The sequence below is a fragment of the Bacillus sp. UNC322MFChir4.1 genome (assembly GCF_000746135.1).
Classification (GTDB): Bacteria; Bacillota; Bacilli; order Bacillales; family Bacillaceae_G; genus Bacillus_A.
The window spans coordinates 115,343-158,434 of sequence record NZ_JQKQ01000015.1 but is presented as its reverse complement, the minus strand read 5'-3'; the positions used below and the strand labels follow the sequence as shown (position 1 = coordinate 158,434).

Genomic DNA, 43,092 nt, shown 5'->3' with positions numbered 1-43,092 from the left:
CTAATAAGAACACCTGTAGATACTTCAAGACAGCTACATAATTGTGTGAGTGATGTACTTGCGACCTGTTGACTAAGCCATACACATAAAGCAACTAACTCCTTTGCTTGATATTTACTCTTTCGCTGAACGAATCCTTTTTCTTTAGCTAGGTGTTCTAGAACATGAGGAGACATATGTCGTTGTAATTCTTCAGCAATCGGTTGAAGTTCGTCAAGAATCGAAAAATCCATAAAAAAACGCCATCCTTTCCTATAATTCTACAGAAAGGATAACGTCTTTTTTGCTTTATGGATAGTGTAAAACCTTAGCTTGATAGCGATGTGGCGGTACCCCAAATAGCTGTAATTCATCAGATACAGAAATAGACATACAAAAACGCCACCCTTTCCTATGATGATACAGCAAGGATAGCGTATTTTTTTCATTTTAGGGAATTCTTGTTTTGTTAGTTTGATAGTCATGTGGAAGAATTTCTTAAATAGCTTCGAAGAACTCTATTCTAAAAAATACATCTATATTTTACTGGTGATGATAAGTTAATTAAAGTTGATGGATAGCCAAACTCCATTGAAGCATCTATAAATTCTTCTAAATGTTGTACCGATTCAGTGACTATTTTCACCAAATAACTATATTGTCCGGCTAATCTGTGGCACTCAAAGACCATGGGATTTTCTTTGCAAAAATTTCTGAATTGTTGACATTTTTTTGATTCAAACAAAACAAAAGCCGTTACATTCTTATTTAATTTCTCTGGGTTTATAACTGCCCTATAGGCTGTAATAATATTTTTATCCTCTAATTTTTTTACTCTTTCTTTTACAGCAGGTGTTGATAAGTTCACCATTTTTCCTAGTTCAGTCATAGATATGCGTCCATCTTCTTGAAGAATATGTAAAATATTTCGGTCAATATGGTCCGTTTTAAACATCCCCTTTTTATTTAAAGCAAAACGCTTATAATAAATAAATTTTTTAAGTCTTTTGGATGAAATAGCTAATAATTTGTATTTAAACAAAATTATATTATATTTATAATTTTATGTATATAATGAAAAAAATGTTATTGGAGGAATAAAAATGGGACTTGAGATGAGGAAATGCTGTGAGAAATGTAATAATAAGGTTGAAGAGCAATCTTTAGCTTTTATTTGCACACATGAATGTACATTTTGTGAGGAGTGTACAAAATTAATGAATTATGTATGTCCTAATTGTCAAGGAGAGCTTGTCAAAAGACCTAGACCCCTATCTAGTAGTGTCTGCTCTCTTAACATATAACAATACTACTTATTAGGTTCGTAACGAAATAGGTTCAAAAGATAAAAGGGGGCGATATTATGATTATTAAAATGAAGAAAGATATGGGGAACATATATAAATTATAGCATAAAGGGGTCCTGCCGCATGCCCATCAAGTTAACCAAGTAAATTACTAGATATGAAACGATCCTTGTTTCATATCTAGTAATTGATAGAAAAGTAGGCATACTAAAGAAACCTATTAAAACGTGATTTTTTCGCTAGGCAGCTTGTCTATGCTACACCGTCGTTTTATACACAATCCCTAGAATATCAAAGACGGTCACCTTCTTATACCTATGACATTTACGACCGTTCTTTTTGAGCAGCTGATAAAGGCGATGCAGAATTTTCAAAAGTTCTTCTGTGCCAACGGCTATCGCTTGAAACAGTAACGGAAAGTAATCTTTAATCATATAAATCGCTTTATATTCACTCAGCTCCTGCTTTTTCTTTTCAAGCAGAAGCTGTCGCATTTGAAACATCGTAGAAGAACAGAGGAGAATGCCGATGAGTTGTCCATATAAATGGCATTCTAGACGTTCTCTTTTCACATTTTTACATTCATCAATTTCAAAAAATGACTTCCACGTTTTAAACAAAATCTCAATTTTCCAACGAAGTGAATACAATGAATGCACGTAGTTTGTCGGTACTTTTTCTAGCGACGTGTTCGTGATATATACATTCATGCCCATTAATCGTTTACTTTTATCCTTCATGACAATACCTTTCTTCTTTTCACGTATCTCTTGGTTTTTCAGGCGTGTTTGCGTTTGATCATCGGTTAAACGATGGATAATGACACGTGCTGGCAGCTTCTGATTTTGACCAATGTATGCCTCGGGGATTTCCATCGTTTCACCAGGGATTAGACTAGACATCATTTGTGTCATATCAAGCTGGATGTATTCTGTTTGTTTTTTTAGCGTGCCATTATTGAAGTATTCTGGCTCAGGGTTCTTGATATAAATACGTGTATTCAGCTTCAACCGCGAGATATAGTAAGCCTCTTTATCATGAATGGTTTGTAAGTCCTTTAAATCGAAGTAACCAAGATCACGTAAACACAAATCGTCCGCCTCTACGGTTTCAAGGCAGATGGTACCGTATGTTTTATCATTATTCTTTCCTGGTCCAAGCTGCACGTTAAGAAATTGACCACTAAGTAAATCATATTCCAATTGGATTTTCACGCCTGCCGTATTACTACTCCCACCTGAACCTTGATAGTCAGTGGCGAAATGATCAGGCAGTTGAAACACTGTCGCATCTAAAATACGGATACGATTGAAAGTAGAGATTATATGTGCAGAAAGTGAGTGATTTGAACAGAGTTTTTGTGTGAGAAGAGAAGTAAAGACTTCTCGAAGAAATGCGACAGCTGCCGGATTAAATCGTTGATTCAGTCCTTCTGAGCTCATCAGTACCCCAGTGGAAACTTCTAACTGACTGCACAATTGTGTAAGTGATGTGCTAGCAATTTCTTGACTGATCCATACGCAAAGGGCAATGAGTTCGTTTGCTTGATACTTGCTAGATCGCTGTACAAAGCCAACTTGTTTGGCGATATCTTGTAGGAATACTGGAGATAAAAAGTATTGTAGCTCTTGTGCGAAAAGATTCAGTTCATTTGAAATGATAGGATTCATCAAAAACGCCATCCTTTCTGTATATTTCTAAATAAATAATAGCGTTTTTCATATTATTTATATACAAATTTATCTCAATTTGATAGCGATGGGATGATATCCCTATTAGTATTTAATGCATCTAGAAACCCTTCAGATTTTCTGAAGGGTTTCTTCGTTCACATAGTCTTTACTAACAGATATAAATATAATTCACTTAAGAAAATATAATGTTCACAAATAATAAAGTCCTTTAAGAAACAATCAAATTATTTAGTTAGAGCCACACGCCACATAATAAAGTGTCGTTTTTTCTATTCATGTATAATAGAAATATAAAAAATTCATTTTATTAATAGGGTAAAGCTTTTCATAAATATATAGTTTTTTGAATATTATAAAGCCCTTCATACAGGCTATTTACCTATATGGGAAACTTTTCAAAAAAATACGATTTTTTATTAAGAAATACATATATTGGATTAGTACACAGAGTGCCTGTCTTCGTGTACTTTTTTATTGTAAATAAGGAGAATGTGTTCCTGAAGCATCTAAAAAGAATTGCTATATTCGTATTTTGACCAATTATCGTGTGAAAACGACCGATTATCGAAAATCCATTTACAGTAACTTAAATAGCTTTTATATTTAGAGCGAGCGAAAGGGAAGTGGTGAAGTGAAGTTTGAAGTTTCGATTGACCCATCTTATAAAGAACCTAAAATTATCATTCTTACAGATAAAATGACAGATGAGATATCTGATATTATGAAACGGCTCTCAGAGGCTCGTATGGATTCATTGGCTGTATTTTCAGAAAGAGGTGTTGAAATAGTCGAATGTAAAGATATCGTCAGAATCTATGCGGAGAAACAGAAGGTATTTCTCCAAACTGTTGCTGGCATCTATACGGTTCGTTCAAGGTTATATGAACTAGAAGCGAAACTAAATAGTCAATTTTTCGTTCGTATTTCAAACTCAGAGATTGTTAACATTAAAATGATTACGAATATGGATATTAGTATAACAGGAACTATTGGTGTTTTATTAGTAGGGGATATCAAAACATATGCTTCTCGACGCTATGTTTCAAAAATTAAGAAACTATTTGGGATATGAGGTGAAAACATCTTGAAAAACATATTTAGTCGAGTTGTAGGTGGTTTTATCATCGGCGTGATTATAGGGCAAGTAGTACAAATTCTTATTTCACTCAAATTAGGAAATGGAGAATACATACCAGTTGTGGGACACTTTCGTTCTCTCTTCGATAGCGAGATGATCGCTGTCATTGTGCAAATACTGTTAACAGGAATCATTGGTGTCACGTTCGCTACAAGTGCTCTTGTTTTTGAAATAGTGAAGTGGAGTCTATTGAAACAGTATACCGTTCATTTTTGCATAACAGCATTGGTATGGGTACCAATAGTGACACTGCTTTGGATGCCAAAAACGTTCATAAGCACAATAATTTTTTGTATTAGTTTTTTAAGTACATATGTTGTCACATGGGTTATTCAATACATGACTTCAAAGAATGATATCAAACAAATTAATGCTGCGATTCAATCGAAACAATTAGAAGGGAAAGGTGATGAATAAATGGCCATTGCTATAAAGAATCTAACAAAAAATTATAAAGAGCACACAGCTGTCGATAATCTTTCACTGACGATTGAGAAGGGAGAATTTTTTGCACTTCTAGGACAAAATGCTGCCGGGAAAACAACGACGATTAAAATGCTTAGCTGCTTGCTTACACCTACAAGTGGAGACGCTCTGATGTTAGGGGATAGCATTGTCGAGAACCCAACGGCAGTAAAACAAAAAATAAATATTTCGCCACAGGAAACTGCGGTAGCTCCGAATCTTTCTGTAAAAGAAAATTTAGAATTCATCGCAAGTATATATGGAAGTAATAAGAAAGACGCTACGCAAAAAGCAGTGGAAATGATGAGGAAGTTTGGACTTTTAGAACGAGCTGAAAATAAAGCTAAAACATTATCAGGTGGGTTGCAGCGGCGATTAAGCATAGCAATGGCACTTATTTCGTCACCTGAAATTATTTTTTTAGATGAGCCAACATTAGGATTGGATATTCGTGCTAGACATGATTTAGGGAAAACACTTCTTGAATTAAAGGGGAAAATCACAATTATTTTAACGACACATTATCTAGAAGAAGTAGAAGCACTTGCTGATCGTGTTGGGATTATGCACGGTGGTAAGTTGCGTGCACTTGGAACTATTGATGAGTTAAAAGAGAATACGGGAGAATCTTCCTTAGAGGATATCTTCCTTAAGCTAACTGAAGAGGGGGCTTGACCATGAGAACTTTAACATTTGCTACGCGTAATCGTAAAGAGATTTTACGAGACCCTTTGACACTTGTATTTGGGATTGTACTTCCGATTATTATTATGTGTCTTTTTTCAATCATGCAGAAAAATATGCCATTTGAACTTTATAGCATAGAAAACTTAACACCAGGAGTGATTGTTTTCAGTTTTTCATTCGCTACGTTATTTTCAGGGATGCTGATTGGAAAGGATAAAAGTAGTTCGTTTTTAATGAGAATTTTCGCCTCCCCTATGGCTGCGACAGATTATATTGCTGGGTATGCTCTCCCTTTATTACCTGTTGTATTTCTTCAAATTGTTATTTGTTTTATTTCTGCATTTTTCTTAGGTTTATCTATTAGTCTGAATGTAATATTTGCTAGTTTTCTCCTTGTTGTCATTGCAACGCTTTACATTGGGTTTGGTTTACTACTCGGAACGTTCTTCACTGATAAACAGGTAGGTGGAATATTCGCAATATTTGTGAATCTAACAACATGGTTAAGCGGAACTTGGTTTAAGTTAGATATAATTGGTGGTACTTTTAAAACAATCGGTTATGCATTACCATTTGCTCATGCAGTTGATGCTACACGATTTGCTTTATCTGGTGAGTACAGAAGTATTGTTGTACCTTTATTATGGGTAGTTGGCTATACGGTAATTATCTTCTTAATTGCTGTTTGGGGCTTTAAGAGAAAAATGAAAGGCTAACTAAATTTCATTCCTATTTAATACTATAAACAACTTAACGTTGTAAATCCGTATTATAGGGGCGCTACTTCAGTCAAAGGTTTTGTAGTTAACATCCCCCACTTATCAGTAGTCAAAAATGAATAGAATTCTCGTTTTGGGGGTGATCTAAAACATTAGCTTGATGGGCATGGGGTTCCGCCAACCAAATGTTAGTACGTTGGCTATACCGCATACCCATCAACTTAAGAATGTTCTAACCCGGCTGAATGAATTTCAGTTTGTTTACACTCTTAAGTTGATGGGTATGTATGGTGATCCCTCTTAAGTACTTTCAAAAAATGTCCCTATAAAAATTATAAAGGTAAGAATCATTAATAGCCCTACACTAATTAATATAGCCAAAATACTCCTTAAAGTAGATTTTCGGTTTTTTATGCCTCCTAGCCCCATTACACTAATTAAAAAAGCAAATAAAGTTAAATAAAATGTCATATAAATTGGATTTATTCCAGTCAAATTCAAGAAAACTTTATGTAAAGGTGTAAAAGAGAATATATAGAACATTAGTACACAAAATAACGAAAAAACAAAAGACCAAAAATTCAAAATTGTCGCCATAGGCTTTATTCTCCTTTCAAAATGAATTACACATAACTCCCACGTTTTGTTCGTAAAAAATAGACCCCCTTTCTATCTTTTTGTAATAAATAAAATGACCTCATTTTTATAAGTAGCGCATTTTTTCTTGGTAAATTTACTAATTGATTGGACATAGATTTTTTCTCTCCCCCCATTTCGGGGATTTGGGCAAAAACACCCTATTTCTTCTTTATTCTATTTTTTCGTAATGGACGTAAGTTTTCAAAATCTACTTTTTGATTTAAATTCCAAATATAATCACCAGTAAGTGCAATATGCTCCCAGCCTAATGGAGAGATGTGTTGAATATATTCCTTTGGAATATGAATGCCATTATTCCGCAATGTTTCAATTGCACGAGAGATATAAATAGAACACTTTATCTTTCTATTAAATATTAAAATATGAATATTTAATTCTAATCATTAAAAATTCTACTTTTTCTTGCTTTAATTGTTTCTAAAATATAGAAAAGAACCCCTAAACCAAATATCTTTTCAGTGTTAGAAATATTATTCCCAAATTTAATAATAGGTGCATTTAATCCAAATCTTTCATTCCATTCTAAAGGCATATATCCTCTTTTACAGCTTATTAATGTACGATCATCTATTGCACGAAAAGACGTTTCAAAAAAATCAAATTCAACTTCTACCTCAGAAAGTTTAATCTCTTTTTCATTCATTAAAGAACCACGTACCATTCCAAATCCTTGTATAATACTTTCTTTAAACATACCTACACAATTATAATTCGAGTCATAAATAACCCAATCATAATTTTCAACTTCACTATGGAAATACGCAAGAATTTCCCCATTACTTGCTTCCAATCCAATAACTTGCTTGTTTTTTAAAAAAGGTAATTTTGAAGAAATTATATCAGCTGAAATTATATTTGTTCCTGCTATATACGCTCCATCGGGATTATATAAACCGAAATGTTTATTACTTTCGGGTAATTCCAATAAAACATAAGTATCAATATCCCAAAACTTAAAATCATTTTTAACTATATTCTCTTTTAATAAATTCCCTTTTCTTAATTGCCAATATCCAATTCCAAAAACAACAAACGAAACTATAACAATAAATATTATTTCTCCCCAATTAACATCACCCCAACTATTATACAGACAATATAACCCAAAAAGAAAAACACCTATTCCAATCAAACACTTAAAACGCCCCTTTTTTTTATAATACTCAAATAATTCCACGCAAACACCTCTATTAATTAATCTTAATACCCAATTATCCTTTAAATATACCAAGGACAAAATATATAATCTAACATTTCTTTAAAATTATAGTTGGAAAGTAAACATACATAGAATAAAGAAGTGCTTGTACATTGATTTGTACTGCATTCCCTTATTCTATGTATCCTATATTCCTATTCTTGAAACCGTAGAGGCGGACGATTTGTGCTCACGTGATCTTGGTTACTTCGATTTAGGAGACTTACAAACCATTCATGATAAAGAGGCTTACTATATCTCGCGGTTGAAGTTGAATCCACGCATTTATATCAAGAACCCTGAACCAGAATACTTCAACAATGTTACGTTAAAAAAGCAACCAGAATACATTCAGCTTGATGTGACACAAATAATATCTGGTCTAATCCCTGGTGAAACGATGGAAATCCCCGAGGCATACATTGGCCAAAATCAGAAGCTTCCAGCACGTGTTATTATCCATCGTTTAACCGATGATTAATAACACGTTTGAAAAACCAAGCGATACGTGAAAAGAAGAAAGGTATTGTCATGAAGGACAAAAGTAAACTTTTAATGGGCATGAATGTATATATCACGAACGCGCCGTTAGAAGAAGTGCCCATGAACTACGTACATTCATTGTATTCACTTCGTTGGCAGATTGAGATTGTGTTTAAAACGTGGAAGTCATTCTTTGAAATTGATGAATGTAAAAATATTAAAAGAGAACGCCTAGAGTGCCATTTATATGGACAACTTATCGGCATTCTCCTCTGTTCTTCTACGATGTTTCAAATACGACAGTTTTTGCTTGAAAAGACAAAGCAAGAGCTGAGTGAATACAAAGCGATTTATATGATTAAAGATTACTTTCCGTTACTGTTTCAAGCGATAGCCGTTGGCACAGAAGAACTTTTAAAAATTCTGTATCGCCTTTATCAACTGCTCAAAAAGAACGGTCGTAAATGTCATCGGTATAAGAAGATGACCGTCTTTGATATTCTAGGAATTGTGTATAAAACGACGGTGAAGCATAGACAAGCTGCCTAGCGAAAAAATCGCGTTTCAATAGGCTTCTTTGGCATGTCTACTTTTCTATCACTTGCTAGTTTTGAAATAAGGATCTTTCGTATCTAGTATTTTACTTTGTTAGCTTGATGGGCATGGGGTACAGCCGTATGCCCATCAACTTAAGAAATTCCTTGTTCCCAAAAATGAAAAAACTTAAAAAGTTGTTTGCTATAATTGGTGCGTTTACAATGATAGTTTCCGACTAGATCAAATTGACTATCAGGTATTTTTTTCCTAACTTGATGAACATATATAGTGACCCTATATTATAATTATCTATATGACGAAACTGATATCTAAAAAGGAGTGTCTTTACTATGTACAAACTCAAAACAACAGAAACGAACAATAGTGTAATTGAGTTTATCGAAAGTGTTGAAAGCCTTAAAAAACGAGAAAGTGCCTATCAATTATTAGATATATTTACTGAAACAACAGGATATACAGCAAAGATGTGGGGACCGAGCATTATCGGATTTGGTACATATCATTACAAATATGAATCTGGCCATGAAGGGGATGCCCCGTTAGTTAGCTTTTCTCCTAGAAAAGCCAAAATTAGTTTATATTTTGCCACTGGTGATCCTAAGCGAGAAGAATTGTTGAAAAACTTCGGAAAATACACGTCGGGAAAATCATGTGTATACATTAATAAAGTAGAAGACATTGATATTACTGTTCTAAAAGCGCTAATCAAACAATCTGTAAGTTTTTTAGAAGAGACGTATCCAGATCAGTAATGAAATGTATTTACAAGGGGGATTATTTTCATGTTTTGGAGAGCACTTTTTATTTGTGCTAGTTTAATATTGAATATTTGTGTGCTTCCTGGTTCTCTATTTATTGGTGGAATGGCAACAGATGCTCCTGGAAGCGGCCTTACCGAATTTTTCATTGGATTCTTTATGATTCAAGGAATCCCTCTTATTATACTTATTATTAGCGTGGTTTGTATGGTGAGATATGAGAGAAATAATCAGAAAACCAATTGAATGTATTGTAAAAAAGACAATAGAAAATGTTGCAGTAAGAACACTAGGTAGGCTCTATACCTGGTGTTCTTTTATATTCACTTAAATGAATTATAAAACCACAAAGAAACACCTAAAATTGTGTCTTTTCTTTATAAGCGTATCTCTCCCAAAATACCTTAGCGAATAATATCCACGTTTTATCGACAGTACCACCAGAAAGTTTGATATATTCTAAATATAGAATATCATTAATGAGGGGATGATGATTGAAAAAATATCGTTTAGGACTAATCATGATCTTTACACTAATATTGTTAGGAGGAGCAACACATTGGGAATAGACAAAATAAAGAATATCCTAAGAAAAAAAGCAACTATATTTCAAACAGGCGGAAAGAGACCCGATTTATCTATCAATGAAAGTTGGATTGGAAAGATCACCTATTCATTACCAAATGAAACTTACCCACTCGACCGTTATGAAGACAAAATGTATGCAATCATGATGATGAATTTAACTCAGCTCCCTTTCGTTCCAGAAGCATTAAAAGATAGAAAAGCTATAGCCGTATTTCTTTCTCCAAACTTTACTAAAGATTTATCCAACCTATCAGGAAATTTTTGTATTAGAGAATATGATTCTTTAGAGAAATTAGTACCGAATGAAATGTTACTTACGTTTCAAAATCTAAAGCCTTTTCCGTTAATACCAAAACTAGTAAGCGATGAGTTTCCGCTATGGGATACAGATGATTTTCCGCACACAATCGAAGATAAAATTATAGAACTTGAAGACACGACCGGAATAGAATACTACGATGATATTTTTGAAGAGAATCGTTACAAACACAAATTAGGCGGTTATGCTAGCTTTGCACAATCAGGTATCCGATGGCCCGCGGATTATGAATTTGTGTTTCAAATAACAGAAGATCCAAAAGCACACTTTGGAATTATTCATGGCGGTGGAATTTACTTTGCTAAAAATGTGAAAACAAATGATTGGATCGCACATTGTGATTTCTTGTAGGAGAGGTGATTATTATTGAAGAAATTTTTAATATCTTTCGTATATAGCGTATTAAGTCTATTAATTTCAATGAATATACTTCAACTGTACCATACTCAGGAGACTTTTGGAGAAGCCGGTTATTTTACTATTATTAAGAATGCAATGCAAATGACAGTTGTTGTGTTATATATTGGAGCCCCTATCGTTTTACTTGGGTGTGCTCTTGGGGAGTTATTATTTAGATATATCATTTTACCGAATAAAATACATTTTAGCATTTCTTTCATACTATATATCATTCTAGGCACAGGAATTGTATTTATATTTGAGATTTTACTAGGAGTAAATATAGCGGACGCCTTTACTATTGAGACGCTGCTATATATGGTGCTGACTGCTATTTGTTCTATTACCTTTTTTGTGAGCAGAACTATATATGAACGAAAATGATAAATTTGTTACATAAGGAAGAGGTTATATGAAGAGAATGAAAAATGTAATGTTGTTAGTAGTATGTTTCTTATTTTTGAGTGGTTGTAATTATGAAAATGAAGATCAAGTAAAAAAATATATAAAGAAAAAACATGGCATCGATGTTGTTGTAACAGATTGGGGCGCTATACATGAAGGGAATATGGGACATACATACCATACTGTTCAAGAAAAAAACAACAAAAATATGCAATTTCGAGTAGAGGTAGATGGCATCTTCTATTCAACAATAAAAGGTGATGAATACCAATATGGAAAAAATACATATGAGGAATATAAGAAATTCAAACCAGCTTTAAAAGAGATTAACAAATTAGGCTACGAGGAATTTGAAAAAGAAAATGTACTTCAGTATATAGTTGATTATAGGGAAGAAAAACCAACTGATGAGCTGTTATTAACTTTAAAAATGAGTAACAAGATGGATTATAGTCAATTTGAATCAGCAGAATTAGATCGTTTATATGCTCTATTCCAACTCATTCAAAAGAGTAATAAAAAGATAACAGAACTTTCAATTAAAGATCATAATGGTGAATCGATGGGTCTCCCTTTCAATCATGTACAAAACGTTATAACGAAAGAAGAACTGCTCCTAACAATGAAAAATACTTTAGACGGTTATTGGACATATTTGATTCAAACGCAAACAAAAGTAGTAGACAGATTAAAAGAAGTTCAAAACGACCGTTTTGTATTTAAAGGTATTACTTGTTCACATCCGAAAAATGGGGAGTGTCCGAAATATAAGGTGACTTTAGTTATTAATACCAGTAGTACGGAATTTAAAAACGATCCCCCTTTAATTGAGGATCTAACAAAGGTGACCACGATCCTTAAAGAGGAACTATATAATAAAGAATTTGACATATATTTAACCAACAAGAATGGAACAAGATCTAAAGCCTGGTTATCATCAGAAGAAATCAAAAAAAGTAATAACATCGAAGAACTTGTGAAAGAACGGTATCCTGAGGAATAAATCATTTGTATAAAGAACGTAAGAGCATGTTTCAAAATATGCTCTTTCTTTTTTTGTGCATATTTTGAAGTTCTCCAAATATATCCTTCATATCTTTAGTTGTCATGATCCAATCATAAAAGACACGTTTTAGTTACTGAATATTTCACACCAACATTTCGCAGAAAACATATACTAAGAAATTGTATGGAAGTGGAGAAAGGATTTTGAATCCGCAAAGAACAAAGACTTATAGTTATTTTAATATCGTATTTTACCTAGTATTCTATTAAAAATTTTTTCTCACCTAAAATTGAAACAGAAAAAATTAACAAACCAAGTCTTCATTACATGTTTCATTCAAATCATTTATAAACTTTTTCTTAGTATACATTTTCCACGACCCGTTAGTGCAACTAGTTACCATCTAGTTAAGAAATCTCCACATAATCAAAAAAATTAGACGCAAATTGATAAAGAGGTATTAAAGAAAGTATTTTCGATTAGAGCTTCAAAACCTTAACTTGATGTGCATGCCCGCTTATTCTTTTGCTAGCGACATGCTAAAAACCATATCAGTACGTTCATCATAGTCATCTTAACTTAAAAGTCTTTCAAATTTCTTTCATAAAAGTTACAAAAGTCTTACATATAAATACAAATAATTACGTAAAATCCCAATCTTTTAATTATAATATTCCAATACTACTTCCGTTCTATCTCATTAAGTATCATCGTGATTTCCTCGGTACTACTACGCCTCGCTCCATTTTATAAAGAAGTTTAGTTACTCCCGCCTATTTAACTTTTACTCCCATAGCTTGTTAAAAGTACTTTCCCTCTGCTTTTTTTTGCAGATTCAACCGCAGCAATAGCCTTTTTTACATCTGCTAATTCATATGTGGAATCGACCTTCATCAAACTTAACTTTTTATCATCTATTAAACGAATTAAATGATAAAAAGTTTCTTGCCATTTTTCTATTGTGACGCTTGCATTCCAATTCCTTAAATGAAACATATTAGCATTTACTTTTGCTTTATTTACAATCTCTGCCCAGTTTACTTGCATTCCTGAAAGAAGACCTATCGTTAAAAAGTTGCCATTTGGATGTAAACAAAAAGCTAATTCATTTCCGTCTGCTCCGCCAATGGAATCAATAGCAGCATCTGCACCTATTCCATTTGTTAATTCCATAACTGTTTCATAAAGTGGCACAGTCGAGGTATCTATTACATAAGAAGCACCAAGATGAAGTAAATCTTCTGTATATGTATTATTTCTTGTAACTGCAATCAATCGAAAACCTAAAATCTGCGATAATTGAGCAAAAAGATGTCCAATAGCAGAACCACAAGCATTCACTAATAAAACATCTGTCGGTTTTAATTGTAGGATTTCTGTGCAAGTCACCCATGCTGTAACTGGGTTTATATACATTTGTGATGCTGTAAAATCAGCAATTGAATCAGGTATAGCAATTGCAAAGTCCGCTGATGTTTTAACAAACTCTTGCCAAGTGCCTTCTCCGCGTAAAGGTAAAACTCGTTTGCCAATGAGGTCTTTGGAAACGAAAGAACCTACCTCTTCTACAATACCAACGCCTTCATAACCAGGTATATCGGGTAAAGAAATCCTATGTGCGTACGATCCTCTTATTGGAATCAGATCAGATGGATTTATAGGTCTTGCTAACATTCGAACTAGAATTTCTTTATTTTTGGGCGTTTCTATACTATTATATTCAACTTTTAAGACATCTTGAGGATTACCAAACTCGTAAAATTTAAGACATTTTCCATACAAAACACTTCTCTCCCCTTCGTATAATTAGAGTCCTTAGATCAACTCTCTAGTAAAATATTTGGAGATAAAAACCTTTGAACTTCTTGAACAAATGAATCAAAACTCATTTAGCATTCTTTGATCGAAGAGATAAAGTGTCGCAACTTCGCGTCTTTTTTAAAACTTTATTATCTCTGCACACCATTGCTACATATCCCCTACTTCTACATACAAACGATATGCACATCTAATCTATTAGATTTGACATTTCGTTTATCCCGCATTAACGGGCAGTAATACTCCCGCCTCAAAATTTAGTAAAAGCAAAGAAGTTAGGCGGGAGATAAACTGCCCGTAAAAGCCCGATTGGTTCAACTAATAATCAGTGGGGGATGAAGAAAACCCCCACTGATTAAAGTTTCACTTTATCGTACCAAAATATGCAATATTGCATATTAAAAAGTATTGTTAAAAATGGAAGGACTTACTATAATAGGGATATAAAGACAAAGCACTTCTTAATACCAACAAAAAAGGAGGAAATAACATGTCAATCGCAATGGCAATCTTAAAATTTTTAGGTGGAATCCTTCCATTCATTCAAGAACTTTTAAAATCATTTATGTAAGTTCATTATTCAGCAATTATTTTTAAAACATTATCATACAAATGATCTGTATAGCAAAGATACATTGTTGTACAGATCATTTGTGTGAGCAAAGTCCCTTATAAAGGGACTTTTTTTATGCTTCTACATACTTTGACTGTTGATAGGTGAAGTTATGTTAACTCAAAAAAGATCATTCAATACAACCAAAATATTAAATTAAAAGATAGCAGTAGCTTGATAGAATTATCCCCACTTCATGTAAAGAACATACTACAAGCAATCCTATCAAGTTCTATCGTTTAATCGAACCATTTGTCTCCATCCGTAATCCATTTACTGTTATGTAAATCAAAGCATGGATCATAATCATGAAAACTAAAGTAGGCAGGCATTTTAACGCTTGGGCCACCTGCTTTATTCCAACACGTAGCAAACCATTCCACAATAGCTTCTGTCTCAATTTTAGATAATTCCCCATCATCTTGATCATAAAACTCCCAAAATTCATCTGATTTGTCATCAGGGAATTCGTAATATTCTACATCATCTATCAAATCGTGACTACCTGAAAAAATGCTGCTATCACTTCCTTCATAAAAGACCTCACTTGCTCCTCCATCCATGGAAAACATGACAATGGACATTCCAAATCCTTGAACAAAAGCAGTAAAGTCTAATAAATCTATCCCCTTATAATAATTAAATTGAATTGTCTCTTTTATATTCCGAATCAGATCATCGGAATGTTCTTCAAGACCCTTTTTTAAAGAACTTGTGTAATTTTCTATTGTAAACAAACTACTCACTCCATATTCTAATTGAATTTTCAATATGTTTTTTATCTAGTTATAAAATAGGCACGATCTCGTCCAATATACTCAGCAACAATCCCAAGTGTATAACACATCTGAAAAGTCTAATCGAGCTAAGTCATCTCTACTAATAAAAAAGTTTGCAACACCTGAATCTCCCCACATAATTCCTAAATCATCATCTGTATCAATCTGTAAAAGCAGCGTATCATATTTGGTACCCTCTTCTCGTGGGTCATACTGTGTAAAGAACGGATACCCACCAATCCTATGTCCGATATGATCCATATGATCAATGTATAAGTCCCATAACTCAATCGTTTGATCACCGTCTTGTACCTCTTTTTCTCCCTCAAATCCCACAAGGAATTCGCTGCCGAATCGGTAATCACTAGTTGTAACTGGCTGTAATCCTTCTTCAAATACAAGTTTCGCTTCCAAAGGAGAAATGAACTCCTCATCGTGCTCCCCAATATCATAATTAAACTCAGTAACCAATTTGCTTTTATCTTTTATAACATCTTGACGATATATAACTCTAAACCCTTCTTGTGATGTAGGATTATCGAAATCCATCCCAACTAAATCATCTGTAGTATCTACAAAGAATTGCAAGATGCCCTTTGTCGGCATGTTATTGATATGCGGCACATCTTCAAAATTGATTTGTGCCAGCAAACGCAATGTCTCCCCTTGTTTGTTTTTAGGGGGTTCCTCACCGATTAGCAAATAAGGGTATCCACCAATTTTACTCTCCCATAACTCTGTAGTCCCTACTTTACCTGTCATTTTTAGTGTTGGTTTTAATGATTTTAAAATATCTTCTTTGTAGTTTTTTAACTGATCTGGAATATATAACTCTATCTCTTTCATTTAGAATCCCCCTGTTTTTTATTTAAATGTTAACATAAAAAAACACTATATACATATATTTCCTACGCAGTAGTTACATGGCTAGCATTACTTGTGCTTACAAATTGAAATTTTATGTAAAACGTGAAGGTGATTTTTTTCAGGCTACTGTAGATATTATGATTTGGCTAAGCTCCTTTTTTTACAAAAAATATGTAACAATCAAAAACAGAAAGAACTATGATATTCCGATATCGCTTCCGTTCTATCTCGTTAGGTATCATATAACTTAAACAACGCCATTTTAGTTATAGATGGTGTTATTTATGTTTTATTTAGCAATTATTCATTACAAAATGCAAATGATTGTTTACATTCTACAACCAATCTTTTACAATAATGGTAATAGAAAATAAAGGAAGGAAAATCAAAATGCTGGAAAACAGAGTAAGAGAATTACGGGCACGATTTAAATGGACTCAGCAGGACTTAGCCGATGCAATTGGCGTGACAAGACAGACAATCGGGTTAATTGAAAAAGGTGATTATTCCCCATCTGTCACTATGGCATTAAAAATAGCTGCTGCGTTTCAAGTTACCGTAGAAGATGTTTTTTATTTAAAAGGAAAGGAATGATTATGGTGAAACAGGTTTTAAGATCTCCGCTTATAGGGGCGAGTATATTTGTGTTGATTATTGCATTTTTACTATTTTCTCTTATGAGTACACAGGTCGTTTTAGCTAGATTATGTTTTGGGATTTTAGCGACGGTTACTTTTTTATGGTTCATTCTTACAGAGTTTTATAACAGAAAGAATTCTGATGATAAGATTAGATTATTTGGCTTTATACCATCCGAATTTCGTGAAATAGATGAGGGGCAGCAGTGGGTAACCTATAAGGCTTGCCGAAATGTATATATTTACTATAGCATTGCACTTCCAGTAACGGCAGGAATTTGCTTCCTCTTTTCTCAACATAATTTTGTTCCATTACTGTGCATTGGTGTACTAGGTGCAGGTCAATACATTGTCTATTGGTTAACTACTATTCTTATTTTAAATCGTATTTAATCTAAAGAAAAAAGGGGATGAAACAATATGTTGGAGTGGGCTCAAAATGCGGGTGCATTATGGCAATATGTCGTGTTATTTCTATTAGCCTTTGCCCCATGGATGGATGTATCAATTGTTGTACCACTTGGTATCGCATGGGGGTTACACCCATTTACAGTAGGAGTAACAGCATTTGCAGGAAATCTTATTTTAGTTCTACTACTAGGCTTTTTCTTTAAACAGTTTGCCAGATGGCAAGCAGCAAGAAGGTTAAAAAAAGGTATAACAGCACCTTCGAAAAAAGAAACTCGATCAAGAAGAATATGGGAACGATATGGTATTCCAGGTTTGGCCTTACTCGCTCCCATTCTTGTAGGGACCGATATTGCGGCCGTATTGGCTTTAACATTCGGATCTTCCCGGACACACGTCATAAGTTGGATGACGATCAGTCTAGCAGTATGGACAGTCATTTTTGCGGTTGCTTCGATGTATGGATTTAGCTTTTTAAATATTATTTAGAATAACATGATGATTTTATATAATCTAAAATCGTTCACTACCTAAAAATAATATCGTTGATTTTAAAGACCTTTAAATAATCAAAGGTCTTTTTTCATCACCAAACAGATAGCCTTGTTCTTGTATCATTTTCATCAGTTATATACTCAACATTCTCAAACCCACAATCCCTTGCATTGTCATATAATAATTCAAGGTCCTTCTTATTTTTGCAATATATCGTGACATAGCTACAATCAACCACTAACAGAACTAGGTGACACTTGCTTCCAATAAAATCTTCATAGGTATCAATATCAGAGAATTCACCTTTTAAATATGCTTGTAAATCAGCGAAAATCATATAATATTGATTACCTTCTAATAAATTTTTGAGTTCAGCCCCGTCAATACTATCTCTATCTTCTGAGAAAAGTTCTTTACCTAATTGGTCATTTTCTACTATATATGACTCACCATCGCCAATTCGCCAACTAAAAACAGTAATGTCGATTGGCTTTAGCACTTCTCCAAGCAAACTTCCATATTCGTTTGGAATTTCAAAACGAATTCCTCTCCTCATAACATTGCCTCCCTCAAGATTATTATAAAACGAAACAGCTTGATAGCTACGCAGCAATTTTTCTTTTCGTGGCATTCTTATTTTCATCAGTTCATCTAACAGCTGTTTTGCCTCTAACTCAAACTCTACTACACAACCATTTGGCAATATATTTCCTATTAACGATGATTCATTCTACTCTTTATGCACCATCAAACGGAAAATAAATAAAATTAACACTTCTAAAAGAACATAAGTTCGTATATAATAAGAACAAACGTTCTGATATATAGGAGTGATTACTTTGTATGACTATTCTCTATTACCAAACCGTCACATCTTATGCGTAGACTTACAAAGTTTTTACGCCAGTGTGTCTTGCGTCAAAATGGGACTCGACCCATTGCATACGAAACTAGCCGTTGTTGGCGATGTGAATAGGCAAGGCTCTATTGTGCTAGCTGCCACTCCGCCGCTAAAAGACTTAGGAGTAAAAAAGATGAGGCGGCTGTACGAAATCCCAAGGCAACCAGACATACTTATTGTTAATCCAATTATGGAAACTTATATAAAATGTTCAAATTACATAACAAAATTAGCATTGCAATACGTCGCTATAGAGGATTTTCACCAATATTCGATTGACGAGTTTTTCATGGATGTAACCGCAAGCCTCCACTTGTTTGCGGATCATCCGTATGAATTTGCGCTGAATTTTAAAAGGGAGATATACAAACATACCCGCATCCACAGTACGATCGGTATCGGGCCAAACTTATTAATGAGTAAAGTCGCATTGGACATAGAAGCTAAGAAAACGAAAAACGGAATTGCTTATTGGGTTTATAACGATGTCCCGGAAAAACTATGGCCAATACGCCCGCTAAGTAAATTCTGGGGTATCTCTCACAGAACGGAAGCGAAATTAAACAGAAAAGGGATTGCCACTATCGGCGATCTGGCACACTATCCGTTACGTTATTTAAAAGAAAGCTTTGGAGTAATCGGCGAGGAACTTCACTTACATAGCAACGGCATTGATTTGAGTCGCATTTCTGAAAAATATGTACAACATGAAACCTCTATTTGTAAAAGCCAAATCCTTTTACGCGATTATGAAATACATGAGGTTCAGCCAATTTTATTAGAACATACAGAAGAAGTTTGCTACAGACTGCGCAGCAAACACAAACTAGCGCGGACGATACAATTTTCTATCGGTTATAGTAAGGACTCTCCTGGAGGGTTCAAAAAATCATGCACATTAGATCGTCCTACAAACCTAACATTAGATATTTATCGCGTTTGCTTAAGACTATTAAAGCAACTACATACCGGCGAACCGATTCGCACAGTCAGTATCGGACTAACAAATTTAGTAAACGAAGGCGAAGAACAAATCAGCCTCTTCGATGACATATATGCAAGAGAACGAGAAATCATCCTTGCCAAAACAATGGATGAAATCAGAACACGCTTCGGCAAAAACAGTATCCTGCGCGGAGTATCCTACTCCCCTAATGCGACTGGAAGATATAGAAACACACTGATTGGAGGACACAAAGGATGACTAATATAGGAGCACCAAAAATAAAAGGTCGAGGAATGGTGAAATGGCAGCCATTTGCGAGTATGCCAGAGCAATTCATCGGTATAAAACAACTCATTGAAGATCAGACAAAAATACAACGTCCGATTGTTACACAGGATATGAAGGAAGAAATTGAAAGAGCACTGCTTGAATCAATGAAATTGCAGAAAACGATTATGATTTCTTATTATCAGGATGGACAGATTTTGCATGAGACAGTTGTTGTGAAGGCGATTGCGCAGCAAATGGGAATGGTGTTTTTTCGGGATTTGTTTGGGTTTACTTTGCGGTTGGGGTTTGGGGATGTTGTGGCGGTGGATTAGATTAATAGCTGCTTTAGGTGTGTGTAGTTATCGTTCGGGATATTGATCAATTAGTTTTACTATTATAGAGGAAATGTTGAGGGCTTCTCTATAATAGTAAAACTAAAAAACATGGGTTCACTTCAATTCATACTGGGTGGGATCTAACCCGTTGAATATTCCTACACCAGTTTGCAAACCTCGGACTAGTGAATATTTTTAAAAATGAGTATAATGAAAGTGCTACTTCTTTTAGCATGTCTTTCATGTTCTTATCTCATGCCGCTAAATCCTAAAAAGCTAGCGGTACAATGTGAACAGGGCACACTGGTAGGTGGATTACTAGTGTGTTTTTTTATGCCCTTTTACGGGGTAAGGATGGTTCAAGTTTTTTACCTTTATAAATAGCCATTTCCCTTTTAAAAATTTTGCAGCGGTGCTGGGAAACCTCGTACTAGTGGATATTGAAAAAAAATGAGTATAATGAAAATGCAATACACTCATTAATATTATTCACTGTTCACCTCAATACCGCTAAACTTTAACAAAGGCGTACTAGTTATATTGACTGGTACGTCTTTTTTTACTGAGAGGACTTGAAGTTAACTGGATTGAGTTAAAGTTACTATTTCTAATCCTTCTTCTAAAATTTCAGAATATCCCCTTATTTCAAATACATTAAGTGCTTTATATACTTGACTAACATCATAAATTCTCCATTTTCCTTTACTAAAATACTTTTTAATCATATTAAACCCTCTACAATCTATCTATATGGTTCTAACTCAGTTCGTCCTCTGACACCGCATGAATTTTAAAATCTAAAAAACTAAGGAATACAATTCGTAGTCTTATGTATCGCACTAAATAAATGAAATGGGACCGCCCTTACAGACGGTTTTCTTTACGCTTATACCTCTCCTTCCTCTAACTTCATTGTCATGTTATTTAATACGTTTTCTTTCAAATATAGAAACGCTACTTGTTCTTCTTTCGTCATACCACGAAAATCATGTATTCCATCTAGCAATAACCAACTCGCATCACCTATGATATTTCGATACCGCTTACGTTCTATCTCATTAGGGGTCATCATGAGTATTTCCTCGATATTAGCAATCGAGAACCTACGCTTCGCCCCATCGATAAAATATACCGAAATGTAATCAATCGATTTATTAATTTCAAAATAATATGTATTATAACCACGTTTCACTTCTGCAATATGCCTTGTCAACTCCTCTCCCTCTGTTACAGATACTTTACACTTCGGCAACTGCTTCATTTTTATGTCCCCCTTCACGGTAATTTGTTCTTCTATTACATGTAAAATTTTAGCGCCTTAAAGTTAACAAAATGTAAATATAGTATAAATTTCCTGTTAAAAATTACTAAACCCGCTTTTCATGTATTATAAATCTGTAAAAATCAAATACTTTTGCGTGATTATGAATTACATGAGGTTCAGTTGTTTCTATTAGAACATACAGAAGAAGTTTGCTATAGATTACGCAGCAAACACAAACGCGTACTAGTTTAATACCAATACGCGTTAGTTTCTAGGCTTATATATTTCATCTAAATCCTATAGGGTGAAACTCTTATAGAAATCAGAATCTAACTCCTTAATCAATCTTAACGTATTACCATACGTAAACAGCTGTAGATGTACACGAGCGCGTGTAATAGATACATAAAGTAAACGTCTTTCTATTTCCCAATAGTTCTCTTCTTGATTTTCATCCGGTATTCTTGTGGGCTCAATTAAATCGATAATAAATACAAAGTCAAACTCTAGGCCTTTAGCCGAATGAAAGGTGCAAAGTTTAATTCCAGGAGTATGTGGATTCCCATTCGCTCTTATATCCTCTGATAGAAGCCCAACTTCATTTAATGCTCTTTGAATTCTGTTTTTCGCTGAATTTCTTGAAGCGCCTTCACGGTATAAAATACCGATTGTACAATTCGAATTCTTTTCAAGTATTTTTTTCACAGATTTAATAATTTCTTTATCCTGTGCTTCAACTGTTTTACATTTCATTAAATATGAGATAGGTCCTTCCCGTTCAGGTAAAGTAGGAATCACATACTCTTCATCATAGATAACTTTATCATGTTGTTGGAGGCTTGCCGCCAATTGAATAATTTGCTTTGTTGAACGGTAGGAATCCTTTAAAATTTTCGTACGATTACCAGTAACATTCAAGCCGATCTCTTTCCATGTAAAAGATGTTTTATATATTTTCTGACCTTTGTCAGCAGCAACAATAAATGATTTTCTAGCAATATGTTTTAATACTTGAAGTTGGATTTGTTGTAAATCCTGAGCCTCATCAATAAAGATATGATCATACTTAATCCAATCTGGAATTTTATCTTGATTCTTCATAAGAACTACAGCCAAATCATCAAAATCAAGTAAATAGTCTTTTTCCTTGTTATATTGATCAAATACTTGATAGATAATTTCACGATCACTCATGGTAACACGCGTATTTGTACCACGCCCTTTTCGGTTTACATCGAGGTATTCATTTAAAGTAGAAATACCCTTACCTTTAATCCATTTTATTTCATCTTTTAGGAAATCAAAAAAATCCTCATTGTTTACAAAACGGTGATTAAGGCTAGATAAATTTTGTATAGCTCTCTTAAAAAAAACGTCCTGCTGATTTCCCTTTGTAAGGTAGAGCTTCTTTTTCATGACTCTAGGATACATACTCATTGCCCATGAATGAAAGGTTTTTACTTCTAAATTGGCAAGGTTGTATTTCTCAATTAAAAATTTAGTCGCATTAGAAAGAGCACCTGCAAAAGTGAATATAGCAACCTTCTCATTTGGATATTTCAACGCTGTTTGCTTTGCCTTTTTCAATAAAACAAGTGTTTTCCCGCTACCAGCAATTCCTCTAATTAAGATTTCATTTCCAGTATAATCAACTATATCCTGCTGTTCCTTTGTTAAAGTTAATTCAGTGCTTTCTAGTTTATTTTCCATTTTACATAAAGAGAATTTTCTTCTCTTCTTCTACACCTCTCTTATCCGATTACGGCCAATCATCGTCTTCATCATCTTCTTCTAAATCTAGATATTCATATGTATTTGTGAGCAATCCTCCTTCTTGAATTTCATTCATAAGCTTGTCTGTTAGCTCTTCTATTGAAACATCAGAACAAATATCTTTTTCAAATGTTCTCCAGCTAATGGCTACTTGTTTCCAAACACTATTCATCCTTTTCACCCCTATAATCAATCGGATATACTCCTTCACTGCAGATATCTAAATGGGGGCAAAAGCGACAGTGCCTCTCTGGGGTAGCAGGAAACATGGTTTCATTCATTACGGCTTCCTTAATATTATTTAGTAAGGAAGGCTTCTTCTTAATTGTTTCTTCTACCAATTTATCTCTATCAGCGTTTCTGAGACCAGGAAGCTGAAAATTTTTCCTTGATTTACTAACATTAATGTTTCCACTAACTTGCTCTAACATTTTGATTTTTCCGGCACTACTTATATAAGTTTCTGCAATAGTCTCTTTTTTGTAGTTTGTCCATTGAGGGAATAAATGGCTTACCGTTTGAATGACCTGTGAATTTTCTAAAGTCGTGCTACGTTTGACTAGTCTAATCAAGTCAGAATACATAAATTGATGAATAAATTCATCTGTAAAAACAGGTGAACGACTTAGAATATAACTAAAATAAAAGCGTCTTGCGCACTGATTATATTCTACTAGGAAATCTGTAAATGTTAGTTCGGTTAAAACCTTATCATTAATCTCTACTTCTATACTTTTAAAATCAATAGGATTTGGACGTGTCTCAGCCACACAGGAAATCCCCTTATCTTGGTAATCCGTTATCTTTAATCCTAGCTGATGAACATAGACAGCTGGTTGTAGATTTTTTCTATCTAAAAAGTTTTGTATCCAGGAAAGCTCCATATTTTTATCTAGTAAAAATTCGAGAGCAATAAATAGTAAATACCTTGAAATCTGTTTGATTGATTTATTTCGCAATGTATTTAGCTCAAGTACTTCATGCCGAATGGAGAGTTTTTCGAACGTAACTCCCTGCAATGGCCATGGAGTACTAAACTCATCAAGTGGCAAACCCTTTTCGTCAAGCCCTGTTAGATAAAAGGTAGAGATATTTTCTTTAAATGCTTCTCCATCTACCTCAATAAATGGCTTAATAAAGGATTCATCGCTTTTTGACAACTTCCCACTCAGATAAACATTAATCGCCTCGCCAACATCATCATAGAGGAAAAAATTATCGTCCTGTATTCGCTTTAATTTCTCATTTAATAAAGTAATAAGGTTAACTTCATTTGGAAATAGCTTAGAATGTTTAGTAGGATTACGCTTATCCAGTATTGCTAACAATTTTTTAAAATGCTCACCAATAGATGCTTCCTTTGCTTCAATATCGAATAATTCCTCCGCAATAAATACGAGTTGCTTCACAAAATATTGAACATCTTCAACCTGTTCTCTAGTAAGTGAAAAATGAGAAATTTTAGCAAATGGACTACGAACACTCGTTACAATCCTATCATCATCTGGCTCTTCAAAAGCTGGTAATATGTCATTATAATGTTTAAGTAAATCAGAAAATCTTGGGAACCAATCCCCCTCAACCGTATAACAATCCCCAAAGAATGGTAGCAATTGTTTTAGTAAATATGTGTAATCTCTAGCATTTTTCTTTTTGATAGGATTATATAACCAGCCTGATGAAAACGTTGAAATTAAGATATCTTCATTTAGGATAAAGGTATTCCCATCAATCATCTGATGTATTTTGCTAATGAACTGTCCAATAGGATATTGTAGAAAGTTTCGTCTTTCCGCAAATTTATCAGGATAATATTGAACAAGAATGTCATTCAATATATCAGCATTGGTTGCAATGATTTGCACATTATCTGGTTCAGGATTAGGCTTTCCAATTGGATAGTTCGGTACAATTACTTCATTCAAGAATTCAAAGAAGGAATTGTACCGAATAATTTCTTGTTGAAAGGCACAATTTGAAGTATTTTCACCTTCAAATGCAGACAAGAACTTATAGCCAAGGGACTCTTTCTTTTCCTCTCGATTACTTTCAATTTGCCAATCATCCGTCCACTGAAATTGCTCGGAAATAAACAACCTTATGAAATCAAATGTCTTTGAGAATCGTTGGTCATAAAAGTTAAAGAACATAATTTCAAAGCCAGCCTTCCTGAGAGCTTGTAAGAAAACCTGCTGCTCAGGTGTGATGAAGTAGAAGCCATGTAAGACTATTTTATTGATTTCAAAGTCTAGGATTGATTTGTTCTTCTCCACTAAAAGTTTATTTAACTTCGTTTTTATCTCTTCTGTCGTCCAGCCTATATGAAGCTGATTCCTAATACTTTTATACGTAGAATCTGCTTCTTCCACTTCAAACCAAATCTGTTGAAAGAACTTTTCCCTATCTGTTAATTTATCTCCTTTTGGGTTAATAGTAGTTAAATCCGCAGGTCTTACCCCGGTATAAGTTAAAAATCGAATGGTTTCAATAAGATCGGAAAGATTGTTTTTAAATGCATCCTTCAATTCTACTTTATCTGTAATATGTTTACTGATAACTCGAGACAGCATCAAATATTGCTTTAACTTCTCTTCAGGTAAATTCCAGCCTGTTAATAATTCATCTATAATCTCACGAATCGTAAACACATATCGAAACTCTTGTTCTTCTATATTTTGATAAGCATCCATGATTCCATCAGCCATGTTTTTTGTCGCACATATATGAATAGCATTTTTTATCTTATTATATTTTGAATGATGTCTCCATCGTCTAGGATTATCATATGTATATACATCAATATTCATGATTCACCTCATTTAAGGCTATTTTTAGTAACCCACCCCACGTATTTTCGCTTATTTGTTTGGGCATCATTAAAATTAGTCTCTTTTTCGCACGTGTCATCGCTACATACAGTAATCGAATTTCTTCTCTTTCCACTTCAAAGCTTTCATAGTTTTGAAGTGAAGCAAAATTATTGTTTTGGGTATTTTTAACTTTCCATCCAACAATCCGTTTATTTCCAATCATCTCTTTTTCATCTTGTACATAAAAGGATGTTTGTTTATGACTAAATTGCTGATTTAGTTTCGGCATAATGACAGTATGGTACTCTAATCCTTTAGATCGGTGAACAGTCGTAATTTCTACGATCCCTGATTTCATTTCAATCATTGGTTCATTTTCATTACGATTCACGTGAATTTGTAAAGTTAACCATTCGTGAATACCCCAAAGGGTTCCACTCATCGAATCAAACTGCTGTTGAATTATATTCATTAAATGAAATAGGTTTTTCTCATACTGCTTTACAGACATCTCAATTGTTAACTCACTTTCAAACCTTGCTTCATAATAAGATTGAATATTTTGCAGTAACCCCTTTTCAGAAATCACCTTCTGTATAACTGCCATAACAGGTAACAATCTTAAATCCTCAAGATACTGGGTAAAATCATTACCCATGTACGATTGTAAAAACTTTATGATTTTATCGTTGTCACCTTTGAATGAGACAAGTAGTTTGCTCGGAATCTCATAGCCAAAATACGGCGATTGTAGAAGATTGATGACAAATCTTGCCTCATGTGGATAAAGTAGTGCATCTAACATCATTTTAAAATGGAGGACAGCATCTGATTTATAAAATGTACCATCTAAGTTTTGTACAGTCCCTATTTCCGCCCGCTCACACCAATCTCGTACCTCAAGAGCTTGTTTATTTGTACGTACAATGAGAGCGATTCTTTTATTTTCATCTTCTGGTAGCCGCTCAGTCAGAGCAAATGATTGGCGAATATAATGAACTGTTTCTGGCTCCAAAACGCCCTTTGATGTATCAGGATAAAGGAACTCTTTTTTTGTTGGTTCAGTAATCTCCATCCCTTTTAATCGATCATCCTCCGTATAGGGAAGCAAGCATTCGTTAGCATTTGGCCCCCAACGTTCTTGACCCCATACAGAAAATACTTTATCTAACTTTGTTAATAAGCTGCTAGTTGTTCGATAGTTTTGGTTTAAGGCAACTGGTACAAACCCTAAATTGACCCGTTTTTCTAATCTTTCGAAGGAAGTATAATCTGCGCCACGGAAACGGTAAATTGACTGCTTAATATCGCCTACTACAAAAAGTTGATAGTTCAATTGATTTTGAAGACTTGCCACTAATTCAATTTGCGTATTATCACTATCCTGAAACTCATCAACAAATAAATATTTGTCCGTTTGAAGTTGCTTCATCTTATCACTTTGTGTAAACAGCTTTAGTTTTCGAATCATATCTCCCGTATCAATGGCATTTTCTTTCTTCTTTTCTACTTCTAATAAACCTTCACATCGCTTAAATACATATTGAAAAAGACTATGTAGAATCTGATACTTTTCATCTATCACCCTACCCCACTCAAGTGACTCAATTTCTTGTCTTGTTAAACCCTTCTTCTCCATCTCATCCCAAAAGCTCTTCATCATATTTTTAACATCATAATAAGGTAAACCTAATTCGACAAGCTCTTTTACAGAATGATCTTGGAAAAATTCATCAGCAAGTTTTTCAATAATGTCACTCTTCGTTTTAATAAAACTTCTAACCTTTAAGTTTCGACCAAATCCAATTTCATGCGCTAATTGCGTTAAAATGGACTTAGAGAAAGAGTGAATTGTGCTAATTTGCATATTTTTTACTTCTTCTGCAAAGTTGAGATACTTCGTCTTCCCTGTCAATCTAAACATATTTATTAATTTTTTTTGCAGACGTTCCTTCATTTCATCAGTAGACGCATTTGTAAAAGTAATCATTACAATATCTTTAAGTGTAATGCCAACTTTTTCTAGCAAATAAAAAATACGATCAATCATAACATATGTTTTACCTGTCCCAGCGCCCGCTGTAATCATTAAGTTATTAGTATGAGGCGTATGAGTTGCCATATACTGACCATAGTTAAACTCTGGAAAAGCAGGAGCTAGTATATCATTTAAAAAGAATTTTTCTACATCTCCATCTTTGATAATTATCTTATCAGTTGAGTAGCTCCACTCTTCTGAGTGAAAGACCTGAAGCTGAAATTCATCACGAAAATCCTTTTGTGAAGCGAGCCAACTATTTGAAATAGGAAATGAACTAAAAATATAGATTTTTAATCCTTCCTTTAGTACTTTCTCAATTTTCTCTTTTTCTTTTCGAAATTGCTCTTCGTTGGTAAAAACAAATAAATAAGAGAAATGATTTTTCTTTTCAGTTTTTACTTCTTCCAGGTCTTTTATATAAAAATGTTTTTTTAATGCAAGCCATTTATGGTCATGTAATGCTAATCTTGCTCTATATATAGTCATACGCATAAGCTTTTGAACCCAGGTACCTTGCTCGAAATCATCCTTAAACAAAATAAAAGGGGTATTTAACGACTTATTAAAACCACGCTCTGCCCACTGCTCACTCGTAATATACGGTAAGGCTACTACAGCACGCTTACTAAACGTTCGATAAAGAATAGCTTTTTTTTCAATATCATCACACAACATATTTAATTGTTGCTCAGCCTGGTTAAATGGCTCCCCTGTAGAAGAGTGATAATCTGTAGTAAAGTGCCATATATGGCCTTGGATTCCTTTAATTTGATTTATATTTATTCCTTTTACTTCGATTACAGTTACACCAAGTTCGCAATCAACTAGTAAAATATCTATCTCTCGTTTACTAGAGTAATCCTTTTTAAACATCGGAAAGTGTAGAAAGCCAAAACTTTCCCGTTCTGAGAATAACGCTTTCACTCGTTCCCAAACGTAACGCTCTGCCTCAATTCCTGGTCTATATTCCACCATTCCCTCAATAAACAATTTGTACAACCCCCAAAATAAAAGCTTTATTACTATTATACTGAACCTTTTGGCTAGAAATAGATATTTTTCGCAAATTAAGACAATATTTTGTATCTTCTGTAATATACCATTCAAATTCTGCCTCCATCCACAAAGCATGATATAATGAACTGAATGTGAATGATTGAATTACGTTAAATTCTCACTTCCTTTAAAGGAAAGAATATAAGAATTTGATACAATTTAGTAGAAAAGTTATATAGTGTATCAAGGACAATATTGAATAGTTCAATAATATACAAATTAATTCACAAAATAATGATTTTACTTTTGTAAAGAACCTTGTAAATATTCACAGAACAAATCTAAAGACTCGAAAAACCTTAATTCTTTTATACCAAAAAGATAATGATATAATTGTTAATCTAGTTTTTAGCAAGGAGACAGATTATGGCTCAAAATATTATAGATAAATTAAAAGACATGAATGACTATGATTTAATTGCTGTTTACGGAGTGTGGTTAGACGAATTAAAAACCAGAGGAATGATTAGAACTAATAATGTAATCGGTGAACTTGGAGAATACTTGGCCATTAAATATTACAGGGAAAATCCCAAATTGCCTAAACTTCAAGCTGCCCCCACAGGAACTCAGAATATTGATGCTATAAGTATCAATGGAGATCGATATAGTATTAAATCAACAACAGGAAAAATAACAGGTGTCTTCTATGGTTTAAATGAACCAGACAGTAAAATTGGAGATAAACAAAAATTTGAATATGTAATAATAGTTGTTTTTAACAAAGATTTTACATTAAATTCGATTTATGAACTAACATGGGAAAACTTCTTAAAGCACAAACGCTGGCATAGCAGGATGAGGGCTTGGAACTTATCCATAAGCAAGGCACTTTTGAAGGATTGTATAAAGATATTCTAAAAAATCGTAAAGGTTAATTATACATTACTACTTCTAATATATTAGCTGAACTTACAATATCAACTAGTTACAATTTTTAGAGATTCACAAATAAAAAAATTAATAACTATTAATTAAAGATCTGGAATTTAAGCCTCATAATATTCGATAGACACCTTAAATAAAATAGAGGAAAAATTATATGGTTAACCCAAAGGATTATTTACCCTGGTTTATTTCCCACAACAACAAAAAAGGATTATCCCGATTCAATTATAATTCGAGATAATCCTTTTCTTTTATCTTAATATCTTAACTAGAAAAATACACTATTCCACCACTAATCAATTATTCAATCTATCCTGTAAAGAACTAATATTAATAATAACAGGGTTCCCCTGCTTCAATGTGCCATCTGCCTGTATCATCGGTCCAAAAGTGATACATTGGCCTTTCTTTAATGTTGCCAATCTCTTTTCCCATTCTTTACGAACTGCAGAGTCTTGAGCTAGGTTAGCTGCAATAGCACTAATTTCATTTTCTGGTGGCATAAAATACACTTTTTGACTTGAGTTCTGCAATCTTGAAATCTCATCTGTTGCGAATTGTCCTTTTAATGACTGTGTAGCATACCAGCCTGACCAGCCGAATTTTCTTCCTTCAGTTAAAATTTTGGCACTTGGAGATTTTTCTCGATGATCAAGGTTTTGTGCTTCGTCTAGAATAACAGGGAACGGTTTATTTTTATCACCATGGTGCAACTGGTAATTCCAAATATCCCATAGAATAAATTCTGTAATCATCAGCTGAACATCACGATTATATCCTGTTAATTGAACAATAAATACTTTCCCTTTTTGATTAAGCAGCTCTCCCCAATCATATAAAGCAGTATGATTAAACGGACTTTTATCAATAAATGGTTTAATTTGTGACCTTGCTGTTTTAGCTGGGCCAGAAGTATCTTCTTCTAATTCTGCCAATAAGAATTCAAGGTTCATTTGGTCACTATGTTTATTTAAGCCACGCATTACTGCTTCATATATCGCATTTTGTTGTTGGATTCCTAGATCTTTATAAACAGCAGAAAATACACTTTTAATACGCTCGGCAACATCAGTGTTATCTTCATCAATATAAATACCTTCATCCAACTCTTTTTGATTACGTTTAAAGGGATTAACTGGAAACTTATCTTTCGCTACTAGGAACTGCTCAATATTATTTTGCAACTGTTCCTTAAATTCTGGTTCCAGCTTGGAACTTTTGAATCCATCTGTGTAGTCAAATATCATACTTGAAATTCCGTGTTGAGCCAATTCAAGAAGTAAGCATTGAATAAAGTAACTCTTTCCCTGTCCTGACTTTCCTGAAATTAAAATATGTCTATTAGCTAGTTCCTTGTTTCCAAACTCCCAATAGATTTTTTGAGTCGATCCATCTATTTCACCTAATAATACTCGAATATCATCTAGGCGCTTTTCTTCCTTTGGCAGTTCACACTGCGCCGGCTTCGGAGCGACTAGATTCGGAGAACTTTTCACTTCCCCATCTGAGCTGTAGCGTTTACTTAATAACCTTTCTGGATTGATATCTGTTCGACCAGACTGAATTTTCATTTTCAGTTCTTCAACTTCTTCAACAACACCTGTATACCCGTCCTCTTCTGTAAGTTCAAGTAATAAAATATCGTCCTCTACCTTAACGGATCTCCACGTCTGGTCTTTTTTAAATGATAGAATAGCACCTTTACCGATTTTTGTATCTAAGTATCCATTTACTTCATAGTCATCATTTAGCAATCTGCTCTTCACATCTTCAATTTTTTCATAAGACTTTTCTGGCCAAATCTCGTTTGCAATGAACTTCTCTGTATTCGCTAATAACAACTGCACAAAGAAGTTTCGGAAGAATTTATGTTTAAATAAGTGCACTCCATCTTCATTTGTTTTAGAAAGTTGTGTATCAAACAGTTGCTTTGTTCCGTAAATTTGCTTTTTGGCTTTTGCAATCGCGCTATCTTGATTTAAACCAATTTTCACTTCCACCGGATAGTAGTGAACGAACAGATCATTATCTCTTATTTCAACTCCAATTAACAATAAGTCATCACTATGAGCACCTTTACCACCTAGGTTCTTCGCTGAAAATACACCTTCACTCTTCGTTAATTTTACAGCACCAGCAACGCGTAATATTTCTTCTAAAGAAATTGGAACCCATAAAATATTTTCATGATCCAACGCACTTAACATATATTTCACTGCAGAGATAATACTAAGCTTTTCACGTGAAAATTGTCCTTTGCTTCCTATAATTCTAAGTAGCCATTCTCCATTTAAACTATTGAAAGCTTTAATAGCTGTGTCTATTTTTTCTGGTGTAGAAACAATGTCTTTTTCTGCTAAATACTGTTCAATAATCGTTTGATATTGTTTTGACTTATCCGTTACGGTAATTGCATCATATTGAGTCGACGATGAGTATTGATCGCTATAGTGAATAACTAATAGATTTCGTGATGAATCTTGGAAGAAATCTAAACCAACATTTGGTTCAATAAACGTTACCCAGTAAGAAGACTCATATAAATGGTTCAGTACTTCTTCATCATAAGTAGACGTTCTTGTAACAATCGTCTCATTTTTCCGATACGGATTCGTACCATCATTATTTAAATTGCTACCTAATTCATTCATCCCACTAGCAGTTTGAACTAATAAATGATTTCTATTTAAAACGCTCTTTAGCCCAAATCCAGTTCGATAATCCACTTGCGTATTGACAGATGATAAAGAAGACAATAAACCACTCAATGATAGCCCTGTTTCAATATCTTCCATAGTGCTCTTTGCATGTTTTTCACTCGAAATCATTTTGTAGAATGAGATATGAGCATATCCATACTCCTGCGTACCTGTAAGCTTGTAATAGAAAACATTTTCCCGAATTAATCGAAGTACGTCAGCTGCATCCAGACTCTTGGACGCTAACGATAGATCAAATGCTTCCTCAAATTTTTGAACATCATCATATACAGAAAACTTTTCAAAGTCACTAAGCATATTCTGTTCATGATATAACGCTACCTCTACAGGAATAATTTTAGTTGGCCCTTTTTTATCTATTTGTTTCTTAATAAAGTTTACCAATCCACGTACAACTTCTCTGTCATTGTTTATGTTAATAACATTGATTCGTATCGGTGATTTTGACTCTTGTAAAAATAAATATTGAAAATGCTCTACAAATTGCTGTAGTTTTTCTTCCACTACATTCGCTAGGAAAGCATTCGATTCACCTATTGCTACTTTTTGAATTGGTTCATAAACAATCCATTCCGGTGCATCGTTTTGGGTAATCGGACGATATAACTCATCACCTTGTCCATATACATATGGTAATAAATTATTAGGATGTAAACGATTCAAAATGTGCGCTTCAATTATTTCACTTTTAACCTCTTCATGAATTGTCAATTGGTAAGCAATATTAAGCGGATGTAGAGGAGTTAATATAATGCGTTGTTCCTCTTCAATAATCCCTATCTTAAATAGGTTCTTTTCTTCCTCTTTTAACATCATATTTTCTTGTATACTTGCAATACTGTCATTAAATGCAGTTAAATACGCTATTGACAACGCACGTAATTGATCATCCATAAAGCAAAGACTAGGAATTGTATTATTATGCTTATAGTAAGTAATAAGCTTTTTATAAGCATCTTTTACACTTTCATTAAGGGGTAATTCCATTTTCTGCAAACCAGATAAATCCCTTACTGCATAAACTATTTCATCTTCAATCCAAGCTTTTTCATCTTTTAAATAATTACGAAATCCTTCTTTGGCCGAGAATTCTCTTGCACCTTGCTTTAATTTGTTTGTACTTGCGTCGTATTCAAAGTTTTCTTGGTGCTCTCGTTTTAACTTCCATACCCTTTCGCCTGATACAGGAACTGTTTTCGCTACTTGTTCCTTAAGAAGAATTGGAAGTGTAAATTGATTCATTTGAATTGAAAAAGATAAACTGTCATCATTCCATCCAGATGAAGATTCAGAAACTTCAAAGCTTCCATCTTTCCAATTTACAACTTGTCCATCTTCTTCAATTAATATCTCTTCTGGAGTGCAAGCTATATCACCAAAGATAATACTCTCTTCCATTTTATTAATGACCAGTCTTTTTTTATTTACATTTACTTCATACAACGTTTGAAGCTTTTGTAAAAATGAAGGTTCACATTCTACAACAGCAATATGGAACTCATACTTTGATTTCGTTTGCATTCTATGTGTATAAACAATTTTGTGGAATGATGTTTCATTTTGTTTATGCATTAAGTTGACAGACAACTTCTTTCCAGATACCGTGCATGTGCTTTCAGAATTCTTATGAATATATTCTTTCTTCAGCTTATCGTCAAATTCAAAGGCCATATTAATTTCTTCAACACATTCCGGATTAAAAATGACTAAGTATCGTTTACGCTGGCCAGCTTTTGTATCCGATTGTGCTTTTTCCCAATATACAAGACCTTCTTTTGTTTTCTTTTTTGTTGGCTCAATATATTCGAGTGGACGATCTGTCGCCAGCATCTTATCATTTGACTCTTTCACAAGAACATAATCCGTTTGTTGCCAATCATCTTTTCTTAAGCGTGAAACACCCTTTTCATCAAATAACTTCTCTAATTGACTTTCAAGATGTTCATACTCGTGCATATGCTGCACTTTCTCAAAGAATGTAGCATTCTCTTCTAGTCTTTTCTTCATTTGAGCTGAAGTATATTGATTTAAATTTTCATCATAGAAGAGGCCTAAACTTGAATAGTCTTCTCTATCAATTTCTTTTTTGGATAAAAACCCAAGAATCTCTTCATAATCCCATAATGAAGGACGCACAATTGTATCATCTAGTTTTTTTCTTAAATAAAATGATAATACTTCTTTTTCTTCTTTTTTTAACGTAGATGCTTCAATTTCATCTTTTAGTGTTTTTAAAATTGACTTTACATTAAATGGCATACCCTCCTTTTGAAGGTCACTGCTACCACCCTTAATACTATCTAATGTTTCATGACATATACTCAATAAAGCGGTCTTTTCCCAGCCCTCTTTCTGTTCTCCCACTGCGTTACGAAGTGTTACTAAAAAGTCAGGAGTAACATTTTCCGATGTAGTCGCTACGACAACTTTCATCTCTTCTGAAATATTAATAGAGATTGTTGTATAAGGAGCTCCTTGTTTATGCTGATAATGAAACGCTTTAGATATTTCATGTTCTTGCAACGTATCATAAAACGATTTTACTTGCTCATAATTGTCGAACTGCAAATAAAATCGCTCACCTCCTCGAAGGTTCTCCTGTTGTAAATAACCGATTAATTTCTTTGAAAGGTAATTATAAAATTGGTTTGACATACTGTGCATCACCACTATCACTTTTTTTATCTATTAGATTCAGTTTATCGAATAACTGTACGATTTCTTCTTTTGAATAGCGATCAAAGAATAGACCACGAGCTTCTAAGTCAGCAAATACTTGCTTTAATGGTTTCCGTTCATCCTTTAAGCTTAATGCCGTCATAAGCAGTAGCATATCTTGACTAACATTCAACATATAACCGAGCGATCCTCTCGTTTTTAAGAAATACTTTTTCCCTATTTCTTCTATTGATAAAGAGTATCTATGGCGAGGTCCTTGCATTGTATCTTTTTCATATGCCTCTTCTATGCTACTGAATAGAGCATGAACAAGCACATCATAGTCTAATTCCAAGTTTTCTTCAAATAATTCTAAAGAGAGGTGCCCTCTATATTCCATCACCCAATCACGAAGCATTTCTAAAAATAAATTCTTATCCTTATCTTCCAATTTCTCATATATTGCTTTTAGTTCAGGATAACAACAAGCTCTGTCGACTCCCATTAAAAAATTCAAATGCTCTAAACAGTTGATATGGATTAACAAATGACGTGCTGCATCCTTAATCATTTGATAGCCTTGCGTATATCCTTTTCGATTTTTACTCGTAGACTCCCAGTCCAATGTAAAATACACTTCACTATTTTTTTCAAAATTAGCTCTAGAACCTTGTGAAAGCTTTAAGTTTAACTGTGTAATATAAAGAAAATAATAATAACTTAAAAACAAATAATAATGCGTTTTAAAATAATCTTTATGTTTTGCTAGGAACATAAAATCATCTTTAAACATATTTGAAATAAAAGGAATTTGATTAATATAACGTCCTTCTCTTTCATGTGGTTCTAAATGTTCTAATTGATTCAAAACGAGTCGCGAAATTAAATCTGTTGTATCTCCCTTACAAAAAACACCCTTAACTTCATCTTTTTCATCTAGCAATACATCGATAAGAAACTTTGCAATTTCTTGTTCCCCTTTTTTATCAGCACCCTCACTGAGTGACAAGTATTGAAACAGGTGCGGATGAAAAATCTTAATCGTACTATAATTATCCTGTAAAAATGTACGTAATATTTGTTCAAAATGTGATTGATCATCCTTCGATACATTTACAATCTTACTAGTCTTTCTAATCAAATCCTCAAGACTAAGTTCTTCTTTTAATTTATTCCCACTCACAAGGCGCGTAAATTCTCCTAAAACACCTTGGAATCCTCTCACAAACTTAGCGCGTTCTGTTCCCCTCGTAGTAAAAGGCAAAAGAGGTGCTTTTTTATTTATTGTGTGCTTTAAACCTACTTTGTTTGGTTTGACACCTAAAGAACTTCTTAAATCCTCTAAATTCTGTCTTTCAATCATTGTCTATTCCCTTCTAAACGTAAATTCTTCAAAATCTTCGTCATATGTTAATTTAAACGTTTCATTTCCATCTAGTTGAACAAACAATAGTTCTTTATCTCTATCTCCTAATTTCATCACTTTATCTATAAATTCAACAAATTGAATACAATCTTCTCTATCTTTTTTATTTGGACGGTATCCTTTTAACAACTTAACCATCATTTCATATAAAGGATAATCAATCTCTAAGGGAACTGTATGCTTTTTATCTTTATCAGAAAATGCAAGCACTACGTTCAATTTAAAGCGATTTAAAACTCCTTGTTCTCCCTCTTGTAAATGTACTACAGATGGTTTAAGGATAAGAGATTGAGCAACTTGTGCAGCCTCATTTGAATTATCCATATACACATAATCTGTTTTCGGGTTTCCATTCCATAAGAAAATCGATTTTTTCGCTAAATTATACATATCTTTTAAACCAGCTCGATTTCCAGTATTAAATGCATATAAATATTCCATGTATTTCTTATAAGTTTCATCTACAAATGTTTCATTTAACTTCTTCGACAAAAAGAAAGACATACGAATTAACGTTTTATTAAATATTTGTTTAGATGAACTACTTAATTCAAAGAAAGATCCCATTTCTTCCAATTCATCAACCCACCGTTCAAGACCATGTAAATCTAAATGCTTTTGAAAAGTATCCTTCATATTCACTGAGTTATTAAGCTCAATTAACATTTGATCAACGTTATTTGAACGATAATGAATCGGATCCATCTTTGTAATAACGGCTAATAATTGTGACTTATCTTGTCCACCAAATAATAAATTCGGTAATAGCGCTTCTGTTTTTTCAATAATCCCCGCACCTAAAAGCTCATCTTTTTCATGAGAAGGTACCAAAATATCATAGATAAAGTTAAGCATAGATCGTGTCGAGATAATCACTTTATGCTTAACAATCGCTTCTATTAGCATTCTTAAGATTCCGTCCCGAATTTCTTTTCTTTGAAGCAATTCGTAGTTAGTCATAAAAAATCCGCTTATATTACGTTCCTTATCCTTTAAATAAGCCCGATAAAATGGATTTGTTTCTGATTTCACTACTAATCGTTCCATAATTGCTGAAAAGTAATCCGACTTTGGCCCACTATTAGTCAATTCGAATGGTTGATAATCACTAAAGCTAATTAATTGAAAATAATTATTCGCTTGATTTCCAGTAACAGTAGAGGGCTCGAAAATTTCCGAAGCTAATATAAACTTTGTTAAAGTTTGATAATTCTCTTTTGCATAATTAGATTCGATAAAATTATGAAGTACCCCTAAGTTGATAGCTAAAATAAGTTTACATCCTGATTTTTCAATTTCGCTATCACTAAAAGGTTTTAGTTCTTCTGCTAATGTATCAAGAGAGCTCTTTTGAGGGTCAAAACTTTCAGTTGCATCATTATGAACAGAAAAATTAGCCATTAATTCATCATGTTTATTTTTCACATATGACAATAAGTGAGACTTCCCGTCACCTACGCTACCGCATAAGAATATTAATTGGGATTCACTTTTTCCTGCTGCATTCGCTAAAGCAGACATTAAATCATGTTGTATCGTTCTTTCAACATGTAAATACTCTTTAAAAGAACTAAATGCATTAGGGTTTTCTATTGCTTCCTGTGATGATTCTCTCAATTTTGAAAGCTCCCTAAGTAAATAACTTTCACTTTCTTCAAGAATGAAATCTTCCACATAACGTGCCTTTTCTACTTCTTCAACATGAATAGCTGTAATAATTTCGGTATTCTCAAAGTTATTATCTTGTTCCTCCACTTCATCAACCACCGAAAACACTTCATCTTTTTTAAAATCTTGTTTTTGGGCTGCCACTTCCATAAGAACCTTTAATTTTTCTTCTAAACTCGCAGATAATTTCTCTTCTAATCTTTCTACAATATCTATGTTAGTTTTAGGCTGCGGATACTTATACCTCGGAGCAACAAATTCATAACTTCCATACACTTCCATAAACCACACTGCAATTTGAAATAGATTTTTGTGCATTTTAAAAGCATTCTCTAATCCACCTTCAATATGTTCATGTACTGCTTTGTTCCCTAAGTATCGAATTGTATCGAAAGAACGTGCAATCTCTTTCGGTAAAATGTCTTCTCTTTCTAATTTTTGAATTCTATCTACTTGTTTTACATATTCTAAATCATAAAGTTCGTGTTCTGCCGCAATACGCTTTGATAATACTTCAGAAAATATTCTTCCCTTTATTAAAACCGTTTGCGGGTCTTGATAAAAACTCTCTTCGATGCTCTTTCCTATTTCCGCTAACTCAGGCAAAATGCCTTGTAAAAAATCAAATATATACTTGTGCAATGACATAACACCTCTTAATATATGGATACCATTTTTTATATTCTATATTATACAATATCTATAGAATGTTTGTTGTTATTAGGTACAAACAAAACATTTCCATCATATTCCAATCAGAAATCATATCTGTTCTTCATAAACTTCTCCACTTTTACATCTAATTTCTATAAATAGAAATAGCCTGACTCCGTATTAATACAGAATCAGGCTATTTCTATTTATGGTAAATACACCCTTCTTTATAGGAAGGTGTTCTAAATTCTTAAAGTAAGCTTAGTTGTACCCAACCACCCATTTCTTCCTCTTCTTTATTAATTTCTAAAATGCGTTTACTCATTCGTTCCACTAGCCCAACAACAAGTGCATTACCCATACAAAAATATCTGTTTCTTTGCGGCATGCCTGTATTTGTCCAATCCATAGGAAAACCGTTCAGTAATTCGCATTCCACTGGAGTTAAATATCTCAATCTTCTTGTGTATGGATCTTCAATAACATGGGAACTTCTATTACATGTTCCTTCACTTGTTAACATTGTGCGGCCTGGTTTTTCTAAATCATCAGGGAAGGCCATACCTCCCTCAGAATAGAAGTATTTGTGTCCAGTTGCTTTTGATATTCTTTCTTCTTTTTTTGAGCCTTTCAAATACTGAAGCTCTTCAAACTCTGTTCGACCTTTTTTATTCACATTATCTGTTTTTATATAATAAGATTCATCAGCTGGCCCAAAGTTATCATATGCTTTTTGAACAACTTCACCTAACGTTTCAGGTTCTTCGGTTACTGGAAGAACTTCTTCAGTATATACTTGTCCATTTCTCATTACACCAGCATTATAATATTCTGCTTTAAATGTATCCGACACTTCTACAATGTCATTTGGCAAAGTATATTGTCCTCTTTTTTTGTTCTCTAGATGTGCTTCATGCACATTAAATATTGGTGCAAAGAATCCATTTTTACATAAAATCTCTAACGATTCAGCCCCATCTTGAATAGAAGAAAAATGCGATTCTTTTAAATAAGCGAAAATAAATATCCTTCTTCTTCTTTGCGAGAACCCATAATCCGCAGCATTAATCACTCGCCACTCTACCCAATAGCCCGCATCTCGGAAGCTTGCTAACATAATAGAAAAGTCACGACCTCTTTGTTTCGCAGGTGACTTCAATAACCGATCCACATTCTCTAATAAAACAAACCTAGGCTTGCGATTATTAACAATGTTCATAATTTCCCAAAAAAGAACACCTTTTTTCCCTTGTATCCCTTTTTCGTTCGATAAAGTACGTGCTACCGAGTAGTCCTGGCAAGGAAAACCTCCTACTAATAAATCATGTTCAGGTACACTTTGCCAAACTTTAGCTATATCTTCATTTACATGTATTCCTTTATTTTCAAAGCGAGCTGCATAACAATTATATGCATGTTGTGCTTTAGTAGAGGGTTCCCACTGATTTCCCCAAAGAACCTCAAAATCTTCATTTGCTTCAAGACCTCGCCTAAAACCTCCTACTCCCGCAAAAAGTTCTACTACTTTCACCATAAATACACGAACATCCTTTCGGTATTTTATTTACCTATGCTTCATTATAAACTAAACAAAGTTACTTGAAAAGATCCTAGACAATTTTTTTTGCAGGGATAAAATCCCTTTTTATACTATTCAAATTGAATTTGTATAAAATTGAAAAATAGATTTTATTATATCCTAGCTTTATATTTAATATTTTCACTCTCCTGAGAACAATCACAAAGTAACTGCAGTCCCTATGCACTATACAAAACAGCAATATATTCAAGGAGGAGTTCTACTATGGAATACACTACTATAGAAGAATTAATGTTAAAAGCAAAAGAAGCTGAAGGAAAGACATTTGGTGAGATTGATTCGACTGACAGGCTTGCAAATGTTAAATCAAAAGGTGGCCTTGGTCAAGTAATAGAGGAAAGTTTTTTTGGATATGAAATAAATTCAAATGCAGAAGCTGACTTTGCAAATCTTGGTATTGAGCTAAAAGTTACACCATTTAAACGTAATAAAAACGGGACTTTATCTGCTAAAGAACGTTTAGTATTAAATATTATCAACTATATGGAAGAAGTTCATTCACACTTTGAAACATCAAGCTTTTGGAAAAAAAACGAAAAATTATTGCTTATGTTTTATGAGTGGGTAGCGGATATAGATCGTAAAGATTACCACATTACAAAAAGCCTGCTTTTCACATATCCTGAGGCTGATTTAGAAATAATTAAACAAGATTGGGAAACAATCGTAACTAAAATTCGATTAGGAAAAGCACATGAATTATCCGAAGGGGATACAAACTATTTAGGCGCCTGTACAAAAGGGTCAAATAAAAATTCGATTCGCCACCAACCCTGTTCCGAAACACCTGCAATGCAACGCGCTTTTTCATTAAAGCCGTCTTATATGACAGCACTAGTACGTAGGTACATTCAAAATGAAGAACTAATAAGCTTCACAAATGCAAATGAATTAAAAAGTAAATCTCTAGAAGAAATTCTTCACTCTAAATTTGAATCATATATAGGATTGACTGATAAAGAAATTGCTCAAAGGTTATCAGTGGATTACAAACCTAAATCAAAGAGTTTCGTTGCATCCTTAGTAAGCTCCTTATTAGGTATTAAAGGTACACATCTTGATGACATTGAAGAGTTTGCAAAAGCAAATATACAATTTAAAACAATTCGTTTAGAACCAAATGGTGCCCCTAAAGAAAGTATGTCGTTTGAAACGATTGATTTTAATCAATGGACAAATGAAACATGGGAAGAAAGTTATTTACGCGAAAGGTTTTGTGAAACGAAATTTTTATTTGTTGTTTTTGAATTTAAACAAACAAAAAAGGAAAATCCAGAACGTGAACTTTATTTAAAAGGAATCAAACTTTGGAATATGCCTGTCCATACAATAGAAAAAGAAGTAAAACAACTATGGGAAGAAGTTAACAGAGTGATAAAAGAAGGAATTCAAATTCAGTATAAGAAACGCGGTGATAAGGAAGTCGAAACAAATAATTTGCCAAAGAGCAACTTTAACGGCGTCACACATGTACGCCCTAAAGCTAAAGATGGCTCAGATAAAGTAACATTACCTGACGGACAGCAAATTACGAAACAATGCTATTGGTTGAATAATTTTTACATAGCAAGTGTTATTAGTGATACAAACTAATAACTATTTTAGATAAGGTTAACACTAGAATCACCTATCAAACTGTTAGAAGTTAAAACAAGCTCTAATTTAAGGTACGACAAATAGGACTGAGCGGAGTTCACTCAGTCTTATTTTTTACAATTTTCTCTTGGATAGTCCTTCATGGAAAACTGCTTGGATTTCTAGTATTTCATCATTTCTAGCCTTGTTGCGGATGAAACTTTTCATTCTTGAAAACTCATTTCGTCGATAATAATTCGGAGCGTTGTTTCCCATTAGATGAACTCCTTCTTGTCAAGTAGGGAAACCATGAAATCTCCTCTTAACCAAAAGTACTGCTTGTACATCTTAATACCATTAACTTCTTCGGGCTTGCGAGAAGAGTCTGTACCAGTACCTCTCAAGAAAGCTTTCCCCTCAGCAGATTTAGGAAAGTTTAAATGTGTTTTAGGTTTTCCATTTTTATTGTAAATAATCTCATCCGTATCTTTGTATCTATCTATTATTTCCTCAAGTTCTTTATCTT

At 33.6% G+C, this 43,092-nt stretch carries 35 protein-coding genes and 4 pseudogenes (1 of these 39 running past the window's edge); 19 read left to right on the top strand and 20 right to left on the bottom strand.

The annotated features are described in order from the left end of the window. A pseudogene (locus BR72_RS08875) lies at positions 1-233 on the bottom strand (IS4 family transposase); the annotation flags it as partial. Positions 234-502: 269 nt separating this feature from the next. Next, positions 503-934 carry an Lrp/AsnC family transcriptional regulator gene (locus BR72_RS08870; protein ID WP_035432052.1) on the bottom strand — a complete coding sequence of 144 codons (432 nt, stop codon included), beginning with the start codon at positions 932-934 and terminating at the stop codon, positions 503-505. Positions 935-1,082: 148 nt separating this feature from the next. Between BR72_RS08870 and BR72_RS25465 the strand changes: the two genes are divergently transcribed. Continuing rightward, positions 1,083-1,283, top strand: a complete 201-nt coding sequence (locus BR72_RS25465) for a DUF1272 domain-containing protein (protein WP_035434724.1) — start codon at positions 1,083-1,085, stop codon at positions 1,281-1,283. A 260-nt stretch (positions 1,284-1,543) separates the two neighbouring features. On the opposite strand, the gene BR72_RS08865 is transcribed toward BR72_RS25465, so the two are convergent. Beyond that, positions 1,544-2,956, bottom strand: coding sequence for an IS4 family transposase (locus BR72_RS08865; protein WP_035432051.1), 1,413 nt, complete (start codon positions 2,954-2,956; stop codon positions 1,544-1,546). 655 nt (positions 2,957-3,611) lie between these two features. Between BR72_RS08865 and BR72_RS08860 the strand changes: the two genes are divergently transcribed. The 4 genes from BR72_RS08860 to BR72_RS08845 are packed head-to-tail and all read left to right on the top strand — an operon-like array spanning position 3,612 to position 5,986. Further along, complete coding sequence (locus tag BR72_RS08860; protein WP_035432049.1) at positions 3,612-4,052, top strand: LytTR family DNA-binding domain-containing protein; 441 nt, start codon at positions 3,612-3,614, stop codon at positions 4,050-4,052. A 12-nt stretch (positions 4,053-4,064) separates the two neighbouring features. Next, positions 4,065-4,535, top strand: a complete 471-nt coding sequence (locus BR72_RS08855; protein ID WP_081904830.1) for a DUF3021 domain-containing protein — start codon at positions 4,065-4,067, stop codon at positions 4,533-4,535. After that, positions 4,536-5,258 carry an ABC transporter ATP-binding protein gene (locus BR72_RS08850; protein ID WP_035432045.1) on the top strand — a complete coding sequence of 241 codons (723 nt, stop codon included), beginning with the start codon at positions 4,536-4,538 and terminating at the stop codon, positions 5,256-5,258. It abuts the gene before it with no gap. 2 nt (positions 5,259-5,260) lie between these two features. Then, positions 5,261-5,986, top strand: a complete 726-nt coding sequence (locus tag BR72_RS08845; protein ID WP_035432043.1) for an ABC transporter permease — start codon at positions 5,261-5,263, stop codon at positions 5,984-5,986. Positions 5,987-6,786: 800 nt separating this feature from the next. Here BR72_RS08845 and BR72_RS25460 read toward each other — a convergent pair. Then, positions 6,787-6,981 (bottom strand): annotated as a pseudogene (locus BR72_RS25460) (Tn3 family transposase); the annotation flags it as partial. Positions 6,982-7,025: 44 nt separating this feature from the next. Further along, positions 7,026-7,826 (bottom strand): hypothetical protein, encoded by an 801-nt coding sequence (locus BR72_RS08835; protein WP_035432039.1) that lies wholly within the window; start codon positions 7,824-7,826, stop codon positions 7,026-7,028. A gap of 181 nt (positions 7,827-8,007) precedes the next feature. Here BR72_RS08835 and BR72_RS08830 point away from each other — a divergent pair. The 6 genes and pseudogenes from BR72_RS08830 to BR72_RS08805 form a co-directional block, all read left to right on the top strand. Beyond that, positions 8,008-8,879 (top strand): annotated as a pseudogene (locus BR72_RS08830) (IS4 family transposase); the annotation flags it as partial. 338 nt (positions 8,880-9,217) lie between these two features. After that, positions 9,218-9,640, top strand: a complete 423-nt coding sequence (locus BR72_RS08825) for a DUF1801 domain-containing protein (RefSeq protein ID WP_035432037.1) — start codon at positions 9,218-9,220, stop codon at positions 9,638-9,640. 30 nt (positions 9,641-9,670) lie between these two features. Further along, positions 9,671-9,892: a hypothetical protein gene (locus tag BR72_RS08820; RefSeq protein WP_035432035.1), complete on the top strand. Its 222-nt coding sequence runs from the start codon at positions 9,671-9,673 to the stop codon at positions 9,890-9,892. Positions 9,893-10,205: 313 nt separating this feature from the next. Further along, positions 10,206-10,904 carry a DUF1963 domain-containing protein gene (locus BR72_RS08815; protein WP_035432033.1) on the top strand — a complete coding sequence of 233 codons (699 nt, stop codon included), beginning with the start codon at positions 10,206-10,208 and terminating at the stop codon, positions 10,902-10,904. A gap of 15 nt (positions 10,905-10,919) precedes the next feature. Then, on the top strand, positions 10,920-11,336 hold the full coding sequence (locus tag BR72_RS08810; RefSeq protein WP_035432031.1) for a hypothetical protein: 417 nt from the start codon (positions 10,920-10,922) through the stop codon (positions 11,334-11,336). A gap of 28 nt (positions 11,337-11,364) precedes the next feature. After that, complete coding sequence (locus BR72_RS08805; protein WP_035432030.1) at positions 11,365-12,360, top strand: hypothetical protein; 996 nt, start codon at positions 11,365-11,367, stop codon at positions 12,358-12,360. 780 nt (positions 12,361-13,140) lie between these two features. Here the strand turns inward: BR72_RS08805 and BR72_RS08800 are convergent. The 3 genes from BR72_RS08800 to BR72_RS08785 form a co-directional block, all read right to left on the bottom strand. After that, positions 13,141-14,145, bottom strand: coding sequence for a zinc-dependent alcohol dehydrogenase family protein (locus BR72_RS08800; protein ID WP_035432028.1), 1,005 nt, complete (start codon positions 14,143-14,145; stop codon positions 13,141-13,143). A gap of 888 nt (positions 14,146-15,033) precedes the next feature. After that, entirely contained in the window at positions 15,034-15,531 is a 498-nt protein-coding gene (locus BR72_RS08790) for a hypothetical protein (protein ID WP_035432026.1), read from the bottom strand. An 81-nt stretch (positions 15,532-15,612) separates the two neighbouring features. After that, positions 15,613-16,419 carry a YwqG family protein gene (locus BR72_RS08785; RefSeq protein ID WP_035432024.1) on the bottom strand — a complete coding sequence of 269 codons (807 nt, stop codon included), beginning with the start codon at positions 16,417-16,419 and terminating at the stop codon, positions 15,613-15,615. A 411-nt stretch (positions 16,420-16,830) separates the two neighbouring features. On the opposite strand from BR72_RS08785, the gene BR72_RS08780 reads away from it, so the two are divergent. From BR72_RS08780 to BR72_RS08770, 3 genes are read left to right on the top strand one after another with little or no spacing between them, the layout of a single operon-like run. Beyond that, on the top strand, positions 16,831-17,034 hold the full coding sequence (locus BR72_RS08780; RefSeq protein WP_035432022.1) for a helix-turn-helix transcriptional regulator: 204 nt from the start codon (positions 16,831-16,833) through the stop codon (positions 17,032-17,034). Between the two features lie 2 nt (positions 17,035-17,036). Then, complete coding sequence (locus BR72_RS08775) at positions 17,037-17,471, top strand: hypothetical protein (protein WP_035432021.1); 435 nt, start codon at positions 17,037-17,039, stop codon at positions 17,469-17,471. A 27-nt stretch (positions 17,472-17,498) separates the two neighbouring features. Continuing rightward, complete coding sequence (locus tag BR72_RS08770; RefSeq protein WP_035432019.1) at positions 17,499-17,975, top strand: small multi-drug export protein; 477 nt, start codon at positions 17,499-17,501, stop codon at positions 17,973-17,975. 97 nt (positions 17,976-18,072) lie between these two features. Here BR72_RS08770 and BR72_RS08765 read toward each other — a convergent pair whose 3' ends face one another. After that, positions 18,073-18,537: a DUF2691 family protein gene (locus BR72_RS08765; RefSeq protein WP_035432110.1), complete on the bottom strand. Its 465-nt coding sequence runs from the start codon at positions 18,535-18,537 to the stop codon at positions 18,073-18,075. 283 nt (positions 18,538-18,820) lie between these two features. On the opposite strand from BR72_RS08765, the gene BR72_RS08760 reads away from it, so the two are divergent. Then, positions 18,821-20,086 (top strand): Y-family DNA polymerase, encoded by a 1,266-nt coding sequence (locus BR72_RS08760; RefSeq protein ID WP_035432017.1) that lies wholly within the window; start codon positions 18,821-18,823, stop codon positions 20,084-20,086. Further along, on the top strand, positions 20,083-20,430 hold the full coding sequence (locus BR72_RS08755) for a YolD-like family protein (RefSeq protein WP_035432015.1): 348 nt from the start codon (positions 20,083-20,085) through the stop codon (positions 20,428-20,430). The genes BR72_RS08760 and BR72_RS08755 overlap by 4 nt, the downstream gene beginning before the upstream one ends. Before the next feature lie 581 nt (positions 20,431-21,011). Here BR72_RS08755 and BR72_RS26350 read toward each other — a convergent pair. Next, positions 21,012-21,158, bottom strand: a complete 147-nt coding sequence (locus tag BR72_RS26350; RefSeq protein ID WP_156107924.1) for a hypothetical protein — start codon at positions 21,156-21,158, stop codon at positions 21,012-21,014. A 161-nt stretch (positions 21,159-21,319) separates the two neighbouring features. Further along, positions 21,320-21,694 (bottom strand): hypothetical protein, encoded by a 375-nt coding sequence (locus BR72_RS27025; protein WP_035432013.1) that lies wholly within the window; start codon positions 21,692-21,694, stop codon positions 21,320-21,322. 132 nt (positions 21,695-21,826) lie between these two features. Between BR72_RS27025 and BR72_RS27625 the strand changes: the two are divergent. Beyond that, positions 21,827-21,934, top strand: a pseudogene (locus tag BR72_RS27625) (DNA polymerase thumb domain-containing protein); the annotation flags it as partial. A gap of 60 nt (positions 21,935-21,994) precedes the next feature. On the opposite strand, the gene BR72_RS08745 reads toward BR72_RS27625, so the two are convergent. From BR72_RS08745 to BR72_RS08730, 4 genes are read right to left on the bottom strand one after another with little or no spacing between them, the layout of a single operon-like run. Then, positions 21,995-23,407, bottom strand: a complete 1,413-nt coding sequence (locus BR72_RS08745; RefSeq protein ID WP_035432012.1) for a UvrD-helicase domain-containing protein — start codon at positions 23,405-23,407, stop codon at positions 21,995-21,997. A gap of 49 nt (positions 23,408-23,456) precedes the next feature. Next, positions 23,457-23,642 (bottom strand): hypothetical protein, encoded by a 186-nt coding sequence (locus tag BR72_RS08740; RefSeq protein WP_035432010.1) that lies wholly within the window; start codon positions 23,640-23,642, stop codon positions 23,457-23,459. Next, positions 23,635-26,277: a hypothetical protein gene (locus tag BR72_RS08735; RefSeq protein WP_231559692.1), complete on the bottom strand. Its 2,643-nt coding sequence runs from the start codon at positions 26,275-26,277 to the stop codon at positions 23,635-23,637. Before BR72_RS08735 ends, BR72_RS08740 begins: the two co-directional genes overlap by 8 nt. Further along, a complete protein-coding gene (locus BR72_RS08730) occupies positions 26,267-29,311 on the bottom strand; it encodes a UvrD-helicase domain-containing protein (RefSeq protein ID WP_035432008.1) in 3,045 nt (1,014 codons plus the stop codon). Before BR72_RS08730 ends, BR72_RS08735 begins: the two co-directional genes overlap by 11 nt. Before the next feature lie 432 nt (positions 29,312-29,743). Here BR72_RS08730 and BR72_RS08725 point away from each other — a divergent pair, with 432 nt between their 5' ends. After that, positions 29,744-30,238, top strand: a complete 495-nt coding sequence (locus BR72_RS08725) for a hypothetical protein (protein ID WP_035432006.1) — start codon at positions 29,744-29,746, stop codon at positions 30,236-30,238. A 323-nt stretch (positions 30,239-30,561) separates the two neighbouring features. Here the strand turns inward: BR72_RS08725 and dptH are convergent, their stop codons facing one another. The 4 genes from dptH to dcm all read right to left on the bottom strand — a co-directional run bounded on the left by dptH (position 30,562) and on the right by dcm (position 40,925). After that, the gene (gene dptH, locus BR72_RS08720; protein ID WP_035432004.1) at positions 30,562-35,640 is read right to left on the bottom strand and encodes a DNA phosphorothioation-dependent restriction protein DptH; all 5,079 of its coding nucleotides are present in this window, start codon (positions 35,638-35,640) and stop codon (positions 30,562-30,564) included. Further along, complete coding sequence (dptG, locus tag BR72_RS08715) at positions 35,621-37,006, bottom strand: DNA phosphorothioation-dependent restriction protein DptG (RefSeq protein ID WP_035432003.1); 1,386 nt, start codon at positions 37,004-37,006, stop codon at positions 35,621-35,623. Before dptG ends, dptH begins: the two co-directional genes overlap by 20 nt. A 3-nt stretch (positions 37,007-37,009) precedes the next feature. Then, positions 37,010-39,379: a DNA phosphorothioation-dependent restriction protein DptF gene (dptF, locus tag BR72_RS08710; protein ID WP_035432107.1), complete on the bottom strand. Its 2,370-nt coding sequence runs from the start codon at positions 39,377-39,379 to the stop codon at positions 37,010-37,012. Between the two features lie 262 nt (positions 39,380-39,641). Next, positions 39,642-40,925, bottom strand: a complete 1,284-nt coding sequence (gene dcm / locus BR72_RS08705) for a DNA (cytosine-5-)-methyltransferase (protein WP_035432002.1) — start codon at positions 40,923-40,925, stop codon at positions 39,642-39,644. 270 nt (positions 40,926-41,195) lie between these two features. Here dcm and BR72_RS08700 point away from each other — a divergent pair, with 270 nt between their 5' ends. Continuing rightward, on the top strand, positions 41,196-42,584 hold the full coding sequence (locus tag BR72_RS08700; protein ID WP_035432000.1) for a Sau3AI family type II restriction endonuclease: 1,389 nt from the start codon (positions 41,196-41,198) through the stop codon (positions 42,582-42,584). Positions 42,585-42,841: 257 nt separating this feature from the next. On the opposite strand, the gene BR72_RS08695 is transcribed toward BR72_RS08700, so the two are convergent. After that, a protein-coding gene (locus BR72_RS08695; protein WP_035431998.1) for a MutH/Sau3AI family endonuclease crosses the window boundary here: on the bottom strand, positions 42,842-43,092 show its end. Its footprint extends 1,237 nt past the window's final position; 251 of the gene's 1,488 nt are visible here — the last part of the coding sequence; its start codon lies off the right edge, out of view; it ends in the stop codon at positions 42,842-42,844.

What these genes read in the sequence shown, in the direction of transcription:
- BR72_RS08870 (WP_035432052.1), bottom strand. Translation starts at nt 934, where the DNA reads ATGTTTAAAACGGACCATATTGACCGAAATATTTTACATATTCTTCAA.
- BR72_RS25465 (WP_035434724.1), top strand. Translation starts at nt 1,083, where the DNA reads ATGGGACTTGAGATGAGGAAATGCTGTGAGAAATGTAATAATAAGGTT.
- BR72_RS08865 (WP_035432051.1), bottom strand. Translation starts at nt 2,956, where the DNA reads ATGAATCCTATCATTTCAAATGAACTGAATCTTTTCGCACAAGAGCTA.
- BR72_RS08850 (WP_035432045.1), top strand. Translation starts at nt 4,536, where the DNA reads ATGGCCATTGCTATAAAGAATCTAACAAAAAATTATAAAGAGCACACA.
- BR72_RS08845 (WP_035432043.1), top strand. Translation starts at nt 5,261, where the DNA reads ATGAGAACTTTAACATTTGCTACGCGTAATCGTAAAGAGATTTTACGA.
- BR72_RS08825 (WP_035432037.1), top strand. Translation starts at nt 9,218, where the DNA reads ATGTACAAACTCAAAACAACAGAAACGAACAATAGTGTAATTGAGTTT.
- BR72_RS08820 (WP_035432035.1), top strand. Translation starts at nt 9,671, where the DNA reads ATGTTTTGGAGAGCACTTTTTATTTGTGCTAGTTTAATATTGAATATT.
- BR72_RS08805 (WP_035432030.1), top strand. Translation starts at nt 11,365, where the DNA reads ATGAAGAGAATGAAAAATGTAATGTTGTTAGTAGTATGTTTCTTATTT.
- BR72_RS08785 (WP_035432024.1), bottom strand. Translation starts at nt 16,419, where the DNA reads ATGAAAGAGATAGAGTTATATATTCCAGATCAGTTAAAAAACTACAAA.
- BR72_RS08780 (WP_035432022.1), top strand. Translation starts at nt 16,831, where the DNA reads ATGCTGGAAAACAGAGTAAGAGAATTACGGGCACGATTTAAATGGACT.
- BR72_RS08775 (WP_035432021.1), top strand. Translation starts at nt 17,037, where the DNA reads ATGGTGAAACAGGTTTTAAGATCTCCGCTTATAGGGGCGAGTATATTT.
- BR72_RS08770 (WP_035432019.1), top strand. Translation starts at nt 17,499, where the DNA reads ATGTTGGAGTGGGCTCAAAATGCGGGTGCATTATGGCAATATGTCGTG.
- BR72_RS08765 (WP_035432110.1), bottom strand. Translation starts at nt 18,537, where the DNA reads ATGAGGAGAGGAATTCGTTTTGAAATTCCAAACGAATATGGAAGTTTG.
- BR72_RS08755 (WP_035432015.1), top strand. Translation starts at nt 20,083, where the DNA reads ATGACTAATATAGGAGCACCAAAAATAAAAGGTCGAGGAATGGTGAAA.
- BR72_RS26350 (WP_156107924.1), bottom strand. Translation starts at nt 21,158, where the DNA reads ATGATTAAAAAGTATTTTAGTAAAGGAAAATGGAGAATTTATGATGTT.
- BR72_RS27025 (WP_035432013.1), bottom strand. Translation starts at nt 21,694, where the DNA reads ATGAAGCAGTTGCCGAAGTGTAAAGTATCTGTAACAGAGGGAGAGGAG.
- BR72_RS08745 (WP_035432012.1), bottom strand. Translation starts at nt 23,407, where the DNA reads ATGGAAAATAAACTAGAAAGCACTGAATTAACTTTAACAAAGGAACAG.
- BR72_RS08740 (WP_035432010.1), bottom strand. Translation starts at nt 23,642, where the DNA reads ATGAATAGTGTTTGGAAACAAGTAGCCATTAGCTGGAGAACATTTGAA.
- BR72_RS08735 (WP_231559692.1), bottom strand. Translation starts at nt 26,277, where the DNA reads ATGAATATTGATGTATATACATATGATAATCCTAGACGATGGAGACAT.
- BR72_RS08725 (WP_035432006.1), top strand. Translation starts at nt 29,744, where the DNA reads ATGGCTCAAAATATTATAGATAAATTAAAAGACATGAATGACTATGAT.
- dptH (WP_035432004.1), bottom strand. Translation starts at nt 35,640, where the DNA reads ATGTCAAACCAATTTTATAATTACCTTTCAAAGAAATTAATCGGTTAT.
- dptG (WP_035432003.1), bottom strand. Translation starts at nt 37,006, where the DNA reads ATGATTGAAAGACAGAATTTAGAGGATTTAAGAAGTTCTTTAGGTGTC.
- dcm (WP_035432002.1), bottom strand. Translation starts at nt 40,925, where the DNA reads ATGGTGAAAGTAGTAGAACTTTTTGCGGGAGTAGGAGGTTTTAGGCGA.
- BR72_RS08700 (WP_035432000.1), top strand. Translation starts at nt 41,196, where the DNA reads ATGGAATACACTACTATAGAAGAATTAATGTTAAAAGCAAAAGAAGCT.